This window comes from Oribacterium sp. P6A1 (assembly GCF_000702885.1).
Taxonomy (GTDB): domain Bacteria; phylum Bacillota; class Clostridia; order Lachnospirales; family Lachnospiraceae; genus Oribacterium.
Map to the genome: position 1 here is coordinate 57,672 of NZ_JNKO01000012.1, position 40,446 is coordinate 98,117.

Annotated in this window: 37 protein-coding genes, 1 tRNA gene and 1 rRNA gene; 3 read left to right on the forward strand and 36 right to left on the reverse strand. The window is 42.2% G+C overall.

The window, feature by feature from the left end; translation table 11 throughout:
- Positions 1-4: 4 nt before the first annotated feature.
- The 8 genes from T515_RS16650 to T515_RS09755 all read right to left on the reverse strand — a co-directional run bounded on the left by T515_RS16650 (position 5) and on the right by T515_RS09755 (position 9,698).
- Positions 5-1,234: a metallophosphoesterase family protein gene (locus T515_RS16650; RefSeq protein WP_051671615.1), complete on the reverse strand. Its 1,230-nt coding sequence runs from the start codon at positions 1,232-1,234 to the stop codon at positions 5-7.
- Positions 1,235-1,248: 14 nt separating this feature from the next.
- Positions 1,249-3,975, reverse strand: a complete 2,727-nt coding sequence (locus T515_RS16655; protein WP_051671616.1) for a cobyrinate a,c-diamide synthase — start codon at positions 3,973-3,975, stop codon at positions 1,249-1,251.
- Positions 3,976-4,013: 38 nt separating this feature from the next.
- The gene (gene cbiT / locus T515_RS09730; protein WP_036610375.1) at positions 4,014-5,336 is read right to left on the reverse strand and encodes a precorrin-6Y C5,15-methyltransferase (decarboxylating) subunit CbiT; all 1,323 of its coding nucleotides are present in this window, start codon (positions 5,334-5,336) and stop codon (positions 4,014-4,016) included.
- Between the two features lie 97 nt (positions 5,337-5,433).
- On the reverse strand, positions 5,434-6,360 hold the full coding sequence (locus tag T515_RS09735; RefSeq protein WP_036610378.1) for a precorrin-6A/cobalt-precorrin-6A reductase: 927 nt from the start codon (positions 6,358-6,360) through the stop codon (positions 5,434-5,436).
- Positions 6,361-6,367: 7 nt separating this feature from the next.
- Complete coding sequence (gene cobJ / locus T515_RS09740) at positions 6,368-7,129, reverse strand: precorrin-3B C(17)-methyltransferase (protein ID WP_036610380.1); 762 nt, start codon at positions 7,127-7,129, stop codon at positions 6,368-6,370.
- A 429-nt stretch (positions 7,130-7,558) separates the two neighbouring features.
- Positions 7,559-8,101, reverse strand: coding sequence for a hypothetical protein (locus T515_RS09745; protein WP_036610382.1), 543 nt, complete (start codon positions 8,099-8,101; stop codon positions 7,559-7,561).
- Between the two features lie 15 nt (positions 8,102-8,116).
- On the reverse strand, positions 8,117-9,112 hold the full coding sequence (locus T515_RS09750) for a zinc ribbon domain-containing protein (RefSeq protein ID WP_036610384.1): 996 nt from the start codon (positions 9,110-9,112) through the stop codon (positions 8,117-8,119).
- Between the two features lie 4 nt (positions 9,113-9,116).
- Positions 9,117-9,698: a hypothetical protein gene (locus tag T515_RS09755; RefSeq protein WP_036610387.1), complete on the reverse strand. Its 582-nt coding sequence runs from the start codon at positions 9,696-9,698 to the stop codon at positions 9,117-9,119.
- 403 nt (positions 9,699-10,101) lie between these two features.
- On the opposite strand from T515_RS09755, the gene T515_RS09760 reads away from it, so the two are divergent.
- Positions 10,102-11,448, forward strand: coding sequence for an ABC transporter substrate-binding protein (locus T515_RS09760; protein ID WP_051671617.1), 1,347 nt, complete (start codon positions 10,102-10,104; stop codon positions 11,446-11,448).
- 290 nt (positions 11,449-11,738) lie between these two features.
- On the opposite strand, the gene T515_RS09765 is transcribed toward T515_RS09760, so the two are convergent.
- The 25 genes from T515_RS09765 to T515_RS09885 form a co-directional block, all read right to left on the reverse strand.
- Positions 11,739-12,947 (reverse strand): hypothetical protein, encoded by a 1,209-nt coding sequence (locus T515_RS09765; protein ID WP_036610390.1) that lies wholly within the window; start codon positions 12,945-12,947, stop codon positions 11,739-11,741.
- A 129-nt stretch (positions 12,948-13,076) separates the two neighbouring features.
- Complete coding sequence (locus tag T515_RS16660; protein ID WP_051671618.1) at positions 13,077-13,835, reverse strand: hypothetical protein; 759 nt, start codon at positions 13,833-13,835, stop codon at positions 13,077-13,079.
- A gap of 32 nt (positions 13,836-13,867) precedes the next feature.
- Positions 13,868-14,278, reverse strand: coding sequence for a CPBP family intramembrane glutamic endopeptidase (locus T515_RS17605; RefSeq protein ID WP_197026419.1), 411 nt, complete (start codon positions 14,276-14,278; stop codon positions 13,868-13,870).
- Between the two features lie 267 nt (positions 14,279-14,545).
- Positions 14,546-15,670, reverse strand: coding sequence for an ABC transporter permease (locus T515_RS09780; RefSeq protein WP_036610395.1), 1,125 nt, complete (start codon positions 15,668-15,670; stop codon positions 14,546-14,548).
- Positions 15,667-16,875, reverse strand: coding sequence for an ABC transporter permease (locus T515_RS09785; RefSeq protein ID WP_036610398.1), 1,209 nt, complete (start codon positions 16,873-16,875; stop codon positions 15,667-15,669). Before T515_RS09785 ends, T515_RS09780 begins: the two co-directional genes overlap by 4 nt.
- Before the next feature lie 35 nt (positions 16,876-16,910).
- Positions 16,911-17,528 carry an ABC transporter ATP-binding protein gene (locus T515_RS09790; RefSeq protein ID WP_036610401.1) on the reverse strand — a complete coding sequence of 206 codons (618 nt, stop codon included), beginning with the start codon at positions 17,526-17,528 and terminating at the stop codon, positions 16,911-16,913.
- Positions 17,529-17,591: 63 nt separating this feature from the next.
- Positions 17,592-19,499, reverse strand: coding sequence for a zinc ribbon domain-containing protein (locus T515_RS09795; RefSeq protein ID WP_036610404.1), 1,908 nt, complete (start codon positions 19,497-19,499; stop codon positions 17,592-17,594).
- 305 nt (positions 19,500-19,804) lie between these two features.
- Complete coding sequence (locus tag T515_RS09800) at positions 19,805-20,986, reverse strand: cobalt-precorrin 5A hydrolase (protein WP_051671619.1); 1,182 nt, start codon at positions 20,984-20,986, stop codon at positions 19,805-19,807.
- Positions 20,987-21,012: 26 nt separating this feature from the next.
- Positions 21,013-21,810: a precorrin-4 C(11)-methyltransferase gene (cobM, locus tag T515_RS09805; protein ID WP_036610405.1), complete on the reverse strand. Its 798-nt coding sequence runs from the start codon at positions 21,808-21,810 to the stop codon at positions 21,013-21,015.
- A gap of 201 nt (positions 21,811-22,011) precedes the next feature.
- Complete coding sequence (cbiD, locus tag T515_RS09810; RefSeq protein WP_036610408.1) at positions 22,012-23,469, reverse strand: cobalt-precorrin-5B (C(1))-methyltransferase CbiD; 1,458 nt, start codon at positions 23,467-23,469, stop codon at positions 22,012-22,014.
- A 27-nt stretch (positions 23,470-23,496) separates the two neighbouring features.
- Complete coding sequence (locus tag T515_RS09815) at positions 23,497-24,045, reverse strand: histidine phosphatase family protein (RefSeq protein WP_036610410.1); 549 nt, start codon at positions 24,043-24,045, stop codon at positions 23,497-23,499.
- A 112-nt stretch (positions 24,046-24,157) separates the two neighbouring features.
- Positions 24,158-24,640 (reverse strand): NUDIX hydrolase, encoded by a 483-nt coding sequence (locus T515_RS09820; RefSeq protein WP_036610412.1) that lies wholly within the window; start codon positions 24,638-24,640, stop codon positions 24,158-24,160.
- A 17-nt stretch (positions 24,641-24,657) separates the two neighbouring features.
- Positions 24,658-25,599 carry a hypothetical protein gene (locus T515_RS16665; RefSeq protein WP_051671620.1) on the reverse strand — a complete coding sequence of 314 codons (942 nt, stop codon included), beginning with the start codon at positions 25,597-25,599 and terminating at the stop codon, positions 24,658-24,660.
- Between the two features lie 69 nt (positions 25,600-25,668).
- A complete protein-coding gene (locus tag T515_RS09830) occupies positions 25,669-26,619 on the reverse strand; it encodes a DNA-directed RNA polymerase subunit alpha (protein WP_036610416.1) in 951 nt (316 codons plus the stop codon).
- Positions 26,620-26,904: 285 nt separating this feature from the next.
- Positions 26,905-27,756, reverse strand: a complete 852-nt coding sequence (locus tag T515_RS09835; RefSeq protein WP_036610419.1) for a replication initiation protein — start codon at positions 27,754-27,756, stop codon at positions 26,905-26,907.
- A gap of 1,203 nt (positions 27,757-28,959) precedes the next feature.
- Positions 28,960-30,444: a hypothetical protein gene (locus T515_RS09840; RefSeq protein ID WP_036610422.1), complete on the reverse strand. Its 1,485-nt coding sequence runs from the start codon at positions 30,442-30,444 to the stop codon at positions 28,960-28,962.
- 11 nt (positions 30,445-30,455) lie between these two features.
- A complete protein-coding gene (locus tag T515_RS09845) occupies positions 30,456-30,836 on the reverse strand; it encodes a hypothetical protein (protein ID WP_036610423.1) in 381 nt (126 codons plus the stop codon).
- Between the two features lie 72 nt (positions 30,837-30,908).
- Positions 30,909-32,018 carry a sigma-70 family RNA polymerase sigma factor gene (locus tag T515_RS09850; RefSeq protein ID WP_051671621.1) on the reverse strand — a complete coding sequence of 370 codons (1,110 nt, stop codon included), beginning with the start codon at positions 32,016-32,018 and terminating at the stop codon, positions 30,909-30,911.
- A gap of 357 nt (positions 32,019-32,375) precedes the next feature.
- The gene (locus T515_RS09855; RefSeq protein WP_051671622.1) at positions 32,376-33,008 is read right to left on the reverse strand and encodes a rhomboid family intramembrane serine protease; all 633 of its coding nucleotides are present in this window, start codon (positions 33,006-33,008) and stop codon (positions 32,376-32,378) included.
- A 100-nt stretch (positions 33,009-33,108) separates the two neighbouring features.
- Positions 33,109-33,318 (reverse strand): GAF domain-containing protein, encoded by a 210-nt coding sequence (locus tag T515_RS09860; protein ID WP_330372656.1) that lies wholly within the window; start codon positions 33,316-33,318, stop codon positions 33,109-33,111.
- Positions 33,319-33,331: 13 nt separating this feature from the next.
- Complete coding sequence (locus tag T515_RS16670; protein ID WP_051671623.1) at positions 33,332-33,922, reverse strand: hypothetical protein; 591 nt, start codon at positions 33,920-33,922, stop codon at positions 33,332-33,334.
- A gap of 64 nt (positions 33,923-33,986) precedes the next feature.
- Complete coding sequence (locus tag T515_RS09870; protein WP_036610425.1) at positions 33,987-35,390, reverse strand: transglutaminase domain-containing protein; 1,404 nt, start codon at positions 35,388-35,390, stop codon at positions 33,987-33,989.
- Positions 35,391-35,613: 223 nt separating this feature from the next.
- Positions 35,614-37,005: a S1C family serine protease gene (locus T515_RS09875; protein ID WP_081832766.1), complete on the reverse strand. Its 1,392-nt coding sequence runs from the start codon at positions 37,003-37,005 to the stop codon at positions 35,614-35,616.
- A 161-nt stretch (positions 37,006-37,166) separates the two neighbouring features.
- Positions 37,167-37,685, reverse strand: a complete 519-nt coding sequence (locus T515_RS09880; protein WP_036610429.1) for a hypothetical protein — start codon at positions 37,683-37,685, stop codon at positions 37,167-37,169.
- An 82-nt stretch (positions 37,686-37,767) separates the two neighbouring features.
- On the reverse strand, positions 37,768-37,959 hold the full coding sequence (locus tag T515_RS09885; protein ID WP_036610432.1) for a hypothetical protein: 192 nt from the start codon (positions 37,957-37,959) through the stop codon (positions 37,768-37,770).
- A 276-nt stretch (positions 37,960-38,235) separates the two neighbouring features.
- Between T515_RS09885 and T515_RS09890 the strand changes: the two genes are divergently transcribed.
- The gene (locus T515_RS09890) at positions 38,236-38,484 is read left to right on the forward strand and encodes a glutaredoxin family protein (protein ID WP_197026420.1); all 249 of its coding nucleotides are present in this window, start codon (positions 38,236-38,238) and stop codon (positions 38,482-38,484) included.
- 123 nt (positions 38,485-38,607) lie between these two features.
- Here the strand turns inward: T515_RS09890 and T515_RS09895 are convergent, their stop codons facing one another.
- A complete protein-coding gene (locus T515_RS09895; RefSeq protein ID WP_036610438.1) occupies positions 38,608-39,168 on the reverse strand; it encodes a hypothetical protein in 561 nt (186 codons plus the stop codon).
- A 118-nt stretch (positions 39,169-39,286) separates the two neighbouring features.
- On the opposite strand from T515_RS09895, the gene T515_RS09900 reads away from it, so the two are divergent.
- Entirely contained in the window at positions 39,287-39,919 is a 633-nt protein-coding gene (locus T515_RS09900) for a DUF4317 family protein (protein WP_036610441.1), read from the forward strand.
- Between the two features lie 96 nt (positions 39,920-40,015).
- On the opposite strand, the gene T515_RS09905 is transcribed toward T515_RS09900, so the two are convergent.
- Positions 40,016-40,088: transfer RNA gene (locus T515_RS09905), tRNA-Thr, on the reverse strand.
- A gap of 159 nt (positions 40,089-40,247) precedes the next feature.
- Positions 40,248-40,446: ribosomal RNA gene (locus T515_RS17610) — 23S ribosomal RNA — on the reverse strand; the annotation flags it as partial.

Below are 40,446 nucleotides of genomic sequence, written 5' to 3' on the forward strand. Positions count from 1 at the left end.
ACAATTATAACATAAATTCCGTGTCATTTGAGAACCCATCATCATACACCGATTTAAGATACAGTCCCACAAAGGCTGATTTCTCTGTTATCTCCCTGTAAGCTTCATCATCCCATTCTATGGTGTCTCTCCTGCCGGAAAAGTAAGCAGCATTCACTTTAGAAAAAAACTCACATGCACTTTCACCCGGTTCTTTGATGCTTCTCTTAAGCATCCTGGTTGAAGTGTCTTTAAAAAATCCCTCAACTTCCTGAGAGTGTTCAAAAGCAAGCTCCTCGGTATGGTAGCTTTCAGAATCTTTCTTCAGTTCTATCACTCCAAACTGACATGGAGATACCATGAGAGAAGATGTTGCAATATCCTTTATTCCCTCTTCTTCCGCAACATGCTGTATATGCATGTGACCGCTTAAATTGTATCTGACACCGTATTCCTGATACAGCTTAAGCAGTCTTTCGTTCTGTCCCATTACGAAGCCATCCGTGAACATCGGGTTATGGGCTGTCAGATTCTGATGGCTTACGGCTATAACCTGCATGTTCTTCGCCTTTGCATCTTTAAGCTGCTCAGAAACCCATGCCAATGTCTCATCCGTGCATTTCCCTGGTGCACTATCTGTATTGACATCCACAAGAATAAGCCTTAATTCAGGGCTGACATCATATGTGTAGCTTAGGGAAGCACTGTCTCTTTCCTTTGCCTCCCGGTAGCCGAAATCACCATAAATCTGTGCAAATGCTTCGGCAGAAACATTGTCAACCAGGGTATAACCATCACCCTCGAAACATGCCGCAGTACGACTGTAGAGATCATGATTTCCCGGTATGACCAAAACTCTGACTCCTGTATCTTCGATTTTTTTAAGCTTTGCCGCCAGTCCTTCATGGCTTGCCTTTGCTCCGTTGAAGGTCAAATCTCCGGATATGATAAGGACATCCGGCTTCAGTTCATTCATCCTGTCCACAAAGGCATCTGTGATCTCTTCGCAGTACTGCATGGCTTTTCCGTCTGCATTCTCTATAAGTTCCGTAAAATACGCCCCGCCATCCGTAAGTTCCGGCGCTATATAATGAATATCCGACGCAACACATATGATAAGCTCTTTTGGAGGGGTTGCAGCTTCGGAACTATCTTCGGAAATCCCGGAGGCCGGCATATTTTTCCATATGAAAATGATCATCAGTATAGCCATAAAAAGCGGTATTAATATAATCCCTTTCTTCTTCATCTCCATAATCTCGACTCCCACTAATGCGAAAACCTGTGATACGCCTCTACCTCCATATCAGAAAAACTTCCCATCCGGTTAAAGGCTTCCACAGCTGATGATAATATGGGCATCAGGAGTACTGCGCCGGACCCCTCCCCAAGAGACATTTCCGCGTCGATTATGGCACGGAGCCCCATTTTTTCGAGAGCTTTCCTGGCAAGCTTTTCCTTTGATACATGGGATGCCAATGCATAGTTCCCGACTCTCTCATCCATCATATATGCGCTGAGTGCCGCTGCGGTGGAAATGATACCGTCAACCACTATAGGAACTTCATATCTGACGCCCCCAAGGAACATCCCGGCCATGACTGCTATCTCAAGACCTCCGATCCGGAACAGAACTTCCTTCGCAGTTTCTGCCTCACTCTCTTTTTGTCTCAGCTCTTTCCCAAGTCTCTCCAGCGCTTTTCTTACTACATCCTGCTTTCTCTTAAGTCCATCTTCACTGAGTCCCGCGCCGTAGCCTGCCGCCTCCTCAGCATTACTTCCCATGAAATATGCCAAAAGTGCTGCCGTGGGGGTGGTATTACCTATTCCCATCTCTCCTGTTGCGATGATGCGGTAACCATCCTCCTTAAGTTCCCGAACGATATCCATTCCAAGTTTTAATGCCTTTTCTCCAACTTCGTGACTCATGGCAGGTTCCACCGCGATGTTGCCGCTGCCATCCTGAAGGCGTCTGTCATTTACCGCATGTAAATATAATTTGCCTAAACCCTCATCTGATCTGTTTTCAAATCCCTCTGATTCTCTTTCTTCACTAACCTCTCCGTATCTCGGTCCAAGCATTCCCACATCAAGGGTATAGACAGAAACACCGTTTTTCTCAGCAAATATGGCAGTTGTAGTTGCCCCCTTTGCAAAGCTGTCCGCCACTTTTCTCGTGACGGAACTGTCTGTCTGAGTCACACCTTCCTTAACACAGCCATGATCTGCGCAAAGCACTACAAGAGCCTTTTTATCTATATCGGGAGTCAGGGTTCTTTGTATACCGCAGAGCTTGATAACCTCTTTTTCAAGAACACCGAGACTGTCTATAGGCTTCGCTATCCCATCCCACTTTTTCTGAGCTTCCCTCTCAAAATGATATCTCTCACAACATTTCATATAATTAAAGATTGCTTTCGGATTACTGTAATAGTAAAAATGCGGCCAGCCACAGGACATGGTCTCACTATAATAAATTCCTTCATATCCCTTTAATGTTTCACTCAATTCAGGCGTCTTATTAAAGTTCTCATAAGACATACTTGTATTTCCCGGAGAATTTTTCATGTCATCCTGAACAGACTTTCTCATCTTGAAAGTTGAGTTGATTTTATCATTTCCGGCTTTAGGCTTTCTAAGTACAAAACCATCCCCGTTATATTCACAATCATATCTGTGAAACTCATGACCTTTGAGAACCGTACCCGCATCACCAAATAAACCGGAAGCTTTTGTTTCAGCCGATACATAACCGAAACGAACCAGTCGTTCCCTCTTTTGAGCGTTTCCCGATAATATTCCACACATCTGATAGCTGTTTTCTGTTCCTGATTTGTTTCTGCTTAAATTATCGTAATGTCTGATACCATCCTCTGAATTTACCTTTCCAGAAGCAGGTTTATCATCCATGGTATTTTTTTCATTTCCATATCCAACGGCAGATATCGAGTTATTTAGATACATGTATCCGCCGCACTCGGCTATTACCGGAATCCCGTTTTTTATACTCGAAGCCAATGCTTCCCTCATGGAAACATTGGCGGAAAGCGTCTCTGCATAAAGCTCCGGATATCCGCCTCCTATGATGATTCCATCCAGGTCGTCCGGAAGAATCTCATCATGAAGCGGGCTGAATGACACTATCTCCGCTCCCATCTTCTCCAACAGCTCACGATTTTCCCGATAATAGAAATTGAAGGCTTCATCCTCGGCGATTCCTATTCTCACTTTATTTTTTAATTTATATGATATCTCCGGTCCGTTTTCAAATTCAGAAAGCTTTGATTCCATTGTCTTACCGGATTTAGTTGTCTCAGCAATTTCCAAAAGACCGTCAACCAGAACTGTCTTTTCAATCTGCTCGCCAACAGCCTCTATCCATGAATTGAAATCTTCCATATCTCCCGGTTCGATAAGCCCCAGGTGCCGTGACGGAACTGTAAGATTCTTCATTTCAGGCATATATCCCAGAACTTTGATTTCAGGACAATTATCTTCGATTACACCCTTTAACCTCTCATAAAACATAGGTGCAACTCTGTTAAGAATCACTCCACGAATTCCGGAATCACTTTTGGTAAAATCCAGCATTCCTCTGATAAGGGCCGCTATGGAAACACTTGCTCCCTTGCAATCCATCAAAAGTACTGTCGGGCTGTCGATGATATCCGCTATCTCCCAGGTGGAAGCTTCCGACGAAATTCCGCCTAACCCGTCATAGTACCCCATCACACCTTCGATGACAGAAACCTCCGCCTTTTCAGCTCTTTCCGCATAAAGCTTCTTCAGTATTTCCTTTGAAACGAAAAAGCTGTCAAGATTTGCAGAAGGTACTCCCAACACCTTTTTATGAAACATGGGATCTAAATAGTCCGGCCCGCATTTAAAGCTCTGTACCTTCAGCCCTCTTTTTTTCAGCACATGAATAAGACCACATGTCAATGTGGTCTTACCTGATCCGCTCTTATCTGCTGCGATAACTATACTATGTTTCATAAAATACTCCAATGGGAAAACCGGCCGTGAGTGTCACATCATCTCCTGGAAATTCTCGTAATGGTTATAGGATTCTCCGCATGATGCATGTGATAGCTTCCGCGCCGTTCAAGACCGGTTGCCTGAATCTCAACCATTTCAAAATTATAATCCGTAAGTCGTTTCTCTATCTCCAGAACCTCCGCAACTGACTCAAGAGTCACAGTGTTTATGACGATGACTACATCAGGGTTGATATTAACCGCCCAATCAACTATCTTTTGGAGATTGCCCTTGCTTCCGCCGATGAAAACACAGTCAGGTATGGGCAAAGGGCCATCGTTTGCAACATTCTTCCTCTCACCGGGCTTCTGCATATCCATTTCAGAAAAACATTCCGGTGCCTTACCGCGAACTATACGTATATTGTCAACCTTAAACTGATACCTGTTTCTTTCGATGGTGTCGATGGCATCCTGATTTATCTCAACTGCAATCACCTTGCCCTCAGGACTTGCAAGACCAGCCTCTACCGCCATACTGCCGCTTCCAGAGCCGATATCGTAAATGATACTGTTATCGCGGATTGCCAGACGACAAAGACTCAGGGCTCTAACATCTCTCTTTGTGATAGGAACTCCGCCTGTTCTCTCAAAGTGCTCATCACCTATGCCGTAAGACCTGATAGGTGTAATTGCATCATCATTTTCAAAAAGGGCAATTGCGAGACGGTCGAACATCTTGCCCCTCATTTCCCTTGTCTTTCCTACAGAGAATTTCTCGTCCTTATAACTCAGTCTTTCACCAACTATTATCTTCACAGAACTGAGTCCGAACTGAATGAGCTCCTCGGAAATATTTGAAACTGTACCCTCACTTCCGAGAAGGGCACAAACGAATTTATTCTCACGAATAAGCGGAATCATATCCTTGTGACGTCCGTGAAGACTCACAAGCTTAACATCCGCCATACTTATGGACCGCTTGCTGAGGAAATACTGGATGCTGGACACTCCCGCATAGTTCCTTATCTCTAAGCTGTCAGATTTTTCCTCATCCTCTGAGTCATCACCACCGTCAGGTCTCATATTTCGTTCCAATGCTTTTTTAAGGGGTATGGCACCACTATATACGCTGGTATCTCCGGTAAATACCGCAGAGACCACCTTCTTCTCCGGATGAGCCTTGATATACGAAACCATATCATCTGTTTTCACAGCCTCGCATATTTCGATATCAAGCTCCGGAACCGCATCCTGAGCAGTCTTAAGCGCTCTTGCTGCTCCCATCAGAACATCCGACTGCTTTATGGCCTTAATTGCCTCCATTGTTACCATATCCGGACTTCCCGGACCAACACCAATCAGATTTATGATTCTCATTATGTACCTCCTAAGAAAACATCTGAATTAAATTTCAGTCATCACCTATCATAGACTTTGCAACTACAACATTCTCATCTTTTTCATTAAGTATTTTTTAGTATCTTGCAGACAACTCATCCAATACATCTTTAAGACTCATAACTATATATCTTTCTTCTTCCTGAATATTCAATGATAAGGGTCTGCCGATGACAAGAACCTTAACCCCCAGCTCTATGGCTGCCTCACATTTTTCGGGAAATCCTCCGATTTCTCCGGAATCCTTTGTGACCATGTATCCTGCAGAGGCATATCTTAGTTGAGCCATATTCATATCCACTCCGAAGGGTCCCTGCATCAAAATCAATCTGTCCCTTCTGAATCCAAGCTCCATGCACTTCTCAAGAACTTCCGTCGCAGGAAGTGCTCTCACGTAACAGTACTCCTGAAAATCAGGTATTACTGTATATTCCTGAATTTCTTTGGACCCTGTGGTTATGAGTATATGTTTTCTCTCTTCCGGATTTTTTTCGAAAGTTGAGTTGAGCCATCCTACGGCGTTTTGAACATTATCGAAATAAATAAAGTCAGAGCTATCTGAATCGGAATCTGCTTGCGGTCGATTTATTCTTATACATCTCACTCCGGATGCCTTGCAGGCCTTAAATATGTTTTCTGTAACAACAGCTGCATATGGGTGAGTCGCATCAATAACTAAAGCCTCCTCCATTCTATCTCCTGACAACTCAAAAGTTACAGCTTGTTCATCACTTTCAGATGATACTTTTTGATTAACCGAACTCCTGCAATTATCATTTGCAGTTATAAAGCATTTTGCCATCTCATCAGCATCCAGCCTTCCAACACGAACAGCTATGTGTGTCTCCTTAGGAAGAAGATCTGCTCCATAATCTGTTGCCACAAAGACCTCGGTCTCAAGAAAATCCTCTCTTCCTTCAGCATCCCTCTTTCTGTTCTCGTCAGCTATGTACTCCGCCAGTTTTCTTCCTTCTGTAGTTCCTCCAAATAAAAAAATACGCATTTATCTCCTACTTAACACCATAACCTCTCGGTGTCACCATTCTGGGACCATCCGGTGTTTCAACCATTTTAGTTTCCGAATTACCAACAAAAATCGTGGTCAGCATATCAATCTCCGAATCATCAGCCATAGCCTTTAGTTGATGCAAAAGGAAAATCCGGCTGCTGCAGCCATCTCTTCCTATATTTCTCACATAACCGCAGACTATGTCGGAAGGAAGATTCTCCTCCAGTATCCCGCAGGCTCTTTTAAATTTATCAACTCTTTTATGACTCACAGGATTGTAAAGAACTATTACGAAATCCCCGGAAGCTGCCGCGCGAAGTCTCTTCTCGATGATATCCCATGGCGTCAGAAGATCAGACAGACTGATTACGCAGAAATCATGACCTACAGGAGCTCCAAGTACCGCACCTCCGCTTAAAACCGCGGATAATCCGGGAACAGTTTTTACCTGTACTCCGAAATTTGTTTCCTTCTCCGAAAGCTCATACAGTAACCCTGCCATGCCGTAAATCTCGGCGTCACCTGATGAGATAACGGCAACATTTTTTCCTGCCACCGCAAGTTCCATTGCTTTTTTACATCGTTCCTCTTCCTCACGCATGCCGGAAACCAGGTACTCCTTCTCCGGATACTGTTTTCTGATTATATCCACGTAAGTTTTATAACCGACTATCACATCGGCACCGGACAGCACTTCTCTTGCTTCCAATGTCTCGTACTTCACATCTCCCGGCCCGAAGCCAACAGCATAAACCGTTCCCATTTCCGCCTCCGTAACTATAATGCTTTATCCTTTAATTTTAACGTATAAAGAAAAGGACTGCAAACCACCCTATGATGATTTACAGTCCTAAAATCCGAAAGAAAGCTTTCCTCTGCAGTTTTATATCCCTTATGCTTATTCTTAAGAATCATTACGGCAATCGATGATATGCGGTGTAGTAACAAAGTTGAAATAGTCTTCTACACGCATCTCATACCATCCGCCAAGTTCTTCGGCTCTTTCACTTATACTTGTCATATCTTCCACCGATCCATATGCTCCGGAAATGAATATCCCAACTCCGTTATACTCTTCGGGATATGTGATATAGAATGTTTCAGTCCTTCCGTCATCTTCCCCTTCAGCTTCATAGTACCAGGATATTTCATATTCATCCTTTCCATCTTTTATAGTAAACTTATGGATATCCTATTTCGATTTAGTCCCAACATATGTCTTCAGCACATAATCTCCATCAGGGTCAAAATCCTCGAAAAACCTGCCTGAATACATATCAATCGGAGCCCACTTCAGCATTACGAATTCATCATCTCCTAAAGATGAATACTTGTAATTATTTTTAGCCTCTATGATCGTCTTCATATACCCGTCTTCACAATCCTTTGTGGTAGTTGTAAAAGACACATCAGCATATGATTTTACAGAACGCAGGATATTTCCTTCGCTGTCTTTTATTATAGGATTCAATTTAAATCTGCCCGGAGCTTCAAGTTCTAATTCCGTATACTCATACCAATAACCTGAATTCTTATTTTTGCTCTGCTTTACATTTGAATTCTGCTTTGCAAGGCATACCGGATTATCGATGGCTCCCTCGGTTATGACAGATCCTACTCCTTGAGTTGTGTTATTCATGTCGAGCCTAAGAGACATCCCTGACACACCTAAACCCGTAACTCCTATTAGCAGCAGTATTGAAAGTACTGCAGACTTTACACGTAACTTACTCATCGTTCAACAACCTCCTCATCTTTTTATCTTCGCATTCGGACAATGGGAAGCAATATAGTTAAAAACAAATTCGTACTGATGAGGATAGGCATAAATCTGGTTATGCTGCAAAAGATTATTTACCTTTATGAGATCGTGTCTCCTTGAGGCGATGACTTTTCTCACGTCTTTATATGCCGATTCCATCTCATCTCTCGCCCCCATGGAAAGACCAACTGATGATGGGTTGTCCGTCAGTAGTCCCATTACAAAAAGCAGGGATCTCATTTTCCTGCTTTGATCCTTTTCAGCTGGAGTCTGAAGATGCTGCACTGAGTTTTCATCCATGGAATGGACAACTGTATAACGTCCTCCTTTTATTGCAACAAGTATGTAATAAGCTATGACCCCCATTACAATCATGAGCCCACCTATCCCGAATGTTACTATCAGTAAAAACCTTATAGCATCCTCAAAATCACCATCCTCTATGAGCACCATAAGAGCCAGCATCAGTCCTACACCGAAACAAACTCCAAAAAAGATTTTGATGATAAGAAACAGTACCACAGGATTCTTTATCATGTTAAGTTCATACTGCCAGTGAAAAGCACCTTTACTGTCACGGAATATACCTTCGGGAAGTGAAGGATCCTGGACCAGCATAGGCTCATCGGCTGATGCGGCAAAACTACCCGAGTACTGGTTTCTCATTGATGGACTTCCGGAAGGCACGCCTGTGTACTTCACTTGAGCCGCACCAAATGCCCCTATATTTCCGATTGGCTGCTGGTTGGCAGTGTACTGCTCCTGAGGACCTCCTGATGTGCCGCTATAAACGCCTCCACTTCCGGATGATTGCTGACCGGCATTGTACGAACCTTGGGCTGCCCCAAAGTTGTTTCCGACATTTTGAAAATTTGCGTTTGACGAAGCTTCCGGTGCACCCGGCTGCATCTTTACCCGGGCGCCGCAGTTAGGACAAAAACTTACATTTTCAGATATTTTACTACCGCAATTTGTACAGAACATATCTTCAAGGCCTCATAAGAGCAACATACCCTGTTTCACCAGACGGAACAACCATGGTACCTGTTGCATACTGAACATCATTGAGCTCATAAAACTCATCAATAGTTATATTACCGCCGCCTGTTACATAGATTCCTGCTCCCCATTCATAACCAGTGAAAAAGCTGTCATCCATGTACTGATCATCATAGTCCTGCCCGCCGATCCGTGAATAATACGGATCCCATGTTAAAACTACCTGCTGCGATGTGAAAGCGATATTAATATTTACCAGCTCCTCAACAGTTGTAGTATCTCCAAACTGAGGCGGGAATAACACATATCCCTTCCAGCTTCCCTGATATTCCGAAGAATCAAGCCAACGGACTCCTGAAGGAGCCCCATTTTGCAAAACCCCGTTATACCACCAGCTGAACTCGCTCTTTGTTGGTCTTTCGGTATATGAGAGGTTGCTGTAGGTTCCTGCCGCAAAGGCCATACTGCTGCCGATAATGCTTACACTTGCGATAATTACAGCAAAAAGCATGGCTTTGAAACGTCGTGTAATCCGGTTAAAATCTTCGCTCTTCACACTTCTTTTAAGCATCTTAAAATCTCCTTTCCCTGGAATAAAGCCTTTCTGTAACGTGCATAAAATAATCCTAATCTTTACTTCGGCGAAAAAACTATTCCTAATAAGAGGATAAATGTAGCAGCCTGCCAAACGATTCCCCGTTTGGAAAATCGTGCTTCTTGTAATAACTTAATATGCTTTATCCCACTGTTGAGGATTGGGAATGGATTTTGCGTTCAAAAAAGGTGATTAATTATTTCCTTGATTCTATGGCAACAACCGGTTTTACAAGTGAATTCTGTGCCGATATACATATCGAGATACTTTTTTATAAAGTAATTCCGTTTAATGTTAGGTAAAGGGAGCCGATTAGATTTGCATCTGTGTGACAGATATAAACGGCGAAAAACATAGGTTTATAGAGGAGGATACGATTATGAGAAAACTCATGGCAGGCATTATAGCTGCATCCATGATTGCCACTATGTTTACGAGCTATGGTTACAGTTCAGATAAAAACATTATACCTATCGAGCCAATCCTTATGAAAAAGTCAGCATTGGAATCAATGTTACCAAAAGATGCAAAAAAGAATACTGATACCGTTACGGAACTCGATGTCATCATATGCGAATACGGAGAAAATACAAAAGACTGGTTCCTGGGCTCCGGTATGAAAGGTTCAAACTTTGTGACGAAATTTGAAGAAGAAAATCCAAATATCAAATTGAACCTTGAGGTTGTTCCCTGGAGTGATGTTTATGACGAAGCAGACAAGCGAATCAGGAACGGCAATGCCCCGGATATACTGAATATTGATACTTATAATGAATATGCCGAGGAGGGACTGCTTCTTCCGGTTAAGGATTATTGCCCGACGAAACTCTATAATGATTTCTTCAGTCCATTCCTTGATCAGTCTTCTATTGACGGTACAGTATGGGCGCTTCCTGACCTTGCGTCCTCCCGTGCGCTTTACTGTAATGCTGATATCTTTAAGGAAGTGGGGATAGACTTTCCAACCACATGGACAGAACTTGAAGATGCATGCAAAGAAATTAAGAAATACTATAGCGGAAAGATTTATCCCTGGGGTATCGATATGACAACTGACGAAGGGCAGGCGGCATTCTCTTACTATACCTGGGGTAATGGCGGCGGTTTTGTTGATAACAAGGGAAATTGGGAGATTAATTCTTCTGAAAATGTTGAAGCTCTTGAGTTTGCTTTGGGATTAGTAGAAAAAGGCTACACAAATCCTAAGCCTGCCACGCAGACCCGATATGATCTTCAGGATATGTTCTCAGAAGGGAAGCTTGCTATGGTCATCGGCCCCAATCAGCTTCCGGCTTATGTAGAAAAAAAGGGCGGAAACATTAACATGGTTCCTGTTGCTATTCCCGCTGCTAAAGGTAAGACCTCATCATCCATCGGTGTTATGGACAGGATTCTCGTATTTAAAAATGACGGAGCCTCCGATCAGGATGCAAGAAATGAAGCAATAGGTCAGTTTATGACGTTCTTCTTTGAACCAGAGAACTATACTGCCTGGGTGGAAATGGAGGGTTTCCTTCCGGTTGTGAAATCCGGTGTAAAATATATGGCAAAATATGATACTTCCTTCGGCGCATGGCTTGATATCCTCGATAACTGCAAGTTCTATCCTACAGAAAAAACCGAGTGGGCACAGGTCAAAAAGGACATCATCGCCGCTGAACAGAATGCTCTAGCCGGAAATGATGTAAAGAAAGAATTGGATAAGGTACAGAAGAAGCTGGATTAAATGAGCCAATCAGATCTTCATCTGTGTGTCAGAAATAAACAGCTAAAAAATATTCATACAGATTTTCATAAAGCGATACTATTAATTCTTATAATAACAAAGCACGATTCCCAGATCCGGAATCGTGCTTTTTCGTTATCATTTACTAAAGTCTTACCCTAAATAATTATGGAAACTGAAGTGTCCATTTTCCTGACTACAGTTTAATCCCTACTAAACTTTGAAATTCTGATTATACCAGATTTTCTCAAAATCAAAAAATCATGCTTGAATCAGTAGTTTAAAGAGTTTTACTTCAGCTCCATCTTTCCCAAAAACTCCTCAATGATCGCATCAGTAGCCATCTGCTTATCCTCATCAGAGCTGTAGGTTGAGGAGATTTTCACCACAAAGATGCCGTCATCTCTCGGAACCAGATAGTTCGTGTAAACCTGATCACCATCTTCGTAAGGTCCTTTGCTCACAAGTACTATGCACCCTTCGATGTCCTTAAATGTCACATCCTCTGTTCTTTCGAGATCTGCATCTTCATCAGCAAGGTGAGAACGAAGATCCTTGATGACATTGTCCATATCGGAGCCTTCTTTTCTATATAATTCAATCATGAATTCATTCCAGTCATCACTTTCCACATTAACAAAGGCATCTGTATCCTCCGCCTCCAAAGAACAGATCTCCCGCATATCAAACTGAGTGGTATAAGCGAAATTACCTACATAATCAATGATCTGATCTTCATCCCTTGTGGGCGGTGCATTGAGAACCTGAACCGGCGCCCAGCCGAACTCCTGATACTGGGTGATATACAGTCCATTTTTGTTGATATAATTTGCCAATGACTCAGCAAGATACTTATCACGATCATCACAGGCCTTCAGATATGCATCCTTCAACCCCTCTTTACCGAAAAGCCTGTCAAGAGAAGCATCAAATCCCGAACCATCCTCAAGGAAATCAAAGTCACTAACGATAGGACTACCGCCTGTTGTATCAAGATGGGCTACACCACCGAATGAACCTCCGCCCTCTTCGATAAGAGAAGTCTTCATCAGCTGATACTTATAAATCATGTATTCGCCCCAAAGCTTCACATCCTTTGGATCACAGTCATCCATCTTAAGAACGACTGGTACGCATATATTAAGATCTGCTGCCTCATCTCCAAAACTGTTTTCTACAAGGAAATGACAAACACTGTCTGCATACTCAGCCCAGTCTTCCGTGCCATAGTAATGATATTCCGGAAGGGGTAATGTGGGATAATCAATCTCTTCCGCCGGGGTTTCTTTTACTTCCGAAACAGACTCGTCCTGAGCCACTTTGCTTTCTTCCGTATTCCCTTTACTATCTTTAGACCCTGATTCTGTTTCCTCTGCCTGTGATTCTGCCGCCGGTTTTGTTTCAGCCACCGGAGCCGGATCATTTGCGGAATTTCCGCATCCAAAAACTCCAAAAGCAAAAATACAGGCTGCTGCCATAAGTGCCAGCTTCTTTTTCATTTACTGCTTCCTCCCTCCATTAATACATGTTTTTCGTCGTTTATTTCCGACATACATATGCATATCTAATTTAATCTCTCATTGATAGATGTATCACTTTACCAACTGATAAGTTTATGGTGCAAATCACTAATCGGTTCCAAATTTCAATATCGGATGCCTGTCCTGATCTATAAGTGCATATACAGAAAACACAATTGAACCGACTAAAGCCATGATGAGATCATCCATTGTATCGATAAGTCCTATGTCGATATATCCCGGGAGAATCTGACCTCCCACCGTGACTTCACCTATATTTTCTATGGATTCTATAGCTCCCGTATTTCCCGCAAGAAGGTATGAATCTATTCTGGAAACAAACACATCTTTCTGCATATCCAAAAGCCATACTTTATCCACCATATACTCTGTTATTTCCCAAAGGACCGCGATGAAAACAGAAAGAGATATTGCAAAAACAATATTTCTGATCCGCGCTTTTTTACTGCCCTCATCTCCGATAGACAGATAATAGTATCCAAACAATGTAAACAGAAATCCTTCGGTGAAATGCATCATATCATCCCACCAGGAAAAACGCATATATAAACCTAAGCAATACCCCATTGCATGTCCCAATGTGTAGAAAACCGAAAAAACATACACAGCCCATGGAATCGTCATGTTAAAAAGGAGTTCCATACCTATGGGAATCATGGCTAAAATCATGGTGATTACCACTATTAAAGCGTTACCCCTGTCATTTCCGATAGTCAGATAGTATAAAATCAAAAAAGATAAAACAGTCTCAATAAAGAGAAGAAATATTGTTTTTCCTTTTCTCTTTTTTAGTTTTTGATACAGCATATCTTTTATTCGTTTTTCCATTACCATTACATATTCCATATCAGCACCCGCTCCTACCACATTCCGTACTATCAGGCAAGCCCCACCGCTCTCGGTAAAAATCCCAGGAAGAAATGAAGAGCCCATACACCCCAGATATTCCTGTCTCTTTCATAAAGAATTCCTGTGAGAATACAGAGGACTCCGGCAGCAACCATAAAGTACAGCGGAAAATGCATGTGATAGATACAAAACAATAATCCTATATAGATCAGTGTGCCCTTCTTATTACCGCCCATAGCCTGTTTTACATTATCCTGCCACAGCGGTTTTATCAAAAGCTCCTGCCACAAGGAACTTAAAGGATAAAACCACCGGAAATTAATATTTAGATAAAGAGCAAACAGTGGTCGTTCCAGGTAAACCGGATCTGTTGAACTCTTATAAAGTCTGTAACCATATAAAACCACGGAATATATAAGTATTATAGCCGCTACTTCCATGATCTCCCGTTTGAAATTACAGTCCTTTGAGATCCTGAAACAGGAAAAAGAAAAAGACAGTTTCCCGCATAAAATTAAACTCACCACTATCACTGATATGATAAACATAAATATTTTTATCAGTAAATATTCACTTCCCGGTATCGTATATCCTGGTAATGTCTTTTCACATATCTTATTTGTAACAACTAATATAAGAATACTGACTAAGCTTAATATAAAAACCGATCTGTTCTTGTTCTCTACATTTTCCAATTCTGTCTTCCTTTAATGAATTTTCTTTTTACTGAACCCCCATGATATGCATATCCCCAGTATAAACCAGCAGGCAAACACCAGCATGGCCCCTAAGAAAAATCTCTTTTCCAATATGGCCTCATACAACCAGTGTCCGGGAATGATAACAGATGTTGTCCCCCAAAGATTTGCCCAGTCGGGAAGTTCGCACAGAAGCCCCGAAAAAAGTGAAACTACCATGGTACTGATGGGAGATATCAAAACAAGATTTGAAAATTTGCCTGACATGCAACAGATTATAAGAGCAAAAGCTGCAGATGAGCATATATAAATCAAAAACGAAATAAACACATTGCAAGGATCAGGGTGCCCGCTTGTTATAAGAACCGGAATAAATCCAAGGAATGATATAACAACTCCGGGAAGTGACTGAAAAATAAAGAGCAGTGTAATTTTTCCTCCTCTGCCGGAAACTCTTCTCAAAAGTCCGGTACTTGAATAATTACACATCCATGTACCGCTTATGCAAAGATAAAACATGGCAAAAACCGCATACCACCGTATACCGAAATAGTTTTCTTCCTCTTCTGTTTTCTCTTCCTTACCCATAACACTCTCTATATCCAGGAGTGATTCTCTGTTCCATACATCCTTAATCTCTTCTCTGAATTCCGTAATGTCACTCTGACTGACACCTTGTATTTCTCCTATTCTCTTTTCAACAAGGGTTTCCGACCAGACTTTAATGACATCATTTATCACCATTTCAGTAAAGGTCGTCATATCATAGGAATCCGCCATGACCGTAATGTGAACCAGGGATTCATATTCACTTCTCCCGATCTTTTCCGAAAAATCAGGAACAATTTCAATTATACCCTGTGCTTTATTACCGGCAACTGCTTTTACGGCTTCATCATAGCTTGTTACATTGTATTTGAAAGCTTCTTCAGAAGAAAGAATGTCTATGAGACGACTGCCAAGCAGACCCTTATCTTCGTTTACAATTTCTATAATGATGCCCTTGGCATTTTCTTTTTCACTGTATTTCGAAATATATATAGAAACTACCACAGCTATAATGATTACAGCCAATGAAGAAAAATCCATAAGCAGTGCCCTTGCTCTGCCCTTAAGCAATGCGAAATAATTCATAGGGCACTCCTTTTCATGTAAATAACAAATCCTGCAGCAGAAAATATCACAAATGCAGAAAATAAAACAAACATATCGAATGCATAACGTTCAATCATAAGATTAAACATACCATTGGAAAAAATACTCACGCTGGCTCTAAAAGGAGAAATTCTCATTAGCAGAGCTAATGCTTCCGGAATATCTGTCTTGTCTGATAAAAATGCCACTGATGCTACCGATGCTGTTCCGAAATACAGTCCGGCCCAAAGCGCAGATTGCCCCCGCTTAAACATTGAACCTATAAGTACAGCTAAAGATGAGAATACCAGGGAAGTCAATATGATTCCCGGGATAACAGACAAGGCGAAATTAAGCTCTATCTGTCTTAACAAACGCGCAACCGGGAACATGATTAAAAATGAAAACAGAATCAGAATTGCTCCTGAAATAATTCTGGCTATAAAGTACAAAAGAAGTCTTTTGGCCGGAATACTTCTTTTATTAAAAATTTCCGATAAATCGAGACTGGTTAGGTAAATGACGGGAAATGAAGACATGTATGCACATGTGGCAAAAAGAAGGGCAATGGCAAATCTGAAATGATAATCGGCTCCAAAAAGAAAAATACCGTTTTTCCCTATAACTCTTCCCCTATGAATGAACACGTTTTGCAGATCCAGGACTCCCTCATCCCAGATTCTGAATATCTCATCCTCACTTAATCCCAGTTTCTTTGCAATTCCTACAGCGATATTCACAAGCCGGATTCCCTGACCGAAAACAGATAAGCTGCTTTTTATTCCTGTATAAAATGTCAGGGCATCAAATGCACGGGAAGGTGTATAGTAAAACTCCATAACCACTCTGTTCCCGTTCATGGAATCAGCGTATGTGTCGGGAGGAATGTACATAAACACAGCAACCTTTCCTTCGTCCACCATACGCTCTCCCGTTTCTTTTTCTTTTACTGGATAAACAGCTACATTACCCTTTTTAACCTCATAATTGATGATTATATTCATCAACTGATCAACGCTTTCACTGTTATCCTCATTCAGAATCGCCCCGGAAAAAAATGCCCCGTTTCCCTGGGTAAGCACGGGAGCCAGGAACAATGCAAACATCAGAATTACAGGGATAGGGGAAAGCATAGCAATAAAAGCCGTTTTTCCACGGCCAAACAGTCTTTTTATATCATATAGTATGAACAAAAAAGGATTCATTCCATAACCCCCATACCATATTTACACCACCGGACTTACACAGTTAAATGTCCCCTTTCAATTCTCAATGAACGGTCCGTAAGGGGTAAAAGAATCGTCGGATTATGCTCAGTTACTATCATGGCGCATCCCTTGTCTTTTTCTTTTCTTAAAAGCTGTTCGATGCATTCTCCTCCGTGAGCATCTATCCCGGCAAGAGGTTCATCCAGTAACAGATAATCATATTTTCCCATCAACGCAACAGCCAGATTGACTCTTCTTCTTTGTCCGCCGGAAAGTCTGTCTACACGCTTTCTTTTGAAATCCGTCATTTCAAGCTCGTTTATGAGATATTCTGCACGTTCTGTATTTTCTTTTCCTTTAAGGGATGACCACGCATAAAGATTCTCTAAAACAGTCAATTCCTCAAAAAGAACAATCTCCTGAGGTACATAAGCTATCTTTTCCTTAGCCTGTTTTCCTTTGAGACCATCTACCGTCACTTCACCGGAATCCGGTTTAAGAATCATGGCAAGCATAGAGAGAAGTGTGCTCTTACCGCTTCCATTGGAACCAAGCAATGCTATTATCTCCCCTTTTTCAAGGGACAAAGATGCATTATCCACTGCTGTATACCTGCCATATCTTTTAACGAGTCCCTTTGCTTCAATCATATACGATACCTGTTATCTTTTTAATGTAGCAGCACACCCTCAGATCGATATGCCTGCTGCGTATCATCTGTTTTTGGTCATCAGTGAAATAACATATCCCAGACGCACAAGAGAATTTCTGTTTCCCATGTTTGCAAAATTTGAATAGGATTTAGCTTTATCACCCAGCATTTTAGCATTAAGGTTTTCTTTCAGAACATCGAGATCACTTCCGCAATCAATGCCTGATTCAGGAAGAAACACAGGCGCCTTGATCTTGTCTTCCTGAAGTTTTCCTCTTTCATAGTTTGTGGTTATTTTTGCATGTCCTTCTTTGGTTTCGATTTCAGTCACAAATTGACCTTTTCCATCGGTTATTTCCTGACTGATGGAACCTGTGAAACTATCTTCCTGGAGATGGATTTTTCCGGTATTCTTTCCGGTTTTAATAGTGAAGCTTCCCCTGAGATTTCGATCCAGACCGTTAATTGTTCCGGTTTCATCAACCACTATTGAAAATTCACCAAAATTTATTTTGTTTAAAACTTCATATCCTGAGTCAATGGAATAAACTCCATCCTCGTAATATAATCCTTTTCCTTTTTCTGACGGAACATCGATAATAGTCTGTTTTTCCTTACCGCTACTATAACCGCTTAAATTAATGCTGTATGTCTCCGTGCCTTTGGTGCTGCTTATGACAACTCCTACAGGACTGTTCTTGTAGGAATACGTCGTTACTGTGAGGCTTATGCTGTCATCTGTTTCATTTTCTCCGAAAATCTCTTTCGTATCAATATCATCACCCCTTGAAATACCCACAGTAATGAGTTTTATCATGCCCTCCATAAGGTCTCTCGCTTCCTGCCCCTTCACAGTAACGCTGACTGTATCACATTCCTGAGTCTTACCGAAAACGGTATAGTCTCCCTTGGCTTTTTCGAATTCTTTTTTATCTAATTCCGCAAGTGATCCTTCGAGGAAATCTTCCAACTGTTTATCCCAGTCAACTTCTTTTTCTGAAGACATCCCAGTCAACATAAGCGTATATCTGTCAATGGCCTGATAAGCTCCCAGTGACTTTGCGCTGCTTTCATCCAACATGTACCTGACCATAGGAGAACTTGTATTAGCCGGAGAATAGATGAATTCATTTCCATTGTAGTACACTCCTCCGGTTCCAAGAGATGCATCTCCCATGCTTACCGATAAAGTATACGCGGAATCTCCGCTTCCGGAATCATAACTGTATGTTTGCTCCAAAGCATACTCCTGATCTTTTCCTGAAGCATCCGATTCTATAGTGGTGATTTTTGTTGTTGTATGTGAATCCTTCGAGTCATCCATTCCCAAATGAACCATTGCCTCAACAGGCTTTGTACCGAAGTCCGTGAACTCATCACTGAAATTTCTGGTTACCGAAACAACATTTTCCGCAAACAGGGTCTTTGGATCTTTGAACATTCCTGGCAAAAGCTTAAATGCGAAAAATCCGCCAACAGCGAGAACAGCCAGAACAGCAACACCGGCTCCGATTCCAACTGCCAAACCTGATTTTTTCTTTGGCTTAACCGTGCCGTACTGCATCTGTGACTGACCATACATATTAGGCTGGCCATACATATTTGACTGACCCTGCATATTCGGCTGGCCATACATATTTGACTGACCCTGCGCACTCGGCTGGCCGTACATATTTTGCTGTCCCTGCATATTCGGCTGGCCGTACATATTTGACTGACCCTGCATATTCGGCTGGCCATACATATTTTGCTGTCCCTGCGCATTCGGCTGGCCATACATATTTTGCTGTCCCTGCGCATTCGGCTGGCCATACATATTTTGCTGTCCCTGCGCACTCGGCTGGCCGTACATATTCGGCTGATCCTGCGCACTCGGCTGGCCCTGCATCATGTTTTGAAGCGAAGCTCCACATTTACGACAAAACTTCATATTCCCGGTGACAGCAGCTCCGCATTTTGGACAAGTCATTTGCATAATATCCTCCTCATAAATTAAGCCTATTATTTGTAATCTCTGCCACACAAATGCAGATCTAATTGGCTCTATAACAACCGTCTTCCTTTTATACCTGACACAGATTTCCATCTGAATAACTCTATTTCAGGTATCTTAACCGTACAATCATCCGTATCTATTTCATATTTCGTCAAAAGTCAAAATTTATATTAATTAAAACGACCGATTTATCATTTATCTCCCATCTTAGATGATTTCAGGTTGGCGGGCCTATCGAAAAAAAAAGAACGAGGCCGGCTTCGACCTCATTCTCTGACTCACATTGCCACCGCTATCGCCAGTGTCACATTTCCGTATATCTGTTTGTGTACTAAAACTTTTTCGCAGCCGTTTCTTGATGCAGCATAGGCTGCCGCCCTTTCGCAGACATTGGAAACACCTGTAACGCTCTGAACGAAGGCGCTTGCCGCAAAGTCACCCTCAAGAGAACTTAGCTCCTCCGGGGTATAGGTGATAAAAGGTATTTCTCTCTTATAGCTGAATGTCAGTATGCCCTGCTCATTCTTTTTTATATCAATGCTTACAAGCGCCGCAACCGAAGAAGGATCGATACCTGAAGACTTAAGGCAGTTGTCATAGGCCTTCATCACATCTTCCTCGGAAACACCCTTCCTGGCTCCGATTCCCACATATATCCGCTTCGCCGTGAGCCTGAGTCCGATGGCATCGAAAGGCCTGATAACCGGCTCCTCATACTGAAGATACTTAGTCCGGTAACTGATGACTATATCAGCCTTATCGATTTCTTTCGATGATAGCATTTCGGCTTCCGCGATTCCGGGTCTCTTCCGGAGATTTTCCATACCTATATCACTGTATATCCGCAGTTTCTCACCTCTCAGCACCTTCGCCTGAGCTTCCTTTGCCTTTCCGAAATCAGAAATGATAAAGCCATTTTCCTTTGCAAAAACATCTACAGAAAAGGCACCCTCTATATCTGAAGCTGTGGTGATAACAGGCTCTGCTGAAATTAGTTTGGAAATATAATCAGTCAGTTCATTGGCTCCGCCCAGGTGCCCGGAAAGCAGTGAAATAACAAAATGGCCCGCTTCATCAATCACCATAACCGCAGGATCCTCCGATTTATGTTTGATAAATGGAGCTATGGCTCGAACAGCTATTCCCGTGGATCCTATAAAGATAATGGCTGAAGCTTTATCTCTTTCCCTTACCGGGTCATCCTTCATAGAAGCAGTGTCCGAAGAACCCGCAGCTTCATTTTCGGATCTCCCAAACCAAAGTGACATAAGTTCATTTAATTCCCTGGGATCAGAAATCTCAGGAAGAGCCTTTGTCTTTGCATAAAGGCCGATATCCCATTTACTGTCTCCGATCATTCCTGAAATCTCCCCCGGAACACCATTCCCAAGGCATCTTTCCATTATGCTTTTCCCAAGCTTATATCCCTTTTCTGTAAAAGCAATGATTTCTACTCTCACGAAACTGCCTCCATACAATAGAAAAATCAATCATAAATTTGTTTCCCGGGTTTTTCTCCCCTGTAAGCTGTAACAAAATTACGGTCATACAGCTTTGAGTATTCGTATACTGTTTTATCGTCAATTGCCGCGCCCACTATTATAAGAGCCTGCTTCATATTTCCGTCTTCACGCTTTGCTTCGTCACGATAAAATGCTTCAGGAAGCTTTGCCAATGTTGTCCTCACCACTTCTTCATCAGGCCAGGTGGCTCTGAATACCACAGCTGCAGGTGTGTCTCCGGCATACCCTCCCGCTATCAGTTCATCTCTTACCTTTTCCGATAAGGTGGCAGACAAAAACAGTACCATGGTAGCCTGATGTTCAGCAAGTTTTCTCAGCTTTTCCTTCTCCGGCACCGGTGTCCGTCCTTCCGCCCTTGTGATGATAACTGTCTGTGTCACTCCGGGAAGCGTATACTCCTTTTTCAGAGCTGCTGCAGCTCCTGAAAATGAACTTACCCCGGGGCAGACATCATACTCTATGCCGTTTTGCTTAAGCCAGTCCATCTGCTCACGTATGGCGCCATATAAACTCGGATCCCCTGTATGGAGCCTTACCACAGTCTTTTTTTCTTTCCCGGCTCTCCTGTAGATTTCTGTAACATCTATGAGATCCATTTCTTTTGAATCAAAAATCTCTGCAGTTTCCCTGCAGTTTGAAAGAAGCTCCGCATTTACCAGAGATCCGGCGTAAATTACTATGTCCGCCTCTCTGAGAAGTCTCAGTCCCTTAACTGTAATAAGCTCCGGATCTCCCGGGCCTGCTCCAACAAAATGTACCATATAGTTCACCTTAATATTATATTGCACGCTCCACATGCCTCGTGGCAGATTTCGTAGGAATCTGTCATGTAGCGTCAGCCCTCGCGAAGCGAATTCGAATGGGCTGACGTTCCCAGAGAGCACGGAAGGACCCTTTAGCGGCCTTCCGTGAGTAATATGGGAAAATCAGAATGTGAAGGATTGGATTTGTACTTAATTCCTTCAGACAATTCTCCCCTCAAACTTCTTCAGCAGTCTGTCTGCTTCCCCGCATTTTCCGACTATCCCGAATCTCTCGGAATAGACAATAACTCCAAACTTCATCTTACCCTTTATGCGGTGCTCCATATGAAACTCAACTTCCTTCATTATGGATGCCATGACTTCTTCTCTGAGACCCATTTCATTGAGTCTCGTAAGCATTTCTTCTGTGGTAGCGGCTTCTCTCATGGCTCTCACCTGCTCCCTGGTTCCGCCGCAAAGTGCAAGGTGTGCTGCAAATATCTCCCACCTGCCGTCAGCAACCTTACTGTGGGTATTCATTATCCCCGCAGCAAGCTTTACGAGCTTTCCAACATTTCCGATAAGAAGAAAGCTTCCGCAGCCGTAAGCTATGGCAAGGTCTATAGCTTCTCCGATATAATTCGATACCGTAACACATCTATCCGGATCAAGCCCCAGCTCCTCCGCATAACGCTTCCCGTAATTTCCCGGAACCGCAATGATACCCGATGTTTTGGTCTGAAAATTCCCATTATTTTCAGGCATTTCACGGTTACCGTTATCCCCAATGTTTATAACGGTATTTTCAACATCAGAAACATAAGACATCTCTTCCCGGGAATCCTTTTCTGTTTCATCCTTTTGATTATTTTTTTCTCTCTGAAAAAACATTTTCTGCCGGATCTCTGTCTCAATGGTGGCCACTATTGAGGCCTCAGACATTGGCTCAACTATTCCCGTGGTACCGAGGATGGAAATGCCTCCCTCTATACCAAGCATGGGGTTAAATGTCTTCTTCGCAAGTTCCTCACCATCCGGAACTATCACTGTAATGAGAAATATCTCTCTGTGATCCTCATTCCCTGTTGATTCCAAAACATCCCTTACGGCACGGAAAATCATCTCTCTTGGCACCGGATTAATGGCGCTCTCACCTATATTCTGGTGGAGTCCGGGCTTCGTTACTACACCTACTCCCTTTCCTCCTGCGAGAAAAAGGCCTTTATCACTCTCTTTTACACTACCATGGGTCAGGTTTGGACCGGATTCATCAGAGCTTGTATCTGACCCACCAACAAAGTTTGAAGGCCCGCTTTCAAACTTGAAAGCATGGAGGGGGACATCCTCCGGTGCCACTTCCTCTATCCTTACATGAATTTCCGTTCCGTTTGTAACATCGGGATCATCCCCTGCATCCTTTAGAGTGAAAAACTCCGAATAAACTATTCCATCCTGTTTCCTGATGGAGCCATTTTGAGATAAATCAGGCTTGTCAGAATCACACTTTGAAACTTTGAGAGAAACCGTATCCCCTCCCGGAAGTGTTATGTTCACGGCCTCGGGAACCTGTCCTGTAAGTAGATTCAGCATGGCAGCCTTACCGCAGGCTGCAGCACAGGTTCCGGTGGTCAGACCGCATCTTAATTCTTTTTGATTTTTCCGAATTATTCTATCCATATATCAACATATAACAAATTTACGGTATCAGAAATCAAACTCCCTAAGCTCTGCGTTCTTTACTCCGAAAGCCGCAAATTCCTCATTGGTCATATTTTCAAAATAAGACATTATAAATCTTGCGATACCGTTATGAGCCACCAGAAGATATACCTTATCCGGCTCCTTCTTTATATCATCCAGAAGATTGTAGATCCTCTGAGCCACTCTGAACATGGACTCTCCACCCTCATAATCATTTATGAAATTCTGTTTAGCCAGCTTAAAATCCTGACCGTCCCTTGGTGTTGACTCCCATTTTCCAAAATTCTGCTCTATGAGCCGCTGTTCTTTACGCATTGGAATACCTGTGATCTTTGAAATCTCCTCTGCTGTATCATAAGCTCTTGAAAGTGGTGATGTTATGATCTCATCGATATGAATCTCTCCCCCATCTATCCTCTTCTTAATCTCCATTGCGGTCTCTCTTGCCTGCTCGTGTCCCTTCTCAGTAAGGGGGCTGTCTGTTGCACCGCAGATCTTGTTCTCAACATTCCAGACTGTCTGTCCGTGACGTACAAAATAAAATTTTCCCATTTTTACCTCCATGGGTCAGGCACAAGCCGAATTTATACGAGCTTGTATCTGACCCGCTAATTAAGTTTGAAAGTTTACTTTCAAACTTATCCTCCAACTGTTTTTTCGGAAATCAGTTTTCAATTAAATAATCTTTCCCGTCAAGCTTCGCTTCCAGAAGCCTGTCCTCCGCATCATATACAAGCTTCAGAGAAAAGAAATCCTGTCTCTCAAGGAGAAGCTTAAGGAATATCCTGTCTCCCGGCCAGACATTAAGCGTGGGAACATCTTTCTTTGCAATCCACTTCAGTTCTCCCTCATTACACTCTGTCTGCTCTCCGGAAAAACCATCTGCAGTGAAAAGATGCATGTACTCAGACTCCGCCCTTCCTGAAATGAAGGTCACTATCCCTCTGTATCTCCAGGATGTCAATGTATAGCCCGTCTCTTCTCTCACTTCCCGAAGAAGACATTCCTCAGGACTCTCATCCCTCTCAAATTTGCCTCCTACACCTATCCATTTGCCTTCATTTAAGTCATTCTTCTTTTTGGTTCTATGAAGCATGAGATACTGCTCATCATTTTCTATATAACATAGAGTTGTAAGTATAGCCAAAATTCATTCTCCTTTATTCACACCGACAGCATCTGCGGAAGTATCCAGTAGTGAACCTCTGTCCTCTTGAACCCCTCCGTCATGCGCCTAAGCTTATGATACATGGGCTTTCCGTCATAGGGTCCCTCCCATAAATCCGCAAAAACATAGTCATAATCACCGTCTTTTACTGTTTTCATGAATTCAAATGCATCTCCCTGTATGATCCTTATCTTTGCGGAAACATCTTTCCCGGACTCGTCCTTTCCAAGCTGAATACGTATGTAATTCTCGAAGAGTTCTATGGTCTCGGCATCTCTTTCAATGACCGTCACAGTGGATACCGAAGACTTTCTCGCTGTCATATATGCGTAGTATGAAAGACCGAGACCAAGTGTCAGAACCCTGCCTTTGGCATTATCAATATCCTCTTTCATGGTAATGATCTCGCCCGGGGACAAACTCATCCATACAGCTTCCTCCGGCTTATCTTCAGTTATGCATGGTACCTCCAGAGCATCCCTTAGATATCCGTAATGAGGAATATACATCCCCTCCACCATATCGGGATTTAACTCTATTATTTCCCCCTGATCATATGAAAGTGTCGCAAAATGATGATTTCCCAGGGTCAGATCATCGGGAATCATTATATTTCGATAATAGGGATCTGTATACACGAGACTGGCTGAGATACCTGTTAAATGGGCATGTAAAATGTCAGAAATATACAGCCTTTGATCCTTATCCTTCGTTAGATATCCGGAAAGTATCATGGCAACATACCATCCCTCCGGATCCGCCAGCATTTTCATATTTCCGATTTTTTGTGCCTGTCTCCGGACCATTTCTATATCCGATTCGGTAAAAGGAACTACAGGACGCTGTCTTGCGATCTCTGCCCGGATATCCTTCATCATACGGCTCATTCGGTTTTCTTCGATTGAGAAACTGTATTCTTTTTTATCAAAATCATTCATAGTTGTAGTATATCAAAAAAGACGGTTTCTTTCGAAACCGTCTTTTTGTTATGTTTACCTGATTTTCAATTACTCTGCATCTCTGCTGCTGAGTACAAGTCCCATGGACTCAAGCTTACCAAGGATCTCGTCGATTGACTTACGACCCATATTACGAACCTTTGAAAGGTCCTCAAGATTCTTACTGCAAAGATCACCAACTGTGTTGATGCCTGCTCTCTTAAGACAATTATAAGAACGAACACTGAGCTCAAGCTCATCGATGTTCATGTTCATAAGATCGTTAGAATCGCTATTTCCTGCGTCCTCAACCTTAACCTCGCTCTCAACACTGACATCCATATCTGCAAAAAGCTTAAGATGTGAGTCAAGAATACGGGCAGAAAGAGAAACTGCATCATCTGGAGCCATAGTTCCGTTTGTGGTAACATCAAGAGTAAGCTTCTCTTCGTTGGTACCCTCTATCTGATCGATGACCATATTTACTCTGACTACAGGGCAATAGATAGAATCAACTGCAATGACACCGATAGGAAGATCGCTGCGGTCACGAGTGTTGGCACCGTCATAACCACGACCCTTTGTCATCTTTATCTCCATATAAAGTCTTGCTTCCTTACCTGAAAGTGTAGCAATGACCTGATCCTTGTTTACGATCTCTACTTCTGAAGTAACCTTGATATCAGAACCACGAACGATACCTTCTCCGGCATAGTCGATATATGCCATAACAGGATCATCGCTTGATGATGTATTTTTAATTGCAAGCTTCTTTAAGTTAAGGATGATATCGCTGACATCTTCCTTAACACCAGGGATGGATGAAAACTCATGATAAACTCCATCAATCTTTACCTCGCTAACTGCAGCGCCAGGCATTGATGAGAGAAGAATACGTCTTAAAGAATTTCCGATAACTGTGCCCTCACCCTTTGCAAGTGGTGCGCATACAAAACGTCCAAACTTCTTATCATCTGAGATTTCCTCAACTTCGAGAACCGGTTTGATTTCTACTGCCATTACCCTACCTCTTTATATTAGAATCGCTGAAACAACATAGTAGCACATGATCTAAGCGCGTCATCTATCGAATTACAGACTATCGCTATTTTTAGAATCAAGCTATTCTATTATAGCGTTTTTTTATTACATGTCTAGTCTTTTTTGAAAAAAAGTATAAAAAAATGGACGCATTTTATTGCATCCACTTAAATTTGTAGTAAAATAATATCCTTATAAGCTATTTTTTCCGATATTTTATTCTTTCGCCATATCTTCAGCAGAAATATAAACACTGCTGCTTCATCAGGCGATCTCCACCAGTGAACCGGATTCATCAAAATTCAGAGTCAGCTGACCCTTGAACTGCAGATTACGCTTTTCTATCTTGCTGACAGTCTTATTATATGTAGCAAAACGATCCAGAGTATCCTTATTCTCAATATACAGTCTGATATGAGTGATACGCTTTCCCTGCAGCTTTCCCTTTACCAGCTCACCCTTATCTGTGATACAGTCATAAGATACCGTAATATCCGTATACTCGTTGATCTCTTTTATTGCAGGAGAAAGAACTCTCTGCTTGAAATTACCGAAAGCGCTGTATACATCCGCCATCAGATTTTCCCTTAAAGCATCTATGGAAATATCAACATGTCCCTTATATGCATAGGACTTTGCAAGCTCATACAAACGTGGTGAGTACTTGCTGGTCATGGAAAGAATATTGTAAAGCTCGTATTCCGTAAAATTGTTCTGAATTCCGAGAAGATAGGTCTTGATACGACTATCCAGTATCAGACTTATGGTTCCCTTTCGCTCATTGTACTCAGGCTCGTTGAACCATCTTAATTTTATGACTCTGTTGTCAATGTTTACCCAGAAAGCCTTCTCGTCTATAGAATCGATCATATTTCTGAAATCACGATATACATTCTTAGGATCAATACCGCAAAGTCTGGCAAAATCCAATGCCCTGATCTCGTATTTTTTGAACTCTTCCTCACCGGGCTTAATCATGGTGATAACGTAGTTTACGAGTTTCTGCTCATTAGCTGTGAGATTATACTTTGCCTTCTGAATAAGGGCATTATCCTTAACAACCAGGTATGTACGCTGATCGTCCATCTTCTGTTTTTGCGTCTTATATGTAGCCATCTGCAAAACTCCGTTTCACGTTTATCATGTCAATATAGTAAAACTCATAAAGTGAAAAATCAATGACCGTAATTTTGTTATATCTCTATTCTTACCTGATTTTCCACCGTAACCTCCCTAAAGTTGCATTATCCTTTCATGCCAATATCTGCGACCGGGCATACAGAGCAAATATTTTTTGCTTTTGTTACCTGTGTTTTTTCGCGTGCACGTTTATATTTTTTTAGGGTTTGGTTTTTATTTGATTTATTTAATATTATATATATTTATATTATTTAATAGCCAAAAACCGCAGAATTACGTTGTTTTTTGTCCACATAAATAACATTTTTACGGTGACCCATAACAAATTTACGGCGAGGTCTAACACGATGACGGTTAAAGATAACAAATAAACGGTATCAGAAAAGCTGCATTTGTACACTCCTGATTACGGGTTAAAAATCGATATCGGGATACGGAATGCCTTGAAAAAGTCAGAATAGTAGTACGTTTTTCCGCTGTTTGTCCTCTTTGAGCTGAAAGTTGAGTCAATTTTTCTGCCTGACTCGTCAAATAGCACTAATTCAAAGCCGGATTTTTGTTAAATTCGTCTTATAACAAAATTACGGTCACAGGATAGATAAGATAACACAATGACGGTGGTTTCGTAAAGAATAATTAAGCCGTAATTTTGTTATAAAAAGCCTGTGTTTTTGAACACATAACATATTTACGGTAGACACACGGGGTTGTGTGGAAAATATGGTAAAATGATTCATTTCAAAATTACGACGCAATTTCGTAGTTTTTTCTGTGACATCATACGGATTTTATTCTATATGATTGCTTAAAATATAACTAAAATACGGTATTTACCGGATTAACGTATTAAAACTTACGGAAGAATTTCAATCGTAAGAAAAATGTAAGCCGTAATTTTGTTATAGGTTATCAGTAATGGGCCTTTCCCCGGTGATCGGTATGAGATAACAGTTATTTTTTTGTCCTTTTTTCCGTTTTCAGATCAACTTATAACATTTATACGGTGAAAAGCAGCCGTCAAATGAAAGGAACCGAGAGTAAATAATGAAAACATAACAGAATTACGGTAAGAAACATATAACAAAAAAACGGCATCACCCCGAAGGATGATACCGTCATGATGATATAAGTTCAGACCGTAATTCTGTTATAAAGTCTGAATACGAAACCGTATATTTGTTAGATCTCTATCTTCTCCAATAAATTTCCTATATCTTCAACCGGCTCCTGCTCTTTCAGCTTCCATACCGCGTTTTTAATAGCGGCAGACGGAACATAATCGTCCTTCAGCCATTCATGAAGGGTGCTGAGAGCCATCCGGCGGTTAGCATTAACAGGACAGTTAAGAGAATATATAATGAAATCTTCGCCCTCTCCTGCAGTGTCTGCAAGGTTTTGAACCAGAAAAGCGAGCTGATGGTAAGGACGATACTCCTCTCCTATACCGAGGTTGTCTTTAGGACCTGATGCCATCATCTGAAGGGGGAGCTTGTCTCTGTAAATGGCAAAAAGCTTTCCGAGGGTATCCGAATCCTTGGGAAGGATGTCTGCCAGGGAAGCATTGGCAGCAAAATCCTCTGAAATGGCATTAAGGATCTCGTCGCGACAGTCTATGCCCATACGTCCGGCAATACGGAATCCCTTCTTTTCGGCGATGAACTGCTGAACTGCTGTCCTGATGGAATCGGAATTTAGAAGCTTTTCAAGTCTGTCGCCCAGCTTTCCGGATTCAGGGAATATGTTATTGCTCAGGTAGTCTCTGATATCAAGAAGAGTTGCGATAGTTTCCGGTGTATGAGATCTGTTTTCGGACTGCTTCAGGAATCCGCCTATGATCTCACTTCTGTCACTCATGGAGCTGATGCCCTGAAGAGAGCCTTCATTGAGCAGTCCTTCCATGATGGGTCTCGAAAGCAGATAGTCATCAAAGTTAAATGCAGGATTTGCAAATACCTTTCCGAGATTGATCTTTTCTGCAACTGTACGTGCTGAATAGGCAGTTCCGATGTTGTTCTTTACACCTTCATGGAAGAGCCAGTCCTTTACTTTTCCCGAGGCAGCATCGATATGCTCCACAGCATGGATTCGTCCCCAGCCTCTTGTGTGCTTTGCAAAGTCAAGAATTGCTTCAGTTGAGTCCTTCCAGGTCTCTGCTACAAAAATGGAGAAAAGTGTAAACTCCTCCGAACGTGCAAGAGTACGTACAACATCCTTAACTGCGTCATTATCGTCGGTATCCATCATTTCAAGTAAAACAAGTGCGAACTTGAGACATTCGGGATTATCTGTTTTAACTATGATGTTGGCAGCAAACTCAAAAAGAGCTTCAGCGTCTATAGTGCCTAAGTTGTCATTGACCCACTGCTCTATTTTCTCCACCAATGGCAGCATACGACAGTCTTTATCGGAAAAGAAATCCCGGAGATCATATTCTGCGGCGTCGAAATCATGCCGGGATGCCTCATTGATGATCTCAATGAGACCTTCCATATCGCTGTTTCCCGGCAGGTTATGAAACAGATACATGCCGTCCAAAGCCCCGTCTACAAGAGGGACTTTTTCCCGGGACTGTGCCAATGTATCTCCGGAGAGACGGAAACCTTCCGGAAGCATATCGTTTGAACGGATGTTATCGCTGATAAGTTCAAATAAAGATGTAGACATGAGTCCTCCGTTTAATAACCAAAATGTTCACGCTGGGTGTCGGCATCAAAAATCTTGTTGTAAGCTGCGGTACCCTGAATAAATATCCTGATGAGATACCATTCCACGCCCTTTATAACTACCATTTCTCCTACTTCCTTTTTGGCAAAGGGGTGGTTTGGCAGATTGATGCGTGTTGTGATCTTCTTCTTTCCGTCGGAGATCATAACATAATCTCCAACCTGAGCGCCGGATTTACCTTTAAGCTTTGTCTGGTAGAAAGGCTTGGCTGCTGTGCCGGGCTTACCCTTTGCTCCCTTTGAAGCAGGCTTCTTACCGAAGGAGCCCGGTCTGTTTCCGTTTTTTGAAGATTTTCCGGAATTTCCGGATTTACGTGTTTGCTTTTCGTTCATTTATTACCTCTTAAAAAATACAATGAAAAAGCTTTCTGCTATTTTATAACAGAAAGCCGAAATTAAAAATACTTATGACTCAAGGAATCCGTCCAGCTCACGCTTGTACTTTGGATTCTGGAGTTTATGTAATGCCTTGTTCTCGATCTGACGGATACGCTCTCTGGTTACGTGGTAAATGGTTCCGATCTCTTCAAGAGTTCTTTCGTGACCATCCACAAGACCGTAACGCATCTCAAGGACTTCCCGCTCTCTGTCGCTGAGATTAACGAGAATCTTGTCGAGCTGCTGCTTCATCATTACATTGTTGATGTTCTGCTCCGGAGATGTGATCTTATCATCCGCAATGAAAGATCCGAGATCAGAATCTTCATCCTCACCTACTTTGCTGTCCAGTGAAGCCGGACCTGCATCGTAATTGATGACTTCCTGAATTCTTTCTTCAGGGATATCAAGCGCCAGGCTCAGATCCTGGGTGGTAGGCTCGTGACCGAGCTCCAATGCCAGCTGACGTGAAGTCTTCTTTATTTTATTGATAAGCTCAACCATATGTACAGGAACTCTGATGGTTCTGGACTGGTCTGCAAGGGCTCTTGCTATGGACTGACGTATCCACCATGTTGCGTAGGTAGAAAGCTTGAAGCCTCTGTCCGGTTCAAACTTTTCAACTCCGCGCATGAGGCCAATGTTTCCCTCCTGGATGAGATCAAGGAAGTTCATGCCACGGCCTGTGTAACGTTTTGCGATGGAAACAACAAGTCGAAGGTTACATTCCACCAGCTCCTGCTTTGCACTTAAGTCGCCGTTTTTGCAGCGTACAGCAAGGTCATGCTCTCTTTCCGGTGTAAGAAGCGGATAGCTTCCGATTTCCTTGAGATAGATTCGTACAGGATCGTCTGCGGAGATATTCTCAAGATTTGAAAGAGCCTCCATATCAAGAGCTCTTGCTTCCTTATCTTCTTCGGAAAGATCATCTTCAGAAATTTCCTCATCGGAAAAATCATCATTTCCGGAGCTGATACCGATGCTTATATCTGTTTTCGTATTTTTAGTGATGACATCAGAGCTGTCATCATATCCCGTATAGTTTATACTTTCATTGGAAGACAGGACTGAATAATCAAGTGTGTCAACATCTGCAGCTTCGCGATCTTCCGTAACTATTCTATTATCTTCTGACATAAAAAAACCTATATTCTATGAATTGCTTATCTAAAACAAGACAGCCTTTCTATTTTATTTTAAAAAATGGAAGAAAGCAAGAGCTAACATATAAAAATATTTTATACACTAAAAAAGTCCCGGTGTGCGGCCGGGACTCAAAAAGGATTTGATTGAAGTGAGTAGATAAATTTTATGGAGTGTGCATTTATTTAATATATCGTTCTCAACTGTCTTAACTATACACAACTCCTGAAAATAGTGATTGAAGAAAAACGAAATCTGATATTATGAAATTCTTAAGACGCTGAGGGTTATTTATTAAGGTCATTCAAAGGGGTGAAATAAGCCTTAAATTAAGGGTTTCTGCCGTAAATTCTAGTTTGTTGTTTTTTCTCTTCGCAGATTAAATCTTATTATTTCCTGCATGATGAAAGCAAGTACCAGTCCTCCAAGCAGTCCTCCGAAATGAGCTGCAAAGTCAATAGAGGGATCATTGATACCTGCAACCAGAGAAAGGAAAATAGAAAGAATCACTCTCTGGATAGGAAAGACTTTACGAAGCTTCGGATTCAGTGCAAAAAGAATGAAAACAGCCAAAAGACCGAAGATGGCTCCGCTTGCTCCGGCAGAGATATTGAAAACACCTGTGTTCCACTCAAAGAACATGGAAGCCATATTGCCGATGATCCCCGAAAAGATGTAAAGCACCAGGAAAAGGAAATGTCCGAAATAATGCTCTACATAAGGGCCTATGGCGCATAGGGAAATCATATTTGCTCCGATATGTTCCACTCCGAAGTGAATAAATATGGATGTAAAAATACGATATACTTCACCCCGGAAAATTACATAGGGAGTGTATAGAGCCCCGAAATTAATGGCTGTATGTATATTTTCACTTCCGCCGTTCAGTTCCTCTGCAAGGAATATGATGACATTTATGAAGATAAGGATGTAGGTGATAAAAGGAATCCATTTATAATTGATTTTGTTCTGTTCTGTACTCATGAAAGAGATTATAACATCATTACGGTAAATTTCGACCCCTAAAATAAATGGCGATGAAAAATCAGCATATTTTCCACCGCCATAAATCACTTTTTAATTTTTATTCCCATTCGGTTACTTCTTCAAGTCCTCTTACCAGTTCCTCAAGTCCTTCTCTGTCCTCTTCTGTAAATCTGGAAAGGCTCGGGCTGTCAATATCCAGTACACCGACAATTTCTGCCGTAATTTTGTTATGAATCGGAACAACTATCTCAGAATTGGATGCACTGTCACAGGCGATATGTCCCGGGAACAGATGAACGTCATCCACCAGCTAATCACACTCAATCCTTCGCTGCGGTAAGTACAGTTGGGATGCCATAGTAATTTCCGCTCCAGGTCATTTCGCCGTTTCCGAAGCTTATTATCACATCGCCTCCGGTTGTGGTCATGGTGTAGCTTCCGTCCTGATTAACGGGAAGTGTTATGGTACCGATCTGTCCGTCCTCGTAGGCTATGGAAAGATTCAGGTTCTTTTCCGTGTCAATGTTTACCTGAAGAGTCAGTATGTCAACTCCATTGAATGGAAGCGTCATGCTCATGGAGTCTGCCGTGGTGAAATGATATCTTCCGTTATTTACATTGGCAGCATCTGTAGTACCGGAAAAAGCAATGTTTTCGTGAGCCTTATCCGTGAGTACAGAACGCTCCTGTATAACTCCCGCCACTGTCCAGGCGCCGTTTTCATTAACAGTGTAACCGTCTGGAGTGATACCTCCCTTTTGAAGGTCGCCTTCATCCGTAAAGTAATAGCAGGCGGCAAGTCCGTCGCCGTTAGTGTCTATCCAGGCCCATGAGCCTGCAAAAGAAGAAAAAGCAAAGGATGCTGTTGCCATGGCAGCGATTAAAGAAGTTAAAAGCTTTGTTCGTTTCATATCTCCTACCTCGGAATTATGGTTTTTTATTAGTATCATGACGGATTCTTAAAGTCATGTATCGTTAAAAAATAATTATCATCGTATTTTGTGAATCAATCAATGTGTAGTTAAAGGATCTGACATTATCAAGATAATCATATATCCTCTGGTTCGTAAAAAGTGAATCCATAAGAGCCGACATGGTTTCTGACGAATCTGTACGGAATTGGACAATGTTTCCGCCGGAGGCCTGCACCGAACGGGCAAGCTCACCCACTGCCCCGGCGTCAGCATTATCAAAATAAGTACCGTTCTTTATGAAATAATTGCCGGAAGTTGAGGTACAAGAAGGCACCGGAATGGTTCCGAGATCAGAATGATTTACGTTCATCTGCTGATCAGTCAGTCCGAAATATGCATAGTTTGTGAAGGATGAGGTCTTTTCAGAGGATATCTGAGAATCTCCGAAGGTTACATCGAACTGGTACCAGGCCCCATCCATCAGTACGGCATTCCATGCATGCAAACCGCCTTCCGCATAGCCTGTCACAAGGACTGCCGGGATTCCGAGCTGCTGGGAAAGATACTGGAAGGTTTTTGCGTAACCGTTGCATACGGAACGGTGATTAAGTAAAACCGAGACGATATTCTGGTTTTCATCGGAACCGGGAACATATTCAGTATTTTCGATTATATAGTCATATATGTATTTTATCTTTTCATAGTCTGAGGTTTCGGTACCGTCAACGTAGCCCGGAACATTTACAAGAATGGACTGAATCACGGGAACCATTGAAGCTTCATAGGAAGCGGCGGTTTCTTCGTCCATGGAATACTGACCTCTGACCTTAATGGATGTAACTGTACCGTTTATCAGTTCCTGGGTGTAATGTATACCGCTGGAATAAAAAATTTCCGGGTGGTCCGCAACGATATAATTGTAAATGGTATTGAGTTCGGTGGTATCAAGGGTTGACAGACTCTTCTCTTTCCGTTCTGTTATGGCCTCAAGGATTTCTCTGTATACGAGCTTTAAATCATCATTTAATAGATTATAGCAGTAGTATCCTGCCTGACTTGAATCCGATAAAGAAGCGGATTCCGACGGAACTTCGCTCCTTTCCGGCAAAGTCTCTTCGGGAGTCTTTATTATGGTGTTTTCCTTTTCACTTTCTTTTACGGCTTTAGTCTCATGCTTATCCTTACTCTCATCTTGTGCAGAGGGTTCGGTTTCAGTCTCATGGTAAAATATTTCTGATATTGAATCCATGATAAGGTCATAGAAATCTTCAAAACCAGGATCTGTGACAGTTTCAATGTTTAAGTTCGCCACAAGTTCGCCGGGTAATCTGACTATGGAAAGCGCAAGTATAATGAGAACAGCAACGATCATGACGCTGAGACAGCCGCATCCGCCCCGTTTTTTTCTATGATAGCTGCCATTATTGTTTCCATAATGGTTATAGTTGCCGTCGTAATTCTGCATTAAAAAAGAATTCCTTTCATTGTTTTGAAAACTTCATTGATTTCAAAAGTCATTATGCCATTTTAGCATAGAAAAAAGGGGACAATGTTAAAGTATTTTTTAACATTGCACCCCACTTTAATTATATTTAAGTCATGAAACAGTTGATACCTTATCCCTCAGTCCAACCGGATATCCTCCGCATTTCCTGACAGATAAATGGCACTTACCCTGGCTACCTGTATCAATTCATATAGAACTGTGGAAGTCCCTGAATGAATTCACGGAATATCTGATCACTGTCTCTTGCAGAATCAGAATTTGCCTGATTCTTTGAATCTGAAGCATCAGCGGAAGTCTTGTCAGGATTTTCTGTCAATGTGATTGAGATTACCTTCTCATCATAAGTGCTTCCGTTTGGACGTTTAACCGTGAGGTTAATGGTCTCACCTGCAGAGTATCTTGAAAGAAGATTCTGAAGGTCATCAAAGCTTGTGACGCTCTGGTCATCAAACTTAACTATGATATCCTTTTCCTGAAGGTCTGAAGATGCTGCAGCTGAACCCTCAACTATCTTATATACATAGATTCCCTGAACCATGCCGTAGGCTTCTGCTGTTGCCGCATCTATGGTCTTTGCCTGGATGCCGAGGTATCCTCTGTTCTCATCTGAAACCTTGCTTCTTGTCTCCTTGCTGGAAAGGGTGCTTATGATGGCCTTTGCCTTGTTGCTCGGGATGGAATATCCCATACCCTCTACATCTGTACTTGAATACTTGGCTACATTGATTCCGATCAACTGACCATTCATGTTAAGGAGTGCTCCTCCTGAGTTACCGGGATTGATGGCAGCGTCAGTCTGTAGAAGTCCTGACTCGGTTCCTTTGTTGGTCTCTACATCTCTGTCCTTTGCTGAAATGATTCCTGTTGTAACGGACTGGCCATAACCGAGAGCATTGCCGATGGCAACAACCTGATCACCTACCTGAAGGGCGTCTGAGTCACCGAACTCTGCTATTTCTATCTTTGATAATGTCTCTGACGGGATGTCGCTGAGTTTAACTGCGATTACGGCAAGATCCGCATCCGAGTCCTCTCCTTTTATCTGTGCGTCGGCAGAGTTGCCGTCCACAAACTGGACGCTCAGTGTAGTTGAATCTTCGATAACGTGATGGTTTGTAGCTATCAGAAGTTCGCTGTCTGTCTTTCCAACGATAACACCTGATCCGCTGGCTGCCGCTTCAGCCTCAGACTCTCCGCCTAAGCCGAACATGGTGTAGCCATACTGTTTGTATCTTATGGTATTGGTGATTGATACGACCTGAGGCATGGCATCCTGTGCGATTTCGGAAACAGTCTTTGTGGTGCCAGAAGATGAAGAGGTATTTACAGCTGAAGAGTTCCGGTTACCGTTTGCCAGCATCACATCGGCTCCGGCAGATGAGCTGTCCTGTGCTGTGCCCGCTGCAGAAGCATTGGCATCAGCTCCTGTATTCGTTTGAGCAGCTGCCACGCTCTGGTTGGATGCAAACTGTGCTGCTCTTCCTACTCCCACCATGGTAACACCTGAAACCGATCCGAATACAAGTGCACTTAAAACTATAGTTGCTAAACGTTTTCCTAAATGTCTATACATGATAACCTCCATCAAGTTGATTTTCACTACTCAATTGCAGTTGTTCTTTCTGTTTACATTTTGAATATTAGTGAAAAAGTGTGACTCAATTTTGTTTAATTGATGGAGATTTTGTGTCGTAATTGTCAAGAAAATGTGTCCTGAATAAGTCTGTACCGGAATTATCTCAGTGATGCCAAAAGAATAAGGCTTGATATATGAACTGCAGTTACTCCTTTAAGCTGAAGCTTGTAGAGGACACGGGTATCATCATCGATGAAAAGGTGAGGGGTCCTGAGACCGTCAAACTTCTGTTCAAGAGTTTCTTTTACAAGGTCTGATTTATCAGAGTCTCTGGTGAACAGGATATTTTCAGGCTTGAACAGTCCGGGATATACCCGATTTATGAATCTGACCTTCTGAGCATCCTGAGTCGGGGTGCTGGACATACTTAGTATGAAATTCCTTGAACAGTCAGTATAGGTCTCTATATACTGCCTTATGAAGTCGGGACCGGCAGCTGTTTCATATATATCGTGCTTTTCTACGAATTCATCAAATTCGTCATCACCGCACACATTGATACCGTCGGAACCGTAACCGTAAACTGCCAGCACTCCGTCAATGTCGAAAAAACGGACCAGATCCTTCTTTTTCAAAAGATCAATGTCCAGTCCCAATCTGTAATCTGGATCGTACATATAAAATCCTCTTTTAATTAATTCTATTATGTGAGTGTCACGGTTCCGTATAGAACCGTTTATTCCTCATACTTAAATCAGTTTAGCTCATAAAAACTAACTGCAGCACTGTTACTGCCAATGCAAAGGCAGCAAAGCTAAAGATCATTGCCTTCCTGCAAAGGCTTATCAGATCCGTTTTGTTTCTGAAAAGGGCATACCCCAAAAGGACAAAGGATACCATAAATATGAGCATGACACCCGATAAGATAAAACCGATAATATCAGTCAGCATGAGTTATTCTCCTTTTTTTAGTAGATTTTTACGCACCCTGCCGGTTTAACAGTTTGTCCGGACAAATCAAATGATATGAGTGGCAATAGTTGACATCGAATCCTTACACTAAGAGCCCACTCATGATATGCAGAGATGTGAAGAACTGATTCCCGATTGATGCTGAAACCGCCCCATGCTACAATTACCGGCGTAATATGACATGCCCATTGGGAGAATTGATATTCATGTCATCAAGAAATGAATCCGGCAAAGCCGGCAGTAACTGAGGTGTTTATGAATCAGCAAATAAAATTACTAACCACATTTCATTGCTCCAGATGCAAGCAGGTGAAAAAGGAGCTTTTGGAAGCAGGAATACCATACGAAGAGTGTCCGGCCGATGAAAAGTCAGGCATAGAACTTGTAGTTAAGTATCGTGTCATGACCGCTCCTTCTCTTTTTATACCGGAATCAGATGAAAGCTACAGGTGCATCACTGATTTCGACGAGATATTGAAATATATTCATGAAATGAAATCATAAGGGATTAACGACGGTATGATGTCAGATCCCAAGGATGCTTTGGTGTAATGTTATTTCTCCTGAAAATGAAAGGGTGGCACTATATATTTAATCCGGGATCCGACGTTAATTTTGAGATTTACTTTATTTCTTTTCTCTCACAGCAGTTATTTCTTCTGCTGTCATGTGATCCAGCATGCCGTAGTCCATATTGTAGGTTACGAATTCATCGTAGTCGTACATATCTTCAAATGTCGTCATCAGGAATTCAGGATCCTGCTCATCACGCTCTCCGTCCTCAAGATATTCGTTTCTGAGAATTGAGTAAACGTAGCTTCGCGCCTCTGAAGGCATATTCCTTGCAGGGCTGGTTCCCTTATCCTCACACTGATGGATGTAGCTGTGGATCACAGCGTGTAATGCGTACTCTTCATAGATATTGGGAATAAACTCTTCTTTTGACTTTATTCCTTTAAGAAGAGATATAAATGCTGCCGCAGCATCAGGTTTTGAATAATGATCCGGAAAATAGAATCTGATATTCTCCTGAAACTCTGTGTCATCGGTAGTGACCTTGAGATAATCTTTACCGGCAGCTTCTTCCATGTCGTTGATGAGAAGTGACATGATGCGGTTATTTATGAACTCTGAGATGTAGGCATTGGCCTTCTGATCTCTTGTAAAGGGTGTTGTGATTTTTAGCATAGGTTGATTCCTTATAGAATGATATAAAAGTCGATGTCGGACCGCTTCGCGCTCCGTCCTTAGTATAACAAATTTACGGTATATAAAAAAGTTGATAGAAGTTAGAAAGAGGCCAGAAATGATTAATCGAGAAGATATGCTGGAGCTTACCAGAAGGATGACTTTAAGCAGAAATTGTTTTTACCGGGCGGCCGGTGCCTATATGGATCCTGAGGGCTATATAGATAACAGTTTTAATGTTAATTTCCGCAACATGGGCACTCATGACAGGCAGGTAAATCTGGAGCTTGCAAAGACTATTCCCTTTTCCAAGACGAATCAGCAGCTCAGGAGTTATGAGTTTCCGAAGGGTGATATGGCTTATGACAGCATTCATAAGCTTTTGATGGCTTTGTCACAGTACGGGCTTAAGGATGATCTTCTGGTGCAGACTTTGTGTGAGCAGCTTGCGGAGGGTATTCATATTTCACAGGAGTATGGCATTTTTATATATCACGGTATATACGATGTGCCTGTAAAGGGCTCTGATAAGGAGGAGCAGGGGGAATCTGAGGAGGTTTTTCAGTTTATAATCTGTGCTGTTGCGAGGATTGATAAGGATTATAATGCCGGAAAGCCTGAGCTTGGCTTCCTCTTCCCTGCTTTTGAGAATCGTTCAAGTGATCCCAGCAGGATAGATATCTACTCTTTGGATCCGGAGAGACCGGATGAGGCGTTTGTTAAGAAGATTTTGGGGACTTCGGGGATTTAATAAATGGAACGAAATCGCTGCGCGATGGTCTGCCAAGGCTGAGGCGCAGCTTTACTTTATAAACAAAAAAGCTCCGAGATTTCTCTCGGAGCTTGAAGCCGGGATTCGGACTCGAACCGAAGACCTACTGATTACAAATCAGTTGCTCTACCAACTGAGCTATACCGGCGTGTTTATCTGCTTTGCTGAATGCTTGGATATATTAACAAATATTCAAGTCTGTGTCAACTGCAAAATCTTTTTATTTAATCGTGCCTTGAAAACTGTACACCACATTATCAATTATTCTCAGTAATCCATCTTCTCTCTATCCGTAAATTCAACCTCATTGGTCAAACCCTCGACCTATTAGTAACTATCACCTGAATGCTTTACAGCACTTACAGCTTAGCCCTATCAACCTCGTAGTCTTCAAGGGGTCTTACTCTTGCGATGGGATATCTCATCTTGAGGGTGGCTTCACGCTTAGATGCCTTCAGCGTTTATCCAGTCCCGACATGCCTACCCTGCACTGGAGTTGATCTCCA

What these genes read in the sequence shown, in the direction of transcription:
- T515_RS16650 (WP_051671615.1), bottom strand. Translation starts at nt 1,234, where the DNA reads ATGGAGATGAAGAAGAAAGGGATTATATTAATACCGCTTTTTATGGCT.
- T515_RS16655 (WP_051671616.1), bottom strand. Translation starts at nt 3,975, where the DNA reads ATGAAACATAGTATAGTTATCGCAGCAGATAAGAGCGGATCAGGTAAG.
- cbiT (WP_036610375.1), bottom strand. Translation starts at nt 5,336, where the DNA reads ATGAGAATCATAAATCTGATTGGTGTTGGTCCGGGAAGTCCGGATATG.
- T515_RS09735 (WP_036610378.1), bottom strand. Translation starts at nt 6,360, where the DNA reads ATGCGTATTTTTTTATTTGGAGGAACTACAGAAGGAAGAAAACTGGCG.
- cobJ (WP_036610380.1), bottom strand. Translation starts at nt 7,129, where the DNA reads ATGGGAACGGTTTATGCTGTTGGCTTCGGGCCGGGAGATGTGAAGTAC.
- T515_RS09745 (WP_036610382.1), bottom strand. Translation starts at nt 8,101, where the DNA reads ATGAGTAAGTTACGTGTAAAGTCTGCAGTACTTTCAATACTGCTGCTA.
- T515_RS09750 (WP_036610384.1), bottom strand. Translation starts at nt 9,112, where the DNA reads ATGTTCTGTACAAATTGCGGTAGTAAAATATCTGAAAATGTAAGTTTT.
- T515_RS09755 (WP_036610387.1), bottom strand. Translation starts at nt 9,698, where the DNA reads ATGCTTAAAAGAAGTGTGAAGAGCGAAGATTTTAACCGGATTACACGA.
- T515_RS09760 (WP_051671617.1), top strand. Translation starts at nt 10,102, where the DNA reads ATGAGAAAACTCATGGCAGGCATTATAGCTGCATCCATGATTGCCACT.
- T515_RS09765 (WP_036610390.1), bottom strand. Translation starts at nt 12,947, where the DNA reads ATGAAAAAGAAGCTGGCACTTATGGCAGCAGCCTGTATTTTTGCTTTT.
- T515_RS16660 (WP_051671618.1), bottom strand. Translation starts at nt 13,835, where the DNA reads ATGGAATATGTAATGGTAATGGAAAAACGAATAAAAGATATGCTGTAT.
- T515_RS17605 (WP_197026419.1), bottom strand. Translation starts at nt 14,278, where the DNA reads ATGGAAGTAGCGGCTATAATACTTATATATTCCGTGGTTTTATATGGT.
- T515_RS09780 (WP_036610395.1), bottom strand. Translation starts at nt 15,670, where the DNA reads ATGAATTATTTCGCATTGCTTAAGGGCAGAGCAAGGGCACTGCTTATG.
- T515_RS09785 (WP_036610398.1), bottom strand. Translation starts at nt 16,875, where the DNA reads ATGAATCCTTTTTTGTTCATACTATATGATATAAAAAGACTGTTTGGC.
- T515_RS09790 (WP_036610401.1), bottom strand. Translation starts at nt 17,528, where the DNA reads ATGATTGAAGCAAAGGGACTCGTTAAAAGATATGGCAGGTATACAGCA.
- T515_RS09795 (WP_036610404.1), bottom strand. Translation starts at nt 19,499, where the DNA reads ATGACTTGTCCAAAATGCGGAGCTGCTGTCACCGGGAATATGAAGTTT.
- cobM (WP_036610405.1), bottom strand. Translation starts at nt 21,810, where the DNA reads ATGGTACATTTTGTTGGAGCAGGCCCGGGAGATCCGGAGCTTATTACA.
- cbiD (WP_036610408.1), bottom strand. Translation starts at nt 23,469, where the DNA reads ATGGATAGAATAATTCGGAAAAATCAAAAAGAATTAAGATGCGGTCTG.
- T515_RS09815 (WP_036610410.1), bottom strand. Translation starts at nt 24,045, where the DNA reads ATGGGAAAATTTTATTTTGTACGTCACGGACAGACAGTCTGGAATGTT.
- T515_RS16665 (WP_051671620.1), bottom strand. Translation starts at nt 25,599, where the DNA reads ATGAATGATTTTGATAAAAAAGAATACAGTTTCTCAATCGAAGAAAAC.
- T515_RS09830 (WP_036610416.1), bottom strand. Translation starts at nt 26,619, where the DNA reads ATGGCAGTAGAAATCAAACCGGTTCTCGAAGTTGAGGAAATCTCAGAT.
- T515_RS09835 (WP_036610419.1), bottom strand. Translation starts at nt 27,756, where the DNA reads ATGGCTACATATAAGACGCAAAAACAGAAGATGGACGATCAGCGTACA.
- T515_RS09840 (WP_036610422.1), bottom strand. Translation starts at nt 30,444, where the DNA reads ATGTCTACATCTTTATTTGAACTTATCAGCGATAACATCCGTTCAAAC.
- T515_RS09845 (WP_036610423.1), bottom strand. Translation starts at nt 30,836, where the DNA reads ATGAACGAAAAGCAAACACGTAAATCCGGAAATTCCGGAAAATCTTCA.
- T515_RS09850 (WP_051671621.1), bottom strand. Translation starts at nt 32,018, where the DNA reads ATGTCAGAAGATAATAGAATAGTTACGGAAGATCGCGAAGCTGCAGAT.
- T515_RS09855 (WP_051671622.1), bottom strand. Translation starts at nt 33,008, where the DNA reads ATGAGTACAGAACAGAACAAAATCAATTATAAATGGATTCCTTTTATC.
- T515_RS16670 (WP_051671623.1), bottom strand. Translation starts at nt 33,922, where the DNA reads ATGAAACGAACAAAGCTTTTAACTTCTTTAATCGCTGCCATGGCAACA.
- T515_RS09870 (WP_036610425.1), bottom strand. Translation starts at nt 35,390, where the DNA reads ATGCAGAATTACGACGGCAACTATAACCATTATGGAAACAATAATGGC.
- T515_RS09875 (WP_081832766.1), bottom strand. Translation starts at nt 37,005, where the DNA reads ATGTATAGACATTTAGGAAAACGTTTAGCAACTATAGTTTTAAGTGCA.
- T515_RS09880 (WP_036610429.1), bottom strand. Translation starts at nt 37,685, where the DNA reads ATGTACGATCCAGATTACAGATTGGGACTGGACATTGATCTTTTGAAA.
- T515_RS09885 (WP_036610432.1), bottom strand. Translation starts at nt 37,959, where the DNA reads ATGCTGACTGATATTATCGGTTTTATCTTATCGGGTGTCATGCTCATA.
- T515_RS09890 (WP_197026420.1), top strand. Translation starts at nt 38,236, where the DNA reads ATGAATCAGCAAATAAAATTACTAACCACATTTCATTGCTCCAGATGC.
- T515_RS09895 (WP_036610438.1), bottom strand. Translation starts at nt 39,168, where the DNA reads ATGCTAAAAATCACAACACCCTTTACAAGAGATCAGAAGGCCAATGCC.
- T515_RS09900 (WP_036610441.1), top strand. Translation starts at nt 39,287, where the DNA reads ATGATTAATCGAGAAGATATGCTGGAGCTTACCAGAAGGATGACTTTA.